This is a genomic window from Paraburkholderia sp. 2C, assembly GCF_054589215.1.
This window is the reverse complement of sequence record NZ_BAAILL010000032.1, coordinates 217,255-273,580: the sequence shown is the minus strand read 5'-3', so window position 1 is coordinate 273,580 and position 56,326 is coordinate 217,255. Positions and strand designations below refer to the sequence as shown.

54 protein-coding genes and 2 pseudogenes (1 of these 56 cut by a window edge) are annotated in these 56,326 nt (G+C 62.8%); 43 read left to right on the top strand and 13 right to left on the bottom strand.

The annotated features are described in order from the left end of the window. The 11 genes from ACYPXD_RS09430 to ACYPXD_RS09380 form a co-directional block, all read left to right on the top strand. Positions 1–993, top strand: the 3' portion of a protein-coding gene (locus ACYPXD_RS09430) for a Rieske 2Fe-2S domain-containing protein (RefSeq protein WP_459710128.1). 288 nt of this gene lie to the left of the window's left edge; only the last 993 of its 1,281 coding nucleotides appear in the window; its start codon lies beyond the left edge, outside the window; it ends in the stop codon at positions 991–993. A gap of 42 nt (positions 994–1,035) precedes the next feature. Continuing rightward, positions 1,036–1,866 carry an ABC transporter permease gene (locus tag ACYPXD_RS09425; protein WP_459710126.1) on the top strand — a complete coding sequence of 277 codons (831 nt, stop codon included), beginning with the start codon at positions 1,036–1,038 and terminating at the stop codon, positions 1,864–1,866. Continuing rightward, positions 1,863–2,699, top strand: coding sequence for an ABC transporter ATP-binding protein (locus ACYPXD_RS09420; RefSeq protein ID WP_459710124.1), 837 nt, complete (start codon positions 1,863–1,865; stop codon positions 2,697–2,699). Before ACYPXD_RS09425 ends, ACYPXD_RS09420 begins: the two co-directional genes overlap by 4 nt. Before the next feature lie 66 nt (positions 2,700–2,765). Then, positions 2,766–3,449, top strand: a complete 684-nt coding sequence (locus ACYPXD_RS09415; RefSeq protein ID WP_459710122.1) for a fumarylacetoacetate hydrolase family protein — start codon at positions 2,766–2,768, stop codon at positions 3,447–3,449. A 73-nt stretch (positions 3,450–3,522) separates the two neighbouring features. Next, entirely contained in the window at positions 3,523–4,944 is a 1,422-nt protein-coding gene (locus ACYPXD_RS09410) for an MFS transporter (RefSeq protein WP_459710120.1), read from the top strand. Positions 4,945–5,017: 73 nt separating this feature from the next. Then, entirely contained in the window at positions 5,018–5,359 is a 342-nt protein-coding gene (locus ACYPXD_RS09405; protein WP_459710117.1) for a non-heme iron oxygenase ferredoxin subunit, read from the top strand. Then, positions 5,347–6,315 (top strand): 2-hydroxyacid dehydrogenase, encoded by a 969-nt coding sequence (locus tag ACYPXD_RS09400; protein ID WP_459710115.1) that lies wholly within the window; start codon positions 5,347–5,349, stop codon positions 6,313–6,315. The genes ACYPXD_RS09405 and ACYPXD_RS09400 overlap by 13 nt, the downstream gene beginning before the upstream one ends. A gap of 51 nt (positions 6,316–6,366) precedes the next feature. Further along, positions 6,367–7,425 carry an ABC transporter substrate-binding protein gene (locus ACYPXD_RS09395; protein WP_459710113.1) on the top strand — a complete coding sequence of 353 codons (1,059 nt, stop codon included), beginning with the start codon at positions 6,367–6,369 and terminating at the stop codon, positions 7,423–7,425. A gap of 57 nt (positions 7,426–7,482) precedes the next feature. Then, positions 7,483–8,724, top strand: a complete 1,242-nt coding sequence (locus tag ACYPXD_RS09390; RefSeq protein WP_459710110.1) for an NAD(P)/FAD-dependent oxidoreductase — start codon at positions 7,483–7,485, stop codon at positions 8,722–8,724. A gap of 202 nt (positions 8,725–8,926) precedes the next feature. Beyond that, positions 8,927–10,027, top strand: a complete 1,101-nt coding sequence (locus ACYPXD_RS09385) for a porin (RefSeq protein ID WP_459710107.1) — start codon at positions 8,927–8,929, stop codon at positions 10,025–10,027. Between the two features lie 89 nt (positions 10,028–10,116). Further along, entirely contained in the window at positions 10,117–10,746 is a 630-nt protein-coding gene (locus ACYPXD_RS09380) for a nucleoside/nucleotide kinase family protein (protein ID WP_459710105.1), read from the top strand. 22 nt (positions 10,747–10,768) lie between these two features. Here the strand turns inward: ACYPXD_RS09380 and ACYPXD_RS09375 are convergent, their stop codons facing one another. Continuing rightward, complete coding sequence (locus ACYPXD_RS09375) at positions 10,769–11,542, bottom strand: SDR family NAD(P)-dependent oxidoreductase (RefSeq protein ID WP_459710103.1); 774 nt, start codon at positions 11,540–11,542, stop codon at positions 10,769–10,771. Between the two features lie 237 nt (positions 11,543–11,779). On the opposite strand from ACYPXD_RS09375, the gene gcvA reads away from it, so the two are divergent. The 7 genes and pseudogenes from gcvA to ACYPXD_RS09340 all read left to right on the top strand — a co-directional run bounded on the left by gcvA (position 11,780) and on the right by ACYPXD_RS09340 (position 16,565). Beyond that, a complete protein-coding gene (gene gcvA / locus ACYPXD_RS09370; RefSeq protein ID WP_459710101.1) occupies positions 11,780–12,694 on the top strand; it encodes a transcriptional regulator GcvA in 915 nt (304 codons plus the stop codon). A gap of 166 nt (positions 12,695–12,860) precedes the next feature. Continuing rightward, entirely contained in the window at positions 12,861–13,601 is a 741-nt protein-coding gene (locus ACYPXD_RS09365; protein WP_459710099.1) for a bestrophin-like domain, read from the top strand. A 114-nt stretch (positions 13,602–13,715) separates the two neighbouring features. Further along, the gene (locus ACYPXD_RS09360; RefSeq protein ID WP_459710097.1) at positions 13,716–13,925 is read left to right on the top strand and encodes a hypothetical protein; all 210 of its coding nucleotides are present in this window, start codon (positions 13,716–13,718) and stop codon (positions 13,923–13,925) included. A gap of 10 nt (positions 13,926–13,935) precedes the next feature. Continuing rightward, positions 13,936–14,427, top strand: a pseudogene (locus ACYPXD_RS09355) (DeoR/GlpR family DNA-binding transcription regulator); the annotation flags it as partial. Between the two features lie 94 nt (positions 14,428–14,521). Then, complete coding sequence (locus tag ACYPXD_RS09350) at positions 14,522–14,776, top strand: hypothetical protein (protein ID WP_459710095.1); 255 nt, start codon at positions 14,522–14,524, stop codon at positions 14,774–14,776. Positions 14,777–14,835: 59 nt separating this feature from the next. Beyond that, positions 14,836–15,498, top strand: a complete 663-nt coding sequence (locus ACYPXD_RS09345) for an HAD-IA family hydrolase (RefSeq protein WP_459710093.1) — start codon at positions 14,836–14,838, stop codon at positions 15,496–15,498. A gap of 239 nt (positions 15,499–15,737) precedes the next feature. Continuing rightward, positions 15,738–16,565 (top strand): ribokinase, encoded by an 828-nt coding sequence (locus tag ACYPXD_RS09340; RefSeq protein WP_459710090.1) that lies wholly within the window; start codon positions 15,738–15,740, stop codon positions 16,563–16,565. Between the two features lie 201 nt (positions 16,566–16,766). On the opposite strand, the gene ACYPXD_RS09335 is transcribed toward ACYPXD_RS09340, so the two are convergent. After that, positions 16,767–17,702 carry a LysR substrate-binding domain-containing protein gene (locus tag ACYPXD_RS09335; RefSeq protein WP_459710087.1) on the bottom strand — a complete coding sequence of 312 codons (936 nt, stop codon included), beginning with the start codon at positions 17,700–17,702 and terminating at the stop codon, positions 16,767–16,769. Between the two features lie 156 nt (positions 17,703–17,858). On the opposite strand from ACYPXD_RS09335, the gene ACYPXD_RS09330 reads away from it, so the two are divergent. From ACYPXD_RS09330 to ACYPXD_RS09310, 5 genes are all read left to right on the top strand, one after another. Continuing rightward, complete coding sequence (locus tag ACYPXD_RS09330; RefSeq protein ID WP_459710085.1) at positions 17,859–19,199, top strand: NAD(P)/FAD-dependent oxidoreductase; 1,341 nt, start codon at positions 17,859–17,861, stop codon at positions 19,197–19,199. A gap of 92 nt (positions 19,200–19,291) precedes the next feature. Then, positions 19,292–20,110 carry an ABC transporter substrate-binding protein gene (locus tag ACYPXD_RS09325; RefSeq protein WP_459710083.1) on the top strand — a complete coding sequence of 273 codons (819 nt, stop codon included), beginning with the start codon at positions 19,292–19,294 and terminating at the stop codon, positions 20,108–20,110. Between the two features lie 79 nt (positions 20,111–20,189). Continuing rightward, on the top strand, positions 20,190–20,987 hold the full coding sequence (locus tag ACYPXD_RS09320) for an amino acid ABC transporter permease (RefSeq protein ID WP_459710081.1): 798 nt from the start codon (positions 20,190–20,192) through the stop codon (positions 20,985–20,987). 33 nt (positions 20,988–21,020) lie between these two features. Continuing rightward, the gene (locus ACYPXD_RS09315; RefSeq protein ID WP_459710079.1) at positions 21,021–22,358 is read left to right on the top strand and encodes an NAD(P)/FAD-dependent oxidoreductase; all 1,338 of its coding nucleotides are present in this window, start codon (positions 21,021–21,023) and stop codon (positions 22,356–22,358) included. Between the two features lie 39 nt (positions 22,359–22,397). Beyond that, entirely contained in the window at positions 22,398–23,081 is a 684-nt protein-coding gene (locus ACYPXD_RS09310; protein WP_459710077.1) for an SDR family NAD(P)-dependent oxidoreductase, read from the top strand. A 20-nt stretch (positions 23,082–23,101) separates the two neighbouring features. Here ACYPXD_RS09310 and ACYPXD_RS09305 read toward each other — a convergent pair whose 3' ends face one another. From ACYPXD_RS09305 to ACYPXD_RS09290, 4 genes are all read right to left on the bottom strand, one after another. Further along, complete coding sequence (locus tag ACYPXD_RS09305) at positions 23,102–23,257, bottom strand: hypothetical protein (protein ID WP_459710075.1); 156 nt, start codon at positions 23,255–23,257, stop codon at positions 23,102–23,104. Positions 23,258–23,541: 284 nt separating this feature from the next. Then, entirely contained in the window at positions 23,542–24,372 is an 831-nt protein-coding gene (locus tag ACYPXD_RS09300; protein WP_459710073.1) for a class I SAM-dependent methyltransferase, read from the bottom strand. A gap of 26 nt (positions 24,373–24,398) precedes the next feature. Further along, positions 24,399–24,983 carry an MFS transporter gene (locus ACYPXD_RS09295; protein WP_459710071.1) on the bottom strand — a complete coding sequence of 195 codons (585 nt, stop codon included), beginning with the start codon at positions 24,981–24,983 and terminating at the stop codon, positions 24,399–24,401. Positions 24,984–25,063: 80 nt separating this feature from the next. After that, positions 25,064–25,357 carry a hypothetical protein gene (locus ACYPXD_RS09290; protein WP_459710069.1) on the bottom strand — a complete coding sequence of 98 codons (294 nt, stop codon included), beginning with the start codon at positions 25,355–25,357 and terminating at the stop codon, positions 25,064–25,066. Between the two features lie 133 nt (positions 25,358–25,490). Between ACYPXD_RS09290 and ACYPXD_RS09285 the strand changes: the two genes are divergently transcribed. Continuing rightward, on the top strand, positions 25,491–26,459 hold the full coding sequence (locus ACYPXD_RS09285; protein ID WP_459710067.1) for a GlxA family transcriptional regulator: 969 nt from the start codon (positions 25,491–25,493) through the stop codon (positions 26,457–26,459). Between the two features lie 7 nt (positions 26,460–26,466). On the opposite strand, the gene ACYPXD_RS09280 is transcribed toward ACYPXD_RS09285, so the two are convergent. After that, on the bottom strand, positions 26,467–27,606 hold the full coding sequence (locus ACYPXD_RS09280) for a diguanylate cyclase domain-containing protein (RefSeq protein ID WP_459710063.1): 1,140 nt from the start codon (positions 27,604–27,606) through the stop codon (positions 26,467–26,469). A 727-nt stretch (positions 27,607–28,333) separates the two neighbouring features. On the opposite strand from ACYPXD_RS09280, the gene ACYPXD_RS09275 reads away from it, so the two are divergent. The 5 genes from ACYPXD_RS09275 (at position 28,334) to ACYPXD_RS09255 (ending at position 32,800) form a co-directional block, all read left to right on the top strand. Continuing rightward, positions 28,334–29,449 (top strand): SpoIIE family protein phosphatase, encoded by a 1,116-nt coding sequence (locus ACYPXD_RS09275; RefSeq protein WP_459710061.1) that lies wholly within the window; start codon positions 28,334–28,336, stop codon positions 29,447–29,449. A 16-nt stretch (positions 29,450–29,465) separates the two neighbouring features. Beyond that, the gene (locus ACYPXD_RS09270) at positions 29,466–30,029 is read left to right on the top strand and encodes a SiaB family protein kinase (RefSeq protein ID WP_459710059.1); all 564 of its coding nucleotides are present in this window, start codon (positions 29,466–29,468) and stop codon (positions 30,027–30,029) included. Between the two features lie 18 nt (positions 30,030–30,047). Then, positions 30,048–30,443, top strand: a complete 396-nt coding sequence (locus ACYPXD_RS09265; protein WP_459710057.1) for a DUF1987 domain-containing protein — start codon at positions 30,048–30,050, stop codon at positions 30,441–30,443. A gap of 1 nt (position 30,444) precedes the next feature. Continuing rightward, positions 30,445–31,170 (top strand): GGDEF domain-containing protein, encoded by a 726-nt coding sequence (locus tag ACYPXD_RS09260; RefSeq protein ID WP_459710054.1) that lies wholly within the window; start codon positions 30,445–30,447, stop codon positions 31,168–31,170. 88 nt (positions 31,171–31,258) lie between these two features. Next, positions 31,259–32,800, top strand: a complete 1,542-nt coding sequence (locus ACYPXD_RS09255) for a class I adenylate-forming enzyme family protein (protein WP_459710052.1) — start codon at positions 31,259–31,261, stop codon at positions 32,798–32,800. A gap of 70 nt (positions 32,801–32,870) precedes the next feature. On the opposite strand, the gene ACYPXD_RS09250 is transcribed toward ACYPXD_RS09255, so the two are convergent. Continuing rightward, on the bottom strand, positions 32,871–33,206 hold the full coding sequence (locus ACYPXD_RS09250) for a DUF4148 domain-containing protein (RefSeq protein WP_459710049.1): 336 nt from the start codon (positions 33,204–33,206) through the stop codon (positions 32,871–32,873). 239 nt (positions 33,207–33,445) lie between these two features. Here ACYPXD_RS09250 and ACYPXD_RS09245 point away from each other — a divergent pair, with 239 nt between their 5' ends. Next, complete coding sequence (locus ACYPXD_RS09245; RefSeq protein WP_459710046.1) at positions 33,446–33,835, top strand: MAPEG family protein; 390 nt, start codon at positions 33,446–33,448, stop codon at positions 33,833–33,835. Between the two features lie 68 nt (positions 33,836–33,903). On the opposite strand, the gene ACYPXD_RS09240 is transcribed toward ACYPXD_RS09245, so the two are convergent. Next, complete coding sequence (locus tag ACYPXD_RS09240; protein ID WP_459710043.1) at positions 33,904–34,659, bottom strand: CerR family C-terminal domain-containing protein; 756 nt, start codon at positions 34,657–34,659, stop codon at positions 33,904–33,906. Positions 34,660–34,845: 186 nt separating this feature from the next. Here ACYPXD_RS09240 and ACYPXD_RS09235 point away from each other — a divergent pair, with 186 nt between their 5' ends. Genes ACYPXD_RS09235 through ACYPXD_RS09225 form a run of 3 tightly spaced genes read left to right on the top strand, consistent with a single transcriptional unit; the run spans position 34,846 to position 39,012 of the window. Next, positions 34,846–35,904, top strand: a complete 1,059-nt coding sequence (locus ACYPXD_RS09235; protein WP_459710041.1) for an HlyD family secretion protein — start codon at positions 34,846–34,848, stop codon at positions 35,902–35,904. After that, on the top strand, positions 35,882–37,513 hold the full coding sequence (locus tag ACYPXD_RS09230) for an MDR family MFS transporter (RefSeq protein ID WP_459710038.1): 1,632 nt from the start codon (positions 35,882–35,884) through the stop codon (positions 37,511–37,513). Before ACYPXD_RS09235 ends, ACYPXD_RS09230 begins: the two co-directional genes overlap by 23 nt. 17 nt (positions 37,514–37,530) lie before the next feature. Further along, positions 37,531–39,012, top strand: coding sequence for an efflux transporter outer membrane subunit (locus ACYPXD_RS09225; protein ID WP_459710036.1), 1,482 nt, complete (start codon positions 37,531–37,533; stop codon positions 39,010–39,012). Between the two features lie 18 nt (positions 39,013–39,030). On the opposite strand, the gene ACYPXD_RS09220 is transcribed toward ACYPXD_RS09225, so the two are convergent. Continuing rightward, positions 39,031–39,909, bottom strand: coding sequence for a LysR family transcriptional regulator (locus tag ACYPXD_RS09220; protein WP_459710033.1), 879 nt, complete (start codon positions 39,907–39,909; stop codon positions 39,031–39,033). A gap of 92 nt (positions 39,910–40,001) precedes the next feature. Between ACYPXD_RS09220 and ACYPXD_RS09215 the strand changes: the two genes are divergently transcribed. The 3 genes and pseudogenes from ACYPXD_RS09215 (at position 40,002) to ACYPXD_RS09205 (ending at position 44,146) form a co-directional block, all read left to right on the top strand. Beyond that, the gene (locus tag ACYPXD_RS09215) at positions 40,002–40,958 is read left to right on the top strand and encodes a DMT family transporter (RefSeq protein ID WP_459710030.1); all 957 of its coding nucleotides are present in this window, start codon (positions 40,002–40,004) and stop codon (positions 40,956–40,958) included. A gap of 147 nt (positions 40,959–41,105) precedes the next feature. Further along, positions 41,106–42,287, top strand: coding sequence for a sensor histidine kinase (locus ACYPXD_RS09210; protein WP_459710027.1), 1,182 nt, complete (start codon positions 41,106–41,108; stop codon positions 42,285–42,287). Positions 42,288–42,998: 711 nt separating this feature from the next. Continuing rightward, a pseudogene (locus ACYPXD_RS09205) lies at positions 42,999–44,146 on the top strand (porin). A gap of 88 nt (positions 44,147–44,234) precedes the next feature. On the opposite strand, the gene ACYPXD_RS09200 reads toward ACYPXD_RS09205, so the two are convergent. Then, a complete protein-coding gene (locus ACYPXD_RS09200) occupies positions 44,235–45,038 on the bottom strand; it encodes an AraC family transcriptional regulator (protein ID WP_459710025.1) in 804 nt (267 codons plus the stop codon). 423 nt (positions 45,039–45,461) lie between these two features. Here ACYPXD_RS09200 and ACYPXD_RS09195 point away from each other — a divergent pair, with 423 nt between their 5' ends. From ACYPXD_RS09195 to ACYPXD_RS09185, 3 genes are all read left to right on the top strand, one after another. Beyond that, the gene (locus tag ACYPXD_RS09195; RefSeq protein WP_459710022.1) at positions 45,462–46,991 is read left to right on the top strand and encodes an FAD/NAD(P)-binding protein; all 1,530 of its coding nucleotides are present in this window, start codon (positions 45,462–45,464) and stop codon (positions 46,989–46,991) included. A 148-nt stretch (positions 46,992–47,139) separates the two neighbouring features. Continuing rightward, entirely contained in the window at positions 47,140–47,871 is a 732-nt protein-coding gene (locus ACYPXD_RS09190; RefSeq protein ID WP_459710020.1) for a PIG-L deacetylase family protein, read from the top strand. Then, positions 47,868–48,563, top strand: coding sequence for a 4-carboxy-4-hydroxy-2-oxoadipate aldolase/oxaloacetate decarboxylase (locus tag ACYPXD_RS09185; protein WP_459710017.1), 696 nt, complete (start codon positions 47,868–47,870; stop codon positions 48,561–48,563). Before ACYPXD_RS09190 ends, ACYPXD_RS09185 begins: the two co-directional genes overlap by 4 nt. 246 nt (positions 48,564–48,809) lie before the next feature. Here ACYPXD_RS09185 and ACYPXD_RS09180 read toward each other — a convergent pair whose 3' ends face one another. Together ACYPXD_RS09180 and ACYPXD_RS09175 are read right to left on the bottom strand one after the other, a co-directional pair. Then, positions 48,810–50,102, bottom strand: coding sequence for a LysR family transcriptional regulator (locus ACYPXD_RS09180; protein WP_459710014.1), 1,293 nt, complete (start codon positions 50,100–50,102; stop codon positions 48,810–48,812). Between the two features lie 76 nt (positions 50,103–50,178). Beyond that, a complete protein-coding gene (locus ACYPXD_RS09175; RefSeq protein ID WP_459710011.1) occupies positions 50,179–51,855 on the bottom strand; it encodes a SulP family inorganic anion transporter in 1,677 nt (558 codons plus the stop codon). A 250-nt stretch (positions 51,856–52,105) separates the two neighbouring features. On the opposite strand from ACYPXD_RS09175, the gene ACYPXD_RS09170 reads away from it, so the two are divergent. The 4 genes from ACYPXD_RS09170 to ACYPXD_RS09155 form a co-directional block, all read left to right on the top strand. Next, positions 52,106–53,122 carry a hypothetical protein gene (locus tag ACYPXD_RS09170; protein ID WP_459710009.1) on the top strand — a complete coding sequence of 339 codons (1,017 nt, stop codon included), beginning with the start codon at positions 52,106–52,108 and terminating at the stop codon, positions 53,120–53,122. A gap of 128 nt (positions 53,123–53,250) precedes the next feature. Then, positions 53,251–54,354 carry an AI-2E family transporter gene (locus ACYPXD_RS09165; protein WP_459710006.1) on the top strand — a complete coding sequence of 368 codons (1,104 nt, stop codon included), beginning with the start codon at positions 53,251–53,253 and terminating at the stop codon, positions 54,352–54,354. A gap of 18 nt (positions 54,355–54,372) precedes the next feature. Next, on the top strand, positions 54,373–55,920 hold the full coding sequence (locus ACYPXD_RS09160) for a TolC family protein (RefSeq protein ID WP_459710004.1): 1,548 nt from the start codon (positions 54,373–54,375) through the stop codon (positions 55,918–55,920). Beyond that, positions 55,917–56,326, top strand: a 410-nt coding sequence (locus ACYPXD_RS09155) for a biotin/lipoyl-binding protein (protein WP_459710001.1), incomplete at its 3' end; no start/stop codon positions are given. The genes ACYPXD_RS09160 and ACYPXD_RS09155, both read left to right, overlap by 4 nt.

Genomic DNA, 56,326 nt, shown 5'->3' with positions numbered 1-56,326 from the left:
GATGTCACAGGACAATGCGTCGATGTCCCATCGGAAGCGGGTAACGGGTACTGCAACAAGATCAGGCTGGTGTCCTATCCCTGTGTCGAGATGGGCGGTGTGATCTGGACGTATATGGGACCGCCCGAACAGCAGCCGCCGCTGCCGTCGTTCGAATGGGTCGGGCTGCCGGACTCGCACCGCTTTCTCTCGAAGCGCATCCAGGAGTGCAATTACCTGCAGGCGATGGAAGGCGGCATCGATTCGAGCCACGTGTCGTTCCTGCATCGCGGCGAACTCGATACCGATCCGCTCCATCGCAATACGAAGGGCGCGAAATACGCGCGCTCGACCAATACGGTGTTCGACATTCTCGACGTGCCGGGCGGGCTCGCAATCGGCGCGCGGCGCGACGCCGAACCGGGCATGCACTACTGGCGGCTCACGCAATGGATCATGCCGTGGTACACGCTGATTCCGCCATACGGCGGCGGTCACGCCCTGAACGGCCATGCATGGGTGCCGATCGACGACGAGAGCTGCATCGCGTGGACGATGACGTTTCATCCGCAACGGCCGCTGTCGTCCGACGAACTCGATGCGATGAAAAACGGCCACGGCGTGCATGTCGAGCTGATCCCCGGCACCTTCCGGCCTGTCGCGAACTGTCACAACGACTATCTGATGGACCGCGAAAAGCAGAAGTCCGGCCGCTACTACAGCGGCATTAAAGGGCTCGCGATCCAGGATGCGTCGGTGCAGGAAAGCATGGGCGCGATTGCGGACCGCACGCAGGAAAACCTCGTTTCCACCGACAACGCGATTCTGCTGGCGCGTCAGCGGCTCTTCGCCGCGCTGCGTGCGGTCGATCAGGGCAAGCCCATACCGGGGCTCGACCCGTCGCATCAGCAGACGCGTTCGGCGTCGTTCCTGCTCGAGGTGGGCGGCAACTTCCGCACGAAGGCGGTCGAGTCGGCGGTCGTGCGCGACGGCGAACCGCACGTCGCGGTCTAGTCCGCGCGGTAGTTCAACTCACGAAGTCCTCTGGAGGGCGTCATGCAAGTGTTGGACGAAACGACGACGCGCATCGAGCCGCGCCGGCGTGCCCGCCGCACGGCGCGCCGCAGTTCGCGGCGCTGGGGCGAGCGCGCGCTTGGCTTTGCGTCGCCGCTCGCGTTGCTGATCGTGTGGGAGTGCGCCGCGCGAGCGGGTCTGGTCGATGTGCGGTTCTTTCCTGCGCCCAGCAGCATCGGTCGCGCGATGTGGGTGATGGCCAGTTCGGGCGAGCTTCAGCGCAACACGTGGGCGACGCTGCACCGGCTCCTGATCGGCTTCGTGGCGGGCGGCGTGCCTGCGCTCGCGCTCGGCATTCTGATGGGCGTGTACCGGCCCATCCGGCTTGCGATCGAGCCGCTCGTCGCCGCCACGTATCCGATTCCGAAAAGCGCGATTCTGCCGCTGATATTGCTGATTTTCGGCCTCGGGGAGTCGTCGAAGATCGTGATGGTGGCGATCGGCGCGTTCTATCCGATCGTCATCAATACGTCGGCCGGCGTGCGCGAGATCAGCAGCATCTATTTCGATGTCGGCAAGAACTTCAACGCGGGCCGCTGGGATACGTTTCGCACGATCGCCTTGCCCGGCGCGCTGCCTTTCATCATGACGGGGGCGAAGCTCGGCGCGGGTCTGTCGCTGATCCTTATCGCGATCGCCGAGATGATGGGCGCGAAGAAAGGGCTCGGCTACATGATCTGGAGCGCGTGGGAGACCTTCGAAGTCGAGCAGATGTATGTGGGCCTGTTCGTGATTGCGCTGATCGGCTTTCTGATCACGATTCTCTTCGACGAACTGGAACGGCGCGTGATTCCCTGGAAGACGAACAAATGAGAAACGCCATCGCGGCATTCAACGCCGCTCCCCACCTTAGCGCCGCCCAGCGGCCGGCGCCGGCGAAGATCCGCATCGACCGGCTGACCAAGCAACACGGGCCGTTGACCGTGCTCGACAACATCACGGCCGAAATTGCCGACGGCACGTTCTGCTGCGTGGTCGGCCCGAGCGGCTGCGGCAAGACGAGCCTGCTGCGCATTCTCGCGGGTCTCGACCAGCCGACGCACGGCAGCGCCAATATCGTGCGGAACTCGCCGATGCCGCTCAATTCGGTGGTGTTCCAGGGCGACTCGATCTTTCCGTGGATGACCGTCTGGGACAACGCGGCGTACGGGCTGCGCATGCGCCGCGCGCCCGCTGCGCAGATCAGGGAGGTGGTCGGGCACTTTCTCGACCGCACGGGCCTCACGCGCTTTTCGCATCTGTATCCGCATCAGCTGTCGGGCGGCATGCGGCAGCGCGTATCGATTGCGCGGGCCTTCGCCAACGATGCCGAAGTGCTGCTGATGGACGAGCCGTTCTCCGCGCTCGACGAGCAGAACAAGACCATCTTGCAGGAAGAGCTGCTGCGTATCTGGGAAGAGCATCGCAAGACGGTGGTGTTCATTACGCACAGCGTCGACGAGGCGGTCACGCTCGGCGATCTGATCATGGTGATGACGGCACAGCCGGGCCGCATCAAGACGGTGATCGAGGTGCCGCTCGAGCGTCCGCGCAACGTACTCGAACTGCGTCACGAGCCGAAGTACGGCGAGATCGTCTATCGCATCTGGGGGCATCTGCGCGAAGAGGTGACGCATCCGGCGCGCAGACAGCCCGATCCGCTTTGACGCGGGTGTGCCTCGACGATTTGATGTGACGTAGCAGCCCAATGTTTTCTTGAGGAGAGCGTTCAAATGAATTACGCCATTGCGGTACCTGAAGTCGCGACTGTCGAGGTCGTGGGCGGTGCACCGTTTCCGGTGCGGCGAATTTACTGCGTGGGACGCAACTATGCGGCGCATGCGCGGGAGATGGGCCACGATCCGAATCGCGAGCCGCCGTTCTTTTTCATGAAGCCGAGCGACGCGGTCGTGCCGAGCGGCACCACGGTTGCCTATCCGACGAAGACGCAGGAGTACCACCACGAGATCGAACTCGTCGTCGCGCTCCAGTCGGGCGGCCGCGATATTCCGGTCGAACGCGCGCTCGAGTGCGTCTACGGCTATGCGGTGGGGCTCGATATGACGCGTCGCGATCTGCAAAGCGTGGCCAAGAAAATGGGCCGGCCGTGGGATCTGTCGAAGGGCTTCGATCAATCGGCGCCGTGCGCGCCGATCGTGCCGGCCGGTCAGTGCGGCCACTTCGAACGCGGCGCGATCTGGCTCAAGGTGAACGGGCAGATGCGCCAGCAGGGCGACCTCTCGGACCTGATCTGGAGCGTCGCGGAAACGATCTCCTTTCTGTCCGAGTACGTCGAGCTCGTGGCCGGCGACCTGATCTTCACAGGAACGCCCGAGGGGGTGGGCGCGGTTTCGCGCGGCGACGAGATGACCGGGCATGTCGACGGTCTGCCGGACCTGCACGTGAGCATCGCCTAGAAGGCCGGCGTAACACGCCAGGCACAGCACAAACACTTCGATTACCTGAACGATTACCTGAATACGCCATTCAATGGACCGCGCGATGCCAAACCCGACTAAAACGTCAATGGCCGTGCCACTCGTCGTGGCATGCGCGTACTTCATGGAGAACTTCGACGGCACCGTGATCGCCACGGCGCTGCCGGCGATGGCGCATTCGTTCGGGCAGTCGGCGGCGGCGGTCAGCGTGGGCATTACCGCGTACATGCTGGCCGTCGCCGTGTGCATTCCGATGAGCGGCTGGGCAGCCGACCGTTACGGCAGCCGCTCGGTATTTCGCGCGGCGATCGTCGTGTTCGTGCTTGCGTCGGTGGGATGCGCGATGGCGAACCGGCTCGACCTGTTCGTCGCGTCGCGCGTCGTGCAGGGCATCGGCGGCGCGATGATGGTGCCGGTCGGACGGCTGATCGTGCTGCGCAGTGTCGACCGGGCGTCGTTCGTACGCGCGATGTCGATGGTGACGGTGCCCGGCGTAATCGGCCAGGTGCTCGCGCCGCCGGTCGGCGGGTTCTTTGCGAGCTATCTGTCGTGGCGCTGGATTTTCTACATGAATATTCCGGTCGGCGTGATCGGGGTGTGCTTCGTCAGCGTGCTGATCGACAACGTGCGCAGCGAAAGTTGCCGCAAGTTCGACTGGAGCGGCGCCGTGCTGGCCGCGGTCGCGCTCGGATGTTTCACGATCGGGCTCGACCGTGTCGCGGCGGGCGGCGCGTGGATGCCGTGCGTCGCGATCTTCGCGGTTGCCACGGCATTCGGCGCGTGGGCCGTGCATCACATGCGCCGCTCGAACGAGCCGCTGCTCGAACTGTCGCTGTTGCGCATCACGACATTTGCCGTGGCGATCGCCGGCGGCGCGTCGTTCCGCATGGCCGCGGCGGCGATCGGCTTTCTGTTGCCGCTGCTGTTGCAGATCGGCTTCGGCATGGCGGCGTTTCCCGCCGGCGTGCTGGTGTTTTTCTCGGCGCTCGGCGCGTTTCTGATGAAAGCGTCGTCGCCGCCGATTTTGCGGCGTTTCGGATTTCGCCGCGTGTTGCTGGCCAACGGCGTGCTGAGCGCCGTGTCGATTTTCGTGTGTCTGCTGCTCGACGTATCGACGCCATGGGCCGTGATGGCGGCCGTGCTGCTCGTGGGCGGCTTCGTCCGATCGCTGCAATTCGCCGCGCTCAATACGGTGGTGTATGCGGACGTGCCGCCGCCGCTCGCGAGCGCCGCCACGAGCTTCGCGAGCATGGTACAGCCGCTGGCGAGCGGCGCGGGTGTGGCCGTCAGCGCCATGCTGCTGCGACTGTTCGCGAATGCCGGCGCCACGCATCCGCCGGACCGGTTCGATATCGGCATCGCGCTGGGCGCGGCGGGGTTGATCGCGCTGATCGGCACGCTGCCGTTCCGCACGCTCGCGCGCGACGCCGGCGGCGAACTGAGCGGCCACGGTTGGCGAGCGAAAGCCGAATGACCGGGTGCGCACGACCTTACTTGAACGATGCGGCCGCACGCACTGTGGGGCGCATGCGCAAAGGAGCTAAACGATGGTGACTCAAGCGAGCCCGACCGTGCTGTGCAGCGCAGCCGAGGTGACCGAGGACACGCCCGTGCGGTGCGACGTGGGCGGGATGTCCTATGCGGTCTTCAGGCTCGAAGGCGAATATTTCGTGATCGACGATCGCTGTTCGCATGGCCCCGGCTCGCTTTCGCAGGGCTATGTGGAGGGCGGCGAAATCGAATGTCCGTTTCATCAGGGGCGCTTCGATATCCGCACCGGCTGCGCGGTCGGCGCGCCGTGCACGGAGCCGGTACGCGCGTGGCCCGTGCGGATCGTCGACGGCATGGTGACGGTCGATCCTTGCGAGGAGCGCATATGCGAGCGCTGATTTCGCCGCGCGCTGCCGGCAAGCCTGAGGTCGTGCTCGTAGTGCCCGTTTTCGAGGCGACGATGGAGGCCCTCGAAGCCGAGTTCACCGTGCATCGGCTGTGGGAAGCGCCCGACCGCGAACGCGCGCTCGCGCAATGGGCCGACCGCACGCAGGCGCTCGTGACGTTCGCGGATGGTCGCGTCGATGCCGCGCTGCTCGATGCGCTGCCCCATCTGAAGATCGTTGCGACGATGACGATCGGCGTCGATCACATCGATCTCGATGCCACGCGTGCGCGCGGAATACAGGTTACGCACACGCCCGATGTGCTGACCGAAGCGGTCGCCGATCTGGCGATCGCGCTCGTGCTCGCCGTTGCGCGGCGCATCGTCGCGGCCGACCGCTTCGTGCGGTCTGGCGGATGGACGCAACGCCCATTGCCGCCCGCGCGCGGCTTGAGCGGCGCGCATGTCGGCGTCGTTGGGCTGGGCCGGATCGGACTTGCGTTCGCGCGCCGCGCCGAGGCATTCGGAATGAACGTGAGCTACTACGGTCCGCGCCGTAAGCCCGCTGTCGACTACGCGTACTACGACGATCTGCGGCAGCTCGCGCGCGCTGCCGACTATCTCGTGATTACCGCGCCGGGCGGTCCCGGGACGTATCACCTCGTCGATGCGCCGGTGCTCGCGGAACTTGGGCCTAACGGCACGCTGATCAATGTCGGGCGCGGCACGATCGTCGACCAGGCGGCGCTCGTCGCCGCGCTGCTCGACGGCTCGCTGGGCGCCGCGGGTCTCGACGTGTTCAATGACGAGCCGCATGTGCCCGGCGAACTGTTCGCACTCGACAACGTCGTGCTGTTGCCGCATATCGCGAGCGCGACGGTCGAGACGCGCGCGGCGATGGGGCGACTCGTGATCGACAACCTGCGGGCGTGGTTTGCGGGAGAGGCGTTGCCGACACCGGTGCTATGAGCGGGGCTTCAGCAGTTATTGGCGGTTTTCCTAACGATAAGGAGTCTGGAAATGGGCAGGAAACTATGGCGCTATCTGGCGTTGCTGGCTGCCGCGTGGGCGCTCTGCGGCGTGGCGCGTGCGGACGATCTGCCGGTGCTCGATGTCGGCATCGCGAATACGAGTTCGGATGTCGGCTTTTTTATCGCCGACGCGAAGGGCTATTTCAAGGACGAAGGGCTCAAGGTCAATCTGATTCCGTTCGCTTCGGCGGCGGGCATGATTGCGCCGCTCGCGAGCGGACAGCTGGAAATCGGCGGCGGTACCGTATCCGCAGGGCTTTATAACGCAAGCCTGCGCAATATCGATATGAAGATCGTCGCTGACAAAGGGTCTATCGAAGAGGGCTACGATTATTCGACGTTGCTTGTCAGAAAGGATCTGGCCGACAGCGGCCGCTATAAGTCCTTCGCCGACCTCAAAGGCCTGAAAATCGCGGTGGCGGCGAAGGGTGCCGGTTCGGAGTCGGCGCTCAACGAGGCGCTCAAGAAAGGCGGCCTGACCATCCATGATGTCGATCTCGTCTATCTCGGCTTCCCGGAACACTTCGTCGCACTACAGAACCGCAAGATCGACGCAAGCGTGACGAACGAGCCGACCGTGACGCTCGCGATCAGCAAGGGCGTCGCGGTGCGCGCGAGCGAAAAGGCGATCTACCCGGGGCAGCAGACCGCGGTGGTGCTGTATTCGCAGAACTTCATCAACGACCATCGCGATCAGGCGCAGAAGTTCATGAACGCCTATGTGCGGGCACTGCGCTACTACAACGACGCGCTGCAGGACGGCAAGCTCGCCGGCCCGACCGCCGACGACGTGATCTCGATCCTCACGCAGTACACGAAGATCAAGAATGCGGCCGTCTACCGCGCGATCACGCCGAATGCCGCCGACCCCGACGGGCACGTGCATATGGCGGCGCTGCGCAACGACCTGAGCTTCTTCAAGGAGCAAGGGTTCGTGCACGGCGACATCAAGGTCGAGGATGTGGTCGACGATTCGTTCGCCAATGAAGCCGCGAAGAAGCTCGGACCCTACCGTCCGATGAGCAGGGCGAGCGTCGCGGCGCACTGAGATCGACGCTTGCGTTCGCACATCCGAATCTGATCGCCGAGGTGGAAATTGACGCACGTGCCTGACAAAGCCGCACGCATCGTGATCGTGGGCGCCGGCCATGCCGGTGGAAGGGCGGCCGAAGCGCTGCGCGAAGCGGGGCATACCGGACCGCTGTCGCTGGTGGGCGGCGAGCTTTATCCGCCCTATGAACGGCCGCCGCTGTCGAAGGACATGCTGAGCGGTGCGATGCCCGCCGAGCGCACGTATCTTCGGCCGTGGCAGTGGTATGCGAATGCGTCGATCGTGCTGCGCACCGGCAGCGCGGCCGTGGAGATCGACCGGTCGCATCGGCGCGTGCGTCTTGCCGACGGCGATACGCTGTCGTACGACCTGCTCGTGCTTGCGACGGGCGCGCGCGCGCGCCGCCTGAATGTGCCCGGCGCCGATGGCGCGAACGTCTTTACGCTGCGCGGTATCGACGATGCACTTGCGGTGAAACGCCGTCTCGCCGCGGGAAAGCGGCTCGCCGTGATCGGGGCGGGCTTCGTCGGCCTCGAGATCGCCGCGACGGCCCGGCGCTGCGGCATGGAAGTCACGGTGCTCGAGACGGCGGCGCAACCGCTCGCGCGCGTGGTCGCCAGCGAGTTCGGGTATTTCTTCGCGGATCTGCACCGACGCGAAGGCGTGGAGATCAGAACGGGCGTGACGGTCGACGCGATCGACAGCGATGCGCGCGGCGTGCGTCTCTACACAAGCGATGGCGTGACCGTGACCGCGGATGCCGCGGTGGTCGGGATCGGCGCCGTGCCGAACACCGAACTCGCCGAAGCGGCGGGCCTGACCGTCGACGACGGCATCGTGGTCGATCAGTGGGGGCGCAGCAGCGATCCGCGGGTGCGCGCGATTGGCGACGTGAGCCGGCATTTCAATCCGTTCCTTAACCGGCATATCCGCCTCGAGAGCTGGCACAACGCGCAAAGCCAGGCGGTGACGGTGGCGCGCGCGATGATGGGCGATGCCGCGCCTTACGCGGAAGTGCCGTGGTTCTGGACGGATCAGTACGACGTCAACGTGCAGATCGCCGGTGCACCCGTGCGATGGGACAGCGTGGTGGCGCGCGGCGAGCCCTTCGAGAATGGCTACATGCATATCTTTATGGAGCAGGACGTACCGGTCGGCGCGATAGCAATCAATAACGGACGCGAGATGCGGTCGCTGCGCAAGATGATCGCGCAGCGCGATCGCGTGGACCGCGATGCGCTCGGCGATCCGGCGCGCAAGCTGCAGGATCTGGCAGCCGGCGCGAACAAGCAATGAAACGAGCAACGAAACAAGCAATGAAACGAGCAACGAAACAAGCGACGATGTTCCACATGGACCAACGGGCAGCAACAGGTGAATTGGCTGCAATCTGAGCCGATCGCCTGATGTCCGGTTTCCAGCGCTCCTGACGCTGGGCTAAGAGAAAAACATGAAACCCACGACCTTTGACTCGAACAAATATTTAGGGTTACTGATAATGCTTGCCGTTGGTGCAACCGTCACCAATCCGGCGCATGCGCAGAGTTACGTGACCTTGTACGGGCTGCTGGACGGCGGCCTGACCTATGTCAACAATGCGGGCGGCCAGCATCAATATTCGGAAGCCGACGGCGTCTACACAGGCAACCGCTGGGGCGTGATCGGAAACGAAGATCTGGGCGGCGGCATGAAGGCCGTGTTCAATCTGGAGAGCGGGTTTCAGATCGGCACCGGCAAGGCGCTCGGCGGCGGCGCGGCGTTCAGTCGGCGCGCGTACGTGGGCATCGGCAAGGACGACCTCGGCACGGTGACGCTCGGTCTGCAGTACGACTTTATCAACGACTTCGTCGCGATGTACAACGTGAGCGGCGATGTGACCGGCTACGGTTCGCATCAGGGCGATTACGACCGCATGGGCACCGACCGGCTGCCGAACGCCATCAAATATGTGAGCCCGACGTTCTACGGCGTCACGTTCGGCGGCATGTATTCGTTCAGTAACGTGGCGGGCGACTTCTATGACGGCAGCGGATGGAGCGCGGGCATCCGCTACTCGAACAGGCCGCTCACGATCGGCCTCGCGTACACGCGCCTGAACGGCACGACGACCGACCCGTATGCCAAGATCGGCTTGAAGAATTTCCTCGGCACGACGGTCGCAACGGTCAATCCGACGACCGGCGCAGTGACCGATCTGTTCGCGAGCGGCAACTTCCGGCTCGATTATGCGGGCGCCCTGGTGCTCGGCGGCGTGTACGACTTCGGCAAGGCGCGACTGATGGCGAACGTCACGCAGACCACGCTGAAAAGCAACGGCGTTTCGTCGAACTTGCGAACGGGCGAGATCGGCACGATCTACAACCTGACCGTGGCGCTGCAGGGAATCGTCGCTTACCAGTACACGACGTTCGAGCACAAGCACTGGAACCAGTTTGCGGCGGGGTTGACGTATAACTTGTCCAAGACCACGTTCGTCTATGGCGGTGTCGACTATCTGCGCGCATCGAGCGGAGTCGACCCGGTGATCGGTGGGCATTTTGCGCCGTCCACCTCGAACGAACAACTGGACGCTCGCATCGCCTTGCTGCACAAGTTCTGAATGCGAAGAAGCCGAGCGTGGCCGGGGATGGGCGTCGCGGCGCCGGCGTGATACAAAGAAGGCCGGATGAATATCACGAGACCCCGGAGATGACGATCGAAACCCATCTGGCAAGAATCCGCGCAAAGACGGCCAACCGCGAGCGCCTGATCATCGGTCTGACAGGCGCGCCCGGAGCGGGCAAGTCGACGCTTGCGCAAATGCTGGTCGAACATCTGGGCAGCGAGGCGGTAGTCGTGCCGATGGACGGCTATCACCTTGCGAACACGGTGCTCGCGCAACTCGGCCGCGCGGACCGCAAGGGCGCGGAAGATACATTCGATAGTGCGGGCTATGTCGCGCTGCTGCGTCGGCTGCGTGTGCAGGCTAACGATGAAATCGTCTACGCGCCGCTGTTCCGGCGCGAGATCGAGGAGCCGATCGCCAATGCGATTCCGGTGTTGCCCGAAACGCCCGTCGTTATCACCGAGGGCAATTATCTGCTGCTCGAGCACGGCCACTGGCGGTATGTGCGCGAGCTGATCGACGAAATCTGGTTCGTCGATGTCGACGGCGATTTGCGTCGCGAGCGGCTGATCGCGCGGCACATGCAGTTCGGCCGGTCCGCCGAGGCCGCGAAGGAATGGGTCGAACGCAGCGATGAAGCCAATGCGCGGCTGATCGATTCCACGCGGGATCGGGCGGACTATGTGATCGATCTCGAAGCCGGCCAACGATGAGATAGCGCGCGCCTTCCGCCCATCAATTGCGTCCGGCCATCACGCCGCCGTCGACGTCCCAGATCGCGCCGGTGACCCAGCCGGCCTTGTCCGATAGCAGGAACGCCACGACTTCGGCGACATCCTGCGGCGTGCCGATGCGGCCGAGCGGATGGAAGCCGTTGAAGCCTTGCAGCGCGCCATGCACCTCGGCCTTCGGAATAAAGCCTTCGTAGATTGGCGTGTGCACGACGGCCGGCGACACCGCGTTGACGCGAATCTGCTTCGGCGCCAGTTCCATCGCGAGGTGCTGCGTCAGCGAATGCAGGCCCGCCTTGGCCATCGAGTACGCCGACGACGGCGTGGCCGCAATGGCTTGCCGTGCCCACATCGAACCGACGTTGACGATCGCGCCCGGGCGATTGCGCGCCACGAGATTGGCGACGACCGTCTGCGTGATGAAGAAGGTCGCCCTGTTCAACTTCAGGTACTGGTCGTAGTCGGCTTCCTGATGCTCGAGAAAGGGCTTCGGGAAGAACACGCCGGCCGCATTGACCAGCAGGTCGACGTCCGGATGCTGCTCGTCGATGATCTTGCGCAGCGCGGTCACGTCCGCGTCGCTGCTCAGGTTTGCCGTCAGCGACGCAACCTGGCCTGCCGCGGCCAGATCCTTGCGTGCCGCTTCGGCCTTCTCCGGACGATGGCCCACGATAACCGCGCTGCCGCCTCCGGCGAGCACCGTGCGCGCCGTTTCGAGACCCATGCCGCTCGTGCCGCCGACTACCAGCAGCTTCTTGCCCTTGAAGGATTCGTTCATCAGACATTTCCTTTTCCTGTCGACCGACAGGAATCAATTGAAAGAAAGATTGGCGCCATGCTGAAAGAAAAACTTGATATTCGCGCTGACACCGCATGCGCCCGTTGCCGGCGTCGAACTCGACGCAGCCGATTGCGACAGGTCTATGTTTAGCAGAGATTCTTCGCCGGTTCACTGCGGACGGCAAACGAGATAAAGTTTGATTTATTGAAAGAGAAACTTTACCGTCACCACGGCATGAAATCGCCTGTCCATCTGAACGCCTTGCGCGCCTTCGAAGCGAGCGCCCGTCACCAGAGCTTTTCCGCGGCGGCGGCCGAACTGCACGTCACGCCCGCCGCGGTCGGTCAACTCGTGCGTAATCTCGAGGACTGGCTCGGCGCGCCGCTGTTTCACCGCGGCGCCAGTGGGCGGGCGCGCCTCGTCCTCACTGAAGCCGCCGAACATGCGCTGCCGGATATCCGTGCGGGCTTCGACCGGCTCGCGCTCGGGCTCGAGCGGCTCAAGGAGGGCGCGGCCGACAGCGGGGTGCTGACCGTGACCGTCAGCCCGGCGTTCGCCGCGAAGTGGCTGCTGCCGCGCATCGACCGGTTCCAGACTGCCTGTCCCGACATGGACGTGCGCCTCGAAACGAGCCTGAAGCCCGTCGATTTCATCGCGCGGCGCATCGATATCGGCGTGCGCTACGGCATGGGAAGCTGGCCCGGCCTCGTGGCCGACAAGCTCATGGACGAAGAGGTTTACCCGGTCGCTTCGCCGGAACGGTTGCGCGGGCCGCGGCGCCTGCGCAAGCCCCATGACCTCGCACGCGAAACCCTGATTCACGATCTGTCGATGGAAGGCCACGCGGGCTTTCCTTCCTGGCACGCGTGGCTGAAAAAAGCAGACGTGACGGGCGTTGCCACCAACCGCGGCATGAAGATCAACAATTCGGCGGCCGTGCTGCAGGCCGCTATCGAAGGCCACGGCGTCGCGCTCGCACGCAGCGTGATGGCGCGCGACGATCTCGCGGCCGGGCGGCTCGTACGGCTGTTCCCTGATATCGACTTTCCCGCGGCGCTCGCATACTTTGTCGTTTATCGGCCCGAACGCGCGAACCTCCCAGGATTCGTGGCATTTCGGGAATGGTTGTTCAAAGAGGCGGCGCTTTAGCCGATTTATGCCGCGCGAATGTCGTATTTCCCGCGACAACGCTTACGCGCCGCGTGCACCTGCCGTCCCGTTGATCCACAGCAGTCCCGTTCCTGGCCTTGCATGGGCAAGCATGGAGGATGCGCCAATGATCGATATGTGGTTACACAATCTTCCAATATGGCAAATGGCGATCTTCTCTTTCGCCGCCAGCTTCCTTGTGGGAGCACTGATTCACGTCGTCACCGGCCGGCTTGCCGCCGGCCCGCATGGGCGATCGTGGATGACGGTTTCACCGGGCCTGTTGTCGCCGATCGGCGTGATCTTCGGTCTGCTCGTCGCGTTTACCGCTGCGCAGGTCTGGACCGATACCGAGCGCGCCACGGCTGCGGTCGCCGCGGAAGCCAGTGCGCTCCGATCGGTTGTGATCGTGTCCGCCGTCTTGCCGGAAGATGCACGCAACCAGATCCGGGCGCTCGTCAGGGAGCACATCGAGCACGTCGTCAACGAAGAATGGCCGATGATGGCCCGAGGCGACGTGACGCTTAAAATCAGTCCGCCTGAGCTGAACAAGGCGCTTCAGCTCGCGCTGTCGTTGACGCTTGAATCGCCGGGGCAGCAGACCGCGCAGCGCGAGGCGGCCTTGTATGTGGAACAGGCGCTCGAGGCTCGCCGTCAACGTATTCTCGTGAGCCGCTCGGAAGTGAACCAGGTCAAGTGGCTGTCGCTGATCTTTCTCGGCATCTGCCTTCAGGTCACCGTCGCGCTTGTTCATTGTCACAACCGGCTTGGATCCGCGGTGGCGGTCGGACTTTTTTCCGCGGGTCTCGCCGCGGCCATGCTGCTGATCCTCGCGCACGATCGGCCGTTCACCGGATACATCGCCGTCAGGCCTACACCGTTATTGCAGGTGATGCCCGATTTATGACCGCGCCTCGATACGCCGCCACTCGCTAGAGCGCTAAAGCGCTAAAGCGATGCAACCGGCAACGGTGGCGTCGAGCCGGGAACAGTCCGCGCATCGCAGACCGCGCAGAAGGCCGTGTACAACAGCCGCGTGCTCGAAGAGATCGCGCAGATGGCTTATCTGACGCGCACGATCAATCCGGTCGCGCCGCCGATCAAGGAAACGCTGATCCGCAAACACTATCTGCGCAAGCATGGCGCCGGCGCCTACTACGGTCAGGCGGGGCAGCCTGGGCAGGCGGAAACGCCCGTTAATGGCCGACGGATTAAAATAGCCTGTGGATAACCCGCGCGGCATGCGTTTTCGTGGCCGCATTTCGGACCCGGATTCGATGCCCGCGCCTGAGAAAACCACAACGGATAGCGCACTGGCCCACCACCGCCGCGAGCTGATTCTCGACGCGCTGGCCAAAGGCGGACAGCGTCGGGTGACCGACCTCGCACCGCCATTCGCGTTGTCGCCAATGACGGTGCGGCGCGACCTGCAGGTGCTCGAAGAGCAGGGCCGGCTGCGCCGCGTGCACGGCGGCGCGGTGCTCGTCGATTCCGAAATCGACTATCCGCTGCGCGCCCGCGAAGGGCAAAGGCAAACGCAGAAGCAGCGCATCGGGCGGCAGGCTGCGGCGCTGATCCGCAACGGCGTGGTGGTCTACCTCGACTCCGGCACGACGGCCATGGAACTCGCGCGCCGCCTACGCGAAGGGCTGCCCGATGTGAACCAGCTATCGATCGTCACGCATGGCATCAATCTGGCGATGGAACTGGCCGGGCATCCCGCGTACGATGTGCATCTGATCGGCGGCGAGCTGTATCGCAACGGGCTCGCCACCGTGGGGCCGGTGGCTTTGGCAGGTCGGGCAACTGCATTTCGATCTGTTTTTCATGGGCGCGCGCGGCATCGACCTCGAGGCCGGATGGACCCCCGCGAACCAGTTCGAAACGCAGCTCAAGCATGCGGCCATCGAACGCAGCCGCGACGTATGCGCGATCGCGGACAGCACGAAGTGGGGGCAAGGCGGTTTCGTCTCGATCGTGCCGTTCGCGCGTGTCTCGATCTGGGTCTGCGATAACGAGTTGCCGCAGGCCGCGCGCCTCGCCGCCGACAACGCCGGCATTGAATGGCTGATCGCGAGCTGATGCCGCCCATGCTGCATGGCTCGCTAAAAGCCCGTTGATATTTTCGAAGACACGACTCAATGCATCGACAATTGGACTTTTTGCGCTGTAAATGTGTGCTGTTCGATATGGACGGCACGTTGCTCGATTCCCGTGCGCCGATGCACCGCGCGTACACGGAGTGGGCGAACCGCTATGGGCTCGATCCTTCGCTCGTGATCCGCGCGGCGCAAGGGCGGCGCACGATCGACACGCTGTGGGCGCTCGCGCCGGCCGGTACCGACGTCGAAGCGGATACGGTCGCGCTGATGCAGCGCGAGTACGAGGACACCGAAGGCATCGTCGAGATTCCGGGCGCGGGCGAACTGCTGCGCGCGTTGCCGCCCCACCGCTGGGCCGTCGTGACGTCGGCCGATCGCGCGCTTGCGCAAAGGCGCCTCGCGGCGGCCGGCCTGCCGGCGCCGCATTTGCTGATCAGCGCCGAAGACGTCGTGCGCGGCAAGCCCGCGCCGGACGGGTTCGAACTCGCGGCGCGGCGCATGGAATTCGACGCGCGCCATAGCGTGGTGTTCGAAGACGCGCCGGCCGGCATCGAGGCCGGCATCGCGGCGGGCGCGAAAGTGGTGGCCGTCGGCTTTGCGTCGGCGGCGCAGGGGCTCGGCGAGGCTGTTCGCGTGCATGACCTGCGCGGCATTCGCGCGCCGATGGATGGCGACGACATCCTTCTACAGGTTACCGCCTGAATCCCGCCTGAATAATCCGCCTGAAGGTGGCGGCGGGTAAGCCCTGGCTGCCCGCCGGGCCTCCCGCAGAATCATTTCGTTCAGGAAAGCGTTATCCTTCGCATCAGTGCGATGGGGCCCGCGGCGGCGAACCGGCCGAGGGCGTGCCGGCTTGACCGCGAAGCCGATCAGCGACCTTTAGAACGAATCAGATGAGAGACGATCCGTTGCCGCGCATTGTTGTCGTCGGGAGCGTGAACATGGATCTCGCGACGTACGTGCCGCGCTTCCCGCGACCGGGCGAAACCCTGAAGGGGAGCCGGTTTCTCGTGGCGCCCGGCGGCAAGGGCGGAAACCAGGCGATTGCGGCGGCGCGGCTCGGCGCACAGGTCGCCCTGATTGCCTGCGTCGGGAATGACGAATTCGGTGCCCGGCTGATGGCGAGCCTCGAGGCCGAAGGGATCGATTGCTCGGGCGTCGCCGTCAGCGAACACGCCGCCAGCGGTATCGCGATGGTCGTGATCGACGAAGCCGGCAACAATTCGATCGTCACGGTGCAGGGCAGCAATGGCGATCTGACGCCGGAACTCGTGGCCCGCAATCTTCAGATGCTCACTGTCGCGCGCATGATCGTGTGCGACCTGACCGTTCCGCTCGCGACGGTCGAGAGCGTGCTCTCGACTGCGGAACGGTTCGATATTCCCGTCCTTTTCAATGCGTCGCCTGTGCAGAGCGCGTTGCCTACGCGGCTGCTGCGGCAGGTCGATTACCTCGTTGTAAACGAAGTGGAAGCCGCGGCGCTTGCCGGGCGTTCGCTCGATTCGATCGACGACGCGATCAAAATCGCACGCGCGCTGCACGACGCCGGCGCGCCTCACGTTCTCGTCACGCTCGGCGCGCGCGGCGTAGTCGCGTATTTCTCCGACGAAGCCGGCGCGCAGGTCGAATTCTTTCCGGCTGCCGCCGTGACCGCGCTCGACACGACCGGTGCCGGCGATACGTTCGCCGGCGCTTTTCCGCCATCGTCGCCGGCGCGTCGGGGCCGCGCGCGGTCGCGTTCGCGCAGGCAGCCGCGGCGACCTGTGTGACGCGCGCCGGCGCGGCGCCGTCAATGCCCTATCTGCACGAGATCGGCATCGAAATCTAGAGCGGGCGATGAAATCCGTTAGGGCCCGTGCCGGCTGATCCTTGGCATCGCAAACTGAGCGCTTGACGCGAAGCATGCGACAAACACGAAGAACGCGAAGCGAGTGCCGCGCTTCGCGACGCTGAAAGTCGCCTGACGGCGCTTAGCGGCAACGCCGCGACCGCGAATCGACTCGTCCGTCACGCAGCGCACCGATCTCGCGCTCCATCGTTTTACGGACCAGTTCCAGAAAAGTCTCCACCACGGGGTTCGCCTGCTGCAGTTGCGGACACAACGTGAACCCGCGGAACAGGATGGCCGGCGTAAACGGCCTGAATGCAATACGGCGCGGGTTCGCATCGAGCGCCGCGAGCGGGTTCACGATACCGATGCCGAGGCCGCGCGATACCAATGCACAGATCGTCGCGCCATAAGGCGTTTCCACCACGGGCACCTGGTCCGCGCCGGCGGGCCGCAAGACGCGGTCGAGCGGCGCACGCGTGTCGTCCGCGTATGAAGGCAGGATCAGGCGTTCGCCGCGCAGATCGCTTGCATCGATGCTTGCGTGCGCCGCGAGCGGATGCTTGACCGGCAGCGCGCAGAGCCCCGGCAGCCGGTAGAGGTCGGCGCTCGTCACGCCGAACGCATCGGGCGTCACCGTCGCAAACCCGACGTCGCAGTATGCGGACGACACCCACCGTTGAATGGTCCCTTCACTGCGCATTTCGAGCGATACGATCACGCGCGGATACGCGGCAAGAAATCGCTCGATCACCACCGGCAGGAACGAAAGGGCGAGCACCGGCGCCGCAACGATACGCAGACGCCCGGTGCCAAGCTGGCGAATCTCGCGCGCCGAATGCTCGAGCTTCTCGAGCCCCACGAAGCTGCGGTCGACTTCACGATAGAAAGCGCTACCCGCATCGGTCGCGCGAATGCGGCCGCCGATGCGCGCGAACAGCGCAAGGCCGGTGGCCGCTTCCAGTTCCGCGATCAGGCGGCTGATGCTCGGCTGCGAGGTGCCCAGCTCTTTTGCCGCGGCTGTCATCGAGCCTCGCAGCATGACGAGGCGAAATGCTTCGACCTGCCTGAGATTCATCCATCCTCCGCTACTGACGGCGCATTGAACCGCTAGCTTGCCATATCAGAAATGAATAGAAGCCCTTTTTGGCGCTATTTGACCGGATGACCTGCGTAAATCTAGACTGGCCCCAACCCCGCTGCTCACGCCCGGCACCCCGCTCGAAGCAAGCCCATGCGCCCTGACGCCTTGCTGTTCCATGAAGCCTTTCGCTGCGCCCCTTACTGGTGGGACGCCGCGCCGCCTGAAAGCGCGCTGCTGCCGCTGCCGGCCAGCGTCGACGTCGCGATCATCGGCAGCGGCTACTGCGGTCTGTCGGCTGCCGCACAAGCCGCGCTGCACGGCGCGCGCGTGGCCGTGCTCGATGCGGCCGAAATCGGTGCGGGCGGCAGCACGCGTAGCGGCGGCATGGTCTCGAGCGGACAGAAGCTGGCGTTGACGAACGCGATTCGCGGCGTATCCGCCGAGCGGCTTGTACGACTGATGCATGAATCGATGGCGAGCTTCGACTATCTGCAGAAGCTCGTTATCGGCGAGAAGCTCGACGCCGATCTGCACATCACCGGCCGCTTTTTCGGCGCTTTCACTCCGGGCCATTTCAACGAGTTGCGACGCCAGGGCCAATTGCTAGGCGAGAAGACCGGTGTGACCGTTCATGTGATCGAACGTGACGCGCAGCGCGCGATTGTCGGTTCCGACTACTACTATGGCGGCATTCTCGTCGACGAATACGGCGGTCTGCATACGGCGAAATATCACCGCGCGTTGCGCGAGCTCGCACGGTGCCGCGGCGCAACATTGCATTCGCATGCCGAAGTAGAGCGCATTGAAAGAACCGCGGCGCTGACACCCGATGGCGCACGATTTCGCGTGCATACGCGTCGCGGCACACTCGATGCGAAGCACGTGCTGGTTGCGACTAACGGCTACACGGGGCGCCTGCTGCCTTTCTTCGCGCGCCGCGTGCTGCCGGTTGCGAGCTATCAGATCGCGACCGAGCCGCTGCCGGCCGGTCTCATGGATGCGCTCAACCCGGGGCGACGGATGATCAGCGATTCGAAGCGCAATCTTTTCTATACGCGTCCGTCGCCGGATGGCACGCGAATGATTTTCGGCGCGCGGCCCGCCATACGCGAACTCGACGAACGCGGCGCGGCGCGCCATCTGTACGCGAAGCTCGTGCAATTGTGGCCGGCGCTGCGCGACGTCCGGATCACGCATGCGTGGAAGGGTTATGTCGCCATGACGAGCGACAAGCTCGCGCATACGGGCTCGCACGACGGCATTCACTATGCGCTCGGCTGCAACGGCAATGGCGTCGCACTGATGAGCTATCTCGGTCATCGCATCGCGAAGCACATGCTCGGCATCGAGCGCGACGCCGGTGCGTTCGGCGAAGGGTCATTTCCGTTGAGCGGCGCGGGCATGGCAAGGCAGCTTGCCGTGCCGCTCGGCAGCGCGCTTTACCAGCTCGACGACATGTGGCGCGGCCGCGTACGCGCCGCGTTGTCCTGAGCGTCGATCGAAACAACCATGAGCATGGCTTGCGCAACCGTCAGCCGGGCCTGGTTTCGTTCACCACCGTTTCTTTCGGGAGGAGCCTCATCATGCGTTTCAGTCACTTTGCACGCTGTCTTGCGATGGCGCTGTCGTTGTGCGTTGCCGCGGTATCGGCTGCCCATGCCGAGGATGTGGGAACGCTGACGCCGGGCAAGATCGTCGCCGGCGTCGATGCGAACAACAAGCCGTATTCGTATATCGACAATGGCAAGATGACCGGCTTCGACGTCGAGCTGATTCGCGCGATCGCGGCAAAGCTCGGCCTTACTGCCGACTTTCGTGCACAGGACTTCTCGGGATTGCTGCCGAGCGTCGCAAACCAGCAGATCGACCTTGCCGCGGGATCGATCTCGATCACGAAGGACCGGCTCAAGATGGTCGATTTTTCCGAAGGGTATCTGACCGGACTGCTGAGCGTCGCCACCTTGCCGGGCAGCACTATTTCAGGCGACGCTGGGTCCGTTAAGGAAAAACGCATCGGGGTCATTCAAGGCACGATCGAAGACACCTACTCATCGAGCTACCTGCCGGGCGCGCAGATCGTGCGCTTTCCGAACCTGAATGCAGGTTTCCTCGCGCTGCGCAATAAATACATCGACGGTTACTTTGTCGACAAGACGCTCGTCGAAGGCTTGCAAAGCAAATACCCGCAGATGAACATCGCGGACAAGCTCGACATCTCCGCGGTGAACTTGCCGGCCGGCTTTCCGGTCCATAAAGGCAATACGAAACTCGAGGCCGCGCTCAACAAGACGCTGGGCGAACTCGTCGCCGACGGCACATGGATGAAGCTCTATCTGCAATTCCATCCTGGCTACCCGAAACCCACAAGCCTGCCGCCGTATGAGATGAAAGCGGGCACCTGATCGGGCAACCGGGCGGCACACGAGAGGCCGTAAGACGGGACGGACTTCAGTCGACCACGCTTTTCCGGAGCGCGCGCATATGGACGCCTTTTTGCAGAACTTCCTCGACTGGCCGCTGCTGATCGATTCGCTGCCGAGCCTGCTCGGCACGGGTCTCGTGAATACGCTGATTCTCTCGGTGTTCTCGACCGTGCTCGGCATTATCGCGGGCCTCGTGCTTGCGCTGATGACCGTGTCGAATATACGGTGGCTCATGCTGCCCGCGCGGATTTATATCGACGTGTTTCGCGGCCTGCCGGCGGCGCTCGTGATTCTCGTGGTCGGACAAGGGCTTGCGCCGGTCGGACTGGCGTTGTTCGGACCTAATCCGTATCCGCTCGCGATCGTTGCGCTCGCGTTGATTTCATCGGCCTATATTGCCGAAATTTTCCGCTCCGGCATTCAGAGCGTCGGCCATGGCCAGTTGTATGCGAGCCTGGCACTCGGCATGACGTACTGGAGCAGCATGCGCTACGTGATCGTGCCGCAAGGCATCCGGCGCATCCTGCCGGCGCTGGCGAATCAGTTCATCGCGATTGTCAAGGATTCGAGCCTCGTTTATTTTCTCGGGCTCCTTACGTCGCAACGCGATCTGTTTACGATCGGCCAGAATACCGCGGTGAACACCGCGAATCTGTCGCCACTCGTAGCCGCGGGGGTGGTTTATCTGCTGATCACGGTGCCACTCACGCATGCGATCAATCATATCGACCGCTGGACCAACCGCTTTGCGAATCCGAACATGCGCACCGGCCACCGCGCGGCGCGACCGTCGCGGCGCGCGCAGGCGCTGCAATCGCAGGCTGCCGCGGCCGCCGTCGCCGAGCGGCACCACTGACACCATCCATATAACGCACAACGACACATCATCATGGGACCGCAAGTCGACATCGTCGCCGACGATATCCAGATACCGGAAGAGACCGATGTCGTCGTGATAGGCGGCGGCATTATCGGTGTATCGACCGCGCTTCATCTGAGTGACAAGGGCCTGCGGGTCGCACTCTGCGAGAAGGGCCATATAGCGGGCGAACAGTCGAGCCGCAACTGGGGCTGGGTGCGCGTCACGCGGCGCGATCCGCGCGAGTTGTTGCTGAGCATCGAGAGCCTGAAGATCTGGCGCACGCTCGATCGCGCGCTTGGCATCGACACCGGCTTCAACGAGTGCGGCATTCTCTATGTGTCCGACGATCAAAAAACGCTCGAACGTCATAGCGACTGGCTGGCGCGCGCGCGAGAGATCGCGGGCGATGGGCTCGATACGCGCGAAGTCGACACGAGCGCGATTTCGCAACTGCTGCCGGGTGCGTCGCGTAGTTATCGCGGCGGCATCTTTACGCCGAGCGACGCGCGTGCCGAGCCGCAAAAAGCCGCGCCCGCGATAGCGAATGCGCTGCGCCGCCGCGGCGTAAAGATTCTCACGCCGTGCGCGGTGCGTGGCGTCGAGACGAGCGGCGCGCGCGTGAGTGCGGTGGTCACCGAGCACGGGACAATACGCTGCCAGGCGGTCGTCGTCGCGGGTGGCGCGTGGACGCGGTATTTCTGCGGCAATCTTGGCGTCGATTTGCCGCAACTGCTGACGCGCGCGTCGGTGCTGCGTACCGAGCCGCTCGAAGGCGGCCCGACATGCAGTGCAAACAACGAGGAATTCGCGTTCAGAAAGCGCGCGGACGGCGGCTATACGGTCGCATACGGCATGCGCACGCATACGGACCTGACTCCCGATTCGTTTCGACTGTTCTTCAAGTACCTCGAGGCGCTGAAAAGCCAGATGGGCGCGCTGCAGATTCACTTCGGCAAACGCTTCTTCGACGAACTGAAACGGCCGCGCCACTGGCCGCTCGATCGCCCGACCCTGTTCGAAGCCGTGCGCACGCTCGACCCCGAGCCCGTCGTTCCGTATGTCGATAACGGCCTGCGCGAGTTCGTCAGCGTCTTTCCGAAGCTCGCCGATGCGCGTATCGCCCAACGCTGGGCCGGCTACATCGACGTGACGCCCGATGCTATCCCGATCATTTCGCCGGTCGAGCGCGTGCCCGGTCTGTTTATCGGCACGGGCTTTTCGGGCCACGGCTTCGGAATAGGACCGGGCGCGGGCCGGCTGATGGCGGATCTCGTCAACGGCGATGCGCCGATTGTCGATCCGCATGCTTTTCGCCTGAGCCGCTTTAGCGACGGCACGAAGATCACGATCGACGCTGGCTTCTGACGCGCAGCGCGGGAAGCCCCTCACGAAAGGAAGCAACCGATGACCAAAGTGGCGATGATTTCCGGCGCAAACCGCGGCATCGGCCGCGCGATCGCGCTCGAGTTGCACCGGCGCGGATATCGGCTTTCGCTGGGAATGCGTGAGCCGGCTTTATTCGACAACGACCTGGACGCGTTCGTATGCGCCTATGAAGCACGAGATAAGGATGCGGGCCGGCAATGGGTGAACGCGACGATCGGGCAGTTCGGCCGTCTTGACGTATTGGTCAGCAACGCGGGCATCTGCAAGATGATCTCGTTCGACAACGGCACCGATGATTTGCTCGAGGAAACGCTCGACATCAATGTCAAGGCGCCGTTCCGGCTCGTGCAGGCCGCGCTTACGCATCTGAAACGCGCAGGCGCCGGGCGTTTTGTCCAGATCGCGTCGCTATCCGGGAAACGCGTAAAAAACCTCAACGTCGGTTACCCGATGTCGAAGCACGCGGCGATCTCGCTGACGCACGCGGTGAGGCGCGCGGGCTGGGACCATGGCGTACGCGCGACGGCCGTGTGCCCTGGATTCGTCAATACGGATATGGCAGCGAGTCTTGCGGACCTCGAGCCATCGGCGATGACGCAGCCTCACGATATCGCGACGATTATCGCCAACACGATCGAACTGCCGAACTCCGCGAGCATGGCGGAGTTGCTCATCAACTGCCGGCACGAGGACATGCTTTAAGCGGCGGCCCCATCCGTCGTTCAAGCGGTCACCACGTTCACCGCAGGCGTATTCGCATCGACCGTCACCACTTGCATACCCGCGATCGCAACGTTTGCCGCCGGCACCTGCGCACCGGCATCGGGTTCATCTTCGTGAACGTGCGCGACACTGCGTTGCCGCTCTGGATCAGTCACGGTCCGGTTCGAACCGTCGAACGTCGATCAATGAAATCGCTGCTTCGTTTTTCTGGTCGCCGTCGGGCTCGGACTCGGGCGCGGGCTCGGCGATCGATTACGGTGCGCGCGGCGAAATCGTCTTTGCGAAGAGCGAGGAGCGAAGAGCGACGAGCGTACGGACGCGGTGCGCGCGACGGCGCGGTGTTGCCGGCAGGTGGGTCGGCAGCACACCCGCCGTGGTTGGCGAGCTAGCTGAGGCGTCGCATAACGGTCGCGTGGCCGGGCGAGGTGCCAAGGCCGGTTCAAGGCTTGGCAACGATCGCCTGTATCAACGCCGCTCTTCCTTCGCTCAGATTGCGGGCCAGATTCTTCGTCATCTCGGCGAACCCGGGCCCCATCACGATATGAAGCCCAAGCGCGGGCTTGGCGGCCATCGCTGCGCGCGCTTTCTGCACTTCCGCAAACCATTCGATGGCGGCGTCGGTGCTGTCGGCCCATGAGACGACCTTGAACTGCTGCTCGAGCAGCAGGCTGCGCATGCGGTCTGCGGTTACAAGGAAACTCGTCTCGGGTGTGGCCGACCACGGAAGCGGATAGTGCAAAGGCTCGCCCGACGCCGCGACCACATCGAATATCGCAAAGCGGCCGCCCGGCCGCAGTACGCGAAACGCCTCGCGATACAGCGTCGCGCGGTCCGCGATGTTCATCGCCACATGCTGCGTCCACGCGACATCGAACGATTCGGCTTCGAAAGGAAGCGAGAGCGCATTTCCACACGTGTAATTGACGCGATCGGCAAGCCCCGTTAGCCCCGCGAGGAATCTTGCCGCATCGACATAGGCCTGGCCCAGGTCGAGTCCGCAGACGCTGCAGCCATACTGGGCGGCCAGGTAGCGGGACGGTCCGCCCAGACCCGAACCGATATCGATCACACGCGTCGCCTGGTCGATGTGCAATGCCTGCGCGAGTTCCACCGTGGCTTGCAGACCGCGGGAATGAAACTGGTCCAGCGGCGCAAGGTCTTCCGGACGGAGTGTTTTCTCGTCGAGACCGTCCGCTTTGAGCGCAGTGCGCAGGCGTTCGATCAAACTGGCCTGCCCATAGTGCTGTTCAACCTTTGCTGTATCGATCATGCCTTTCTCCAGCTGTTGAGCCTACGTTAGGCTGTTGCCCGTTCGGACAATTGTGTCTTGACGGCGGTCGGGCTTTCGCCCGGCGCGCTTTGCCGTTTCGCGGCGTGTATCTTGCGCGCGGCGAGCTCGGAAACGATCAGCGAAGCAGCGACGAATACCGCTCCAGCGTACCCCAATGCGTGACCGCCGAACATCCGGATTCCCGCGGCGCCGAGCATGCCGCCCGTCGTCGCGCCGAGCACCTCGGGCGCGACGATCATCGGCGCGGAGCCCGTTGCAGTCGGCGAGTAGATAGCTGCGCCGAGGCCTGCCAAGGCACGTGTGGCGAGCGCGAAACCGAAGCTCGGTGCGAACGCGGTGCCGAGGTTCGCCATGACGAATGTGGCAAGGCCAATGAGCAGCAGATGCTTGCGCGGAATCTGGGCGGCAAGCGTGGCGATCACCGGTGCAAGCACCGCATACGTAACGGAATAGACCGTCGTCATCTGTCCGGCGGCTCCGATGCTGACATCGAAGCTGCGTGCGATCTCGGGCAATACGCCAGCCATGACGAAGTTGTCGGTGCCGAGCGCGAACATACCGAATGCCAAAACCAAAAGCCGTTGATCCACATGTACTCCTTTTGCCGCGGTGTCGATTTCGTCGAGCCCGCGGCATATGACGCGTCTGTCTCTAACCGTGCCGGACCTGGTTACTTGCCCTGGATCAGCATGCCGAGCGGCGCGAGCGGACCCATCGGAATCAGTTCGAACTCCGCAAAGCCTTCGGCCGCGAGCGGCAGTGAATGCACGGTGGCTTTCGCATCGTCGACGGACTCCACGTCCATCAGAAAAACCACGCCGGGTGCATCCTGGCGATACCAGTACTGCTCGACCTTGCCGTCCAGATAGAGCTGGAGCGTGGCGGGCACTTCGCGCGGCATGATCTGTTGACGCTGTTCCGGCGTAACGGGTTTGACGATCGATCCAACGGCTAGAACCTTCATGGGAATCTCCTCGGTGACGTATCGACTGCCTTGTCGACAATGGGTTGATTGCGATGTACGACAAGGACGAGTGTAGTCATCGCGCTCCCTGGCTGGTACAGTCATAAACGACAACTTTAGGGGCATTTACGCCATGCGAATTTCAGTGCTCGCACTTGATGGCTTGTTCGATACCGGCCTGTCCTGCACACTCGATGCGTTCGGGGTGGCGAACAAGGTCGCCGCCAAAACGATGGGGGGGACACCGCGCTTCGATGTATCGGTCGTCGGCGTGCGCAAGAAAGTGCGTTCGAATCACGGCTTCGCGATACCCGTGCAACCGGCGACGGAGTCGCGGCGAAAGCCCGACTGGGTGATCGTTCCTGCGCTCGTCACGCCGTCGCCTGAGGAGGTGCTGGCTTCGCTCGAGAGGCCCGACGTGATCGACGCCAAGGCGCAGTTGAACGAATGGCGCGCGAAGGGCGTTCGGGTGGCCGCTTCATGTATCGCGACGTTTCTGATTGCGGACGCGGGCATTCTGGATGGTCGCGAAGCGACGACCAACTGGCCGCTTGCTCCGTTTTTCAGGCAACGTTATCCGGCAGTGAGCCTCGACGAATCCCGTATGCTGGTGCCGACCGATATCGGTGTGACGGCGGGCGCGGCGATGGGGCATCTCGATCTCGCACTGTGGCTCATACGTACGGCGAGTCCCGAACTTGCCACGCTGGTTTCGCGTTATCTGCTCGCGGATATCCGTTCGAATCAGGCCGCGTATATCATCCCCAACCATCTCGCGCAGGCGGACCCGCTGATCAAACGATTCGAGCAGTGGTCGCGCGAAAATCTGAAGACGGGGTTTTCGTTGCAAGCAGCCGCGAGTGCGCTCGCGACGAGTTCGCGCTCGTTGCAGCGGCGTTGCCAGGAGGTGTTAGGCAAGTCGCCGCTTGCGTACTTTCAGGATTTGCGTGTGGAGCACGCGCAGTCGCTGATTCGCAGTAGTGGGCTCGATGTCGAAACGATCGCGGCTGAAGTGGGGTATGGCGATGGCGCGACGTTGCGTGCGCTGTTGCGTCAACGGCTTGGAAGGGGAGTGCGGGATCTGCGGTCGGATTTGCTTTAAGGGGGCATCAAGTGGCGAGTTCGCGCTTCTTCTTGTTGCGTTTCGCCTCATACATCGCGACGTCCGCCGATTCGAGGACGGTGTCTATCGCGCTACCGTCACCCGTCACCGAAGCAATCCCAATGCTCGCGCCGATTCTGACCGTGACGTCGTCGGTCAGATGAAATGGCCTTTCGATCTCCGCGATTACGCAGTTCGCAAACGCGTGCGGCTCCATGGCGTAGGGTGGTTGATCGACGATCACGAATTCGTCGCCTCCCATGCGGGCCACGAGGGCGTTGGGCCCCGCGAGTTGCCGAAGTCTCGACGCGACCTGGATGAGCAGCTTGTCGCCGCACTCGTGTCCATAAGCGTCGTTGACCGCTTTAAAGCCATCGAGGTCGAGGTAGAAAACAGGTGCGCCTGCCCCTTTATGAGCCGTCTCGGCGAGCTCGCAGGTCGCCGCGTGGAACAGGCCCGCGCGGTTGAGCAGTCCGGTCAGGCCATCGTGGCGTGCGCGGCGGTCGTTCTCGCGCTCGGCCTCCATCGTGGATATCAGCATCACGTTCAGTTTTTTCGCGGCGACGCTCATCGCGAACAGATAAAACGGGATCTGGACCAGCGTCAGCAGCAGCACGGGTTCGCCGGACAGCACGGCACCGATACAGCATGGCCCGAGCGACAGGAAAATCATGATCGCGACGAGGCGCGGTGCGGCGAAGTTTCGAAAACAGATGCCGCCCACCATGGCGGCGGCGGAAAGAAAGGACAGCGTGGCCGCCACCCAGTCGCCGCTGGTGGCGCTGATCAGCGCGCCATAGCCGACGGTCGCGCCCCATAGCGGCGCCAGAAGAATGTACAGGTCCGTCGGCGTGGGCTTGCCCTGTTGCGCGCGCCGATGCGAAAGCATCAGCAGGACAAGACGCGCGAGACAAACCGCGATCTCCGAGAATAGCCAGAACAGGAACAGCGGGCTCGGATGACGATACGCGAGCGCCGCGGCGACCGCGATGGTGTTGAACACTCCACCGAGGAAAATCGGCAAGGTGCCGAATAGCGTGGAAACGAGCGCCGCGCGAATCGCTAACGGCGTGTCTCTCCCAGGGTAGACGAGCCAATTGGCCAGCTTTCCCTGCGGCATGCTGAATGATTCAAAGGACTTCGTCACCTGAGCACCTGCGAATTGTCGCGCGACAATTATTTGTCTCCCGTGTGATGGCTACGACAATAACGCGTGATTGGTTAACGGTGCCTGTCGGGAAAAGTTGAGACGCTGTAGTTAAGCCCCGTGATGTGAAAACCCTTAGAGTATAACGACGCGCGATCGGTGCACGTCGCGACGCGTGATATTCCGACGAGCTTTCATATCAAGGGATGCGACGCGGAAGTCGGCACTTCCCGCGCCGCAAAGCACGTGATAACGTTTGCCGCGATGCTCATGCAACTAATTTTCTGCCTCAGCCGCGGTCGGCCAAGCCCGGTCGACCGGGATCCGGTTCGTATCAAGAGCCGCAGCGGTCGGGCATTTTCGTTAAGCTTTAGCCTAGCTTAAATCGCTGACTCGCGATTAATCGGCATGTGAAACGTTTGCGTATTACTGCATTACAAATTAGCGCCGTGCGCGCATCGCATTTTAAGCAATTTCTCTATATATGGCTTGGATGTGGCGATAAAACGGCGTTACCATGAGCGGCTATGCCAGACATAATTTCTGTCACGCACAGTACACGTTGAACTATTAGCGTGCTGGCATCCATTCACGATTGGCTAGCCTCATCATGCATCCAGCGTTTTCGCGGTTTCGCCGTTCCGGCGCGCAACGGGATCCACGGTCTGCCGGGGAACTGTGTCAGGAGGTGCCGGCGGTCCGTTCGGACGATCCTAATTCGCTAGTCATGCAAATCTTCTCTTCGCGTCGCGATATGGCAAGTCTCGCCGTCACGGAAGACGATCGTCCAATCGGGCTTATCAATCGCGATATTTTCCTGTCGCAGATGAGCAAGCCTTTTCATCGCGAGCTTTACGATAAGAAAAGCTGTGTCGCGTTTATGGACAAGGAGCCGCTCGTTGTCGACGCGGACATGAGCATCGAAGCGCTGACATTCAAAACTGTCGAGGTTGGCGAAAAGGCGCTAATCGATGGTTTCATCGTGACGCGAGACGGCCAGTTCGCCGGATTGGGCAGCGGCTTGCAACTGCTTGGCGCGGTAGCGGAAATGCAGGCGGAGAAAAACCGCCAGATTATGCAGAGCATCGAATATGCGAGCGTGATCCAGCGCGCGATGCTGCGCGCATCACGCGACACGTTGTCGGCAATGCTGCCGGATGCTTCGCTAGTGTGGGAGCCGCGCGATGTGGTGGGCGGCGATTTTTATCATTTCGCCTCGTTCTCCGACGGCTGGTTCGGTGCCGTGGCCGATTGCACTGGGCATGGCGTGCCCGGCGCTTTCATGACGCTGCTGGCCTCCGCATCGCTGTCGCAGGCGCTCGAACAGATCGGGCCGCGCGATCCTGCCGCTTTGCTGGCGGCAGTGAATCGCAACGTCAAGGCGTTGATGGGGCAAGCGAACGGTACAGCGGAAGCGTCTCAATCCAACGACGGACTCGATGCCGCGTTCTTCTGGTTCGACGCGTCGCAACGTCAATTGCAGTTTGCCGGCGCGCGTATCGCGCTCAACGTGCTTTTGCCCGATGCCGGGCAATTCGAAACGATTGCCGGCGATCGCATGGGCGTCGGCTATGTCGACAGCCTCGTCGACTATGAATGGCATTTGCGAACCGTCTCGCTGCCGCCCGGCAGTCTGCTGTTCGTTTGCACCGATGGCCTTATCGATCAGATTGGCGGATCGAAACATATCTCGTTCGGGCGGCGCCGTGCCTTGAGTCTGATCGCGCAGCACCGCGCGGAATCGGCGTCGGCAAGCTGTGAAAACCTGCGGCGCTCGCTTGGCGAATGGCAAGGCGCGCAAGCGCGCCGCGATGACGTCACTTTATTTTGTGCCCGTGTTTAGCGAATAAAAAACAAGCATGTCTTCCATACCCGAACAGGACAGCGCCTTCTACGACCTTGCGCAGCGGCGCAACGTGCTCTTTTATCACAAGGGCTACTTTTCCCATAACATCGTCGCCTCGATGGGCGAGGTGATGAGGCTGCAACTGGAAGTCGCGGGCGTGAACGGCCCGACGCGGCGCAAGCTCTTTTCGGCGTTCGTCGAGCTGTCGCAGAACATCGTGCACTATTCGTCGAATGCGCTGCAACCGGACAGTCAGAACGGCGGCGCCATTCGTGAAGGCGCGGTATGCATCAGAAAGGATGGCGAGCGACATCTGATGCTCTGCGTCAACCCGATTGCAACCGCCGACGTCGAGCATCTGCGCACCAAGCTCGAACCGCTGCGCAACATGTCTCTGGAAGAAATCAAGCAGGCGTACAAGGTCTCGCTGCGAGCCGAGACTCCCGAGGAAAGCAAAGGCGCAGGGTTGGGTTTTCTGACGATGGCGCGCGACGCCTGCGCGCCGCTCGAATTCTCGTTTCACCCGCGCGCCGACGATCCTGACACCACGCTGTTTTGCCTCAAGGCCATCATCTAAAGGAGGCGTACGAGCGCCATGGATAACCTGTACATTGCCGCAACGGCGACCTCTCCGGAAGTCGATTTCCGCTTCGACCAGCACGCGCTGTTATTGAGGGGTGAGTCGTATCCCGAGAATGCGGCGGCGTTTTATGCGCCTGTCATCGAGCAATTGCGAACGTATCTCGCCGGGTGTGTCGACGCGACAATCACCATCGATGTCGTGCTGACCTACTTCAACAGCTCGAGCACCAAGATGCTGTTCAGCATGTTCGATGCGCTCGATGTCGCGGCACAGTTGGGCAACCGCGTTCTGATGAACTGGTATCGCGACGAAGAAGACGAAACCATTGCCGAGTTTGGCGAAGAACTGAAGTCCGATTTTCACGCCATCGAATTCACCGATCGCCCGGTCTCTCACCAAGGACAATAAAGTGTCCAGGATCTCCTCTGCGGATGCCTCTCTGGGCGACGTGCCGGATCTCTTCCAGAACGAGAATTGCGCGCTGGAAAAGGCGCGCAGCATACATGCGAATGCCGATGTGGGCGAGCTCGGTTACCGGCAGTCGCTAGGGGAGCTGATCGCGCACTTCGAGCGCCTGATGCGCGAGACAAGGCGCCTGATCGGGCGCAGCGACCGCGCCGAACGCGAGATGCAGGCGCTTGCGCAGCAGCTCGCGTATCGCGCGACTCGCGATCCGTTGACGGGCGTGTTCAACCGCAGTGCGGTGATCGAGCGGACGACGAAAGTCCTGCAGACCAGCAGTGCGGTGATGGTCGTGCTCGATATCGACGAGTTCAAACGCATCAACGACGATTTTGGTCATCCCACCGGCGATCGGGTCATTATGGGCGTGGTGGAGTGTCTGCGCCGGATAGTCGGCGAAAAGGGTCTGGTCGGCCGGGTGGGCGGAGAGGAATTCACCGTGCTGCTGCCCAGATGCGATCCGGCCGATGCGCGCGTGCTGGCCGAAAGCATGCGGCAAGCGATCGGCAGCTATGCCTTTGCGCCGCCTGTGAACCGTCGCGTGACGGCAAGCTTCGGGGTCAGCGCGAACCAGCAAGGAACCGATTTCGATACGGCGTATAGCCTTGCCGACGCCGCTTTATATCGCGCCAAACGAAACGGGCGCGACCGCGTGGAACGGGCCGACCAGTAAGCTTGCCGTTCGAGCGGTCAAGCCGCTCATTCTTCCCTCATTATTCACGGGCACACTGCATCCATCGCTTGTCAACGAGGGGGCAGTCATGGAAGCGGGGGAAAACGCGGCGTTTCGGCCCTACGTCGATCTTCTGCTCGACCAGTTGGAGAAACGTGCGAGTGGCACGGTGCTGCGCTATCTCGACGAAGACGTAACGGGTCACGCATTTCGCGCTTCAATCTATCGTCACGCTCGCGCGCTTGCGACGCTCGGCATCGGGCGCGGTTCGCTCGTTGCGCTCTTCGCGCCCAATTGCCCTGACGCACTCGCCATTCGTTACGCGGCGAATCTGCTCGGTGCCGCGTCGATGTATCTGCCCGCCATTGCGTCGGCGGAGCATCGCGCAGCGTTTGTCGCGCGCTTGCAACCCACCCTACTGATCGCTTTCGCGCAGACGGCGCATCTTGTGCCCGTGGACGTCGAGGTACGTGTCGTCCATGTCGATACGGGGCCCGCGGGTTCGCGTTTCGACCAGCTGGTACGCGTTCAGTCCGCGCTGCCGATGCGCAGTTGTGCGATGCCCGACGATCTCGCGGTCGTGGTCTCGTCAGGCGGCTCGACCGGCGTGCCTAAAGCGAGCCGGCGCAGCTTCGCCGCGTATTCGATGCTGGTGAGCGCGCCGAGTCGCGGGGATCGTCGTCAGCTGGTCAATGGTGCGCTGGCGTATCTGTCGCAGGTGCTCGTCGACGGCACGTTGATGGGTGGCGGCACGGTTGTGTTGAAGCCTCGCCACGATGCGGCCCACACGCTCGAGACGATCGAAGCGGAGCGCATCACCGATGTGCTGCTGGTCGAGCCGCAACTGTTCGACATGATGGATCACCCCGACGCGCGCCGACGCGATCTTTCTTCGCTGCGCTCGATCGCGCATATCGGCGGATCGGCGCCGGCGATCTTGCGGCGCCGCGCGATCGCCCGGTTTGGGCCGGTGCTCACGCATATGTATGGTGCGAGCGAAGCGGGGCTGGTAAGCGTGCTTTCGCCTTCGGACTATCTGTCGGATCCGGGCCAGCTGCAGAGCGCGGGGCGCCTCCGGCCCGACGTCGCGGTGCGCATTCGCCGCGCGGACGGTACGGTCGCAAACGATGGACAGGTGGGCGGCATCGAAGTGAAATCCGCGGCGGTGGCGCAAGGCTATTACCACCAGCCGGTCGAGGAAGCGCGCAAGTTTAACGACGGCTGGTGCGTGACAGGCGACGTGGGTTTCGTCGACGGGAAGGGCTGTTTGCATGTGCTCGGACGTGCGGCCGATGTGGCGACGATCGATGGCGCCGACATCGGGCCGGCGCAAATCGAGTCGCAGTTGTGTGCACTGCCCGAAGTGCGCTATGCGGTAGCGGTGGCGACAGAAGACCGCACGCGCGGATATGTGTGGAACGCCGTGGCGGTGCCGTGGCCAGGCAAGCGGATCGATACGGGCCATTGTTCGCGCAAGCTTGAAGCGACGTGCGGTGTGAACGTTGCGCGAGCGGTGAATGTGGTGGCCGCACAGGATGTGCCGCTCACCGAGCAGGGGAAGGTGGATCGCGCGGCGATCGGGCGCATGGTTTGGCTTATGGGCGCGGTGCCCGGTGCGACGTGCGCCTGATTCCATCGAGCGCGCGGATCGATCCGGAACGCTTGACGCATTCGGATCGCCGCTCGAACGCGTTGCAACCTCAATCCGGCTGCTGCACCTGCTGGCAATCCGTCGCATACCACTGGTCGACCCGTTGCTGTGCCGCTTGCAGATCGGCCGGATAGTAAGGATCGAAGCCCCAGGACGGGTTGTAACCCGCTGCTTCGAGGGCAGCCAGTTGGCTCAGGTTGCGCTGACGTGTGAGGGGTTCCTTGTTTCGCAGCGCGGTAAGGTCGCGGCATTGCGCGGGGCTCAGATGCGTGCGCGCGCTTTGCTGCGTGCCGCCGCCAGCGGCACAGCCGGCGAGCGCGCACGCGAGCACCGACGCCAACACGGACGCAACAAGCAGCGGCCGGAGTTTCAGCGAGTGGTTCATCGCACGTCTCCCTTCAATGAGGTAACGCTGATCACGCATGGTTTGTTCCCAACGTTCCAGCGCCACGCTCCCTGACCGTTCGCATACAGCCATCGCCGCAAGTGCGAATCGATGACACCACCGGCGAAATTCCCCGCACCCGCTTGACCCATATTTAGATGGCATATATCTTCTAAAGCCACTTGCCCCTGCCTGCATGCCGACCGGCTTGCGTCGCGATTACATGACGAATTCCCACCATGCCGCTGCCCACCTCACTCGGCTTTGCCGGTGCCCTCTCGCTGGTCAATCTCTGGCTCGCCTATCGCTGTGTGCGCATTCGTCTGAACGGTCCCGGCGGGGTGGGGGACCTCGGCATTCCGTCGTTGCTGGCGCGCATGCGCGCCCATGCCAACTTCGTTGAATATACGCCGTTTGTACTGATCCTGATGGCGCTGCTGGAATATGCGGGCGGCTCGCGGCCATGGCTTCAAGGGCTCGGCGCAGTCTATATCGTCGGGCGTATCGTGCACGCCTTCGGTATCGAACGGCCGAAATTTACAATGCAGCTTATCGGCGCCTTGATCACATGGGCGGTGCTGCTCGCGCTGGCAGTCTGGGCGCTCCGGCTATCCATGCATTACTTTTGAACGGCCTCACGCCGAGCCGCGGTGCGATGTGACGCGGTGACGCACTTTCCTGAAGAAGCGGCGTGATGCTATTTGCGCGGCTTTGCTTTTGCGGCGCGGCCGGTGTCGGCTTTACGCGCTTCGTCCCGTTCGATGCTCCATTGCTTGAGGAGCGTGCGCGTCTGATCGCGTATGGTCGACTTCAGCAGTTGTGCCTTTTCCGCATCGATGCTTTTCCAGCGCAGCGACGCAAGCGTCGAGCGATGCGCCACGTGGAAAATCACCATTTGCCCGTTCAGACTGAAGCTACGGATGGCCGTGATCGGATCGTCGGCGGCGAGCCCGGAAATTCGCGCAATAAGCGCGGCGCACGCCTGGTTTAGCGGGTCGCGGATCTTGCAAACGAGAATTTCCGACGCGCTTTCGGGTTCGTATCCGGCCTGCTCGCGCGCAAAGAACATGCGCCGGCCGGGCTTGCTCGTTTTGGCGAAGGCGGCGTCGGCGATGGCTTCCTGAATGCGCAGGAACGCATCGATCAAGACTTCCGTATCGGCGTTCTCGCGCAGCACCTTCTGCGCATGTTCGACGGCCGGTCCGAAGGTTTTCCACGCTTCGTCGGCCAGCGCTTCGACGCACGCGCGATATACACCTTCCTTGTTTTCGAAGTAGTACTGCAGCGCCGGTGCGTTGACGCCGGCGCGTGCCGCGATATCGCGTGTCGAGGCGCCGTCGAAGCCGTATTCGCCAAACAGTTCGACTGCTGCATCGATGATCCGATGGCGTGTTTCGTCGCCGCGCGCGTAGCCGCCATCGGGCGATCGGCGCAGCTTCTTTGCGGGGTTCATGCATTTTCTCCGTTGCTGCGGAGAAATATAACACTTGACACAATTTTAACGACTGGAATAATTATGCCAGTTGGAAAAAATTGGACCAAAAGAATGTCGACAACCGCAGGCTCTCCTTCCCATCCCGTCCCGGCTGCACCAGCGGAAGACTCGCCCGCAACGGGCGCGAGGCGCCCCAGCCGCCGTATGGTGCTGATCGTGCTGGGCGTGGCCGCGCTGATCGTCGGCGCACTCTGGCTCGTGCGCTGGTGGACCGTGGGCCGTTTCATCGAAAGTACGGACGACGCGTATTTGCAGGCCGACAGCGTGACGGTCGCGCCGAAAGTGGCCGGTTACGTCACGCAGGTGTTCGTCGGGGATAACCAGCTCGTCAAGCCCGGCGATCCGCTCGTGCAGCTCGACGCGCGCCAGTACCGGGTCGCGCTCGATCAGGCGCTTGCCACGATCGATGCGCGCAAGGCCGACATCGCACGCGCGCAGGCCGACATCAAGCAGCAGCAAGCCAATATCGCGCAGGCGCTCGCGCAGCAGCAGGTCTCGCGCGTGAGCGCGCAACATGCGAGCGACGAAGTGCGCCGCTACGCGCCGCTCATCGCCACGGGCGCCGAAACCAGCGAACGGCTATCGGAACTGACGAGCAGCCGCGATCAGGCCAATGCCACGCTGGCCGCGAACGCGGCGGCTGTCGATGCGGCCCGCTCGCAGATCGCTTCGCTTGCCGCGCAGCTCGCGCAGGCCAAAGCGCAACTCGAAGCGGCGCAGGCAAGCGCGGCGCAATCGCAACTCGACCTCGACAACACGATGGTGAAGAGCGCCCTCGGCGGCAAGGTCGGCGATCGCACGGTGCGCGTGGGGCAGTACATGCAGCCGGGCACGCGGATGCTGACGGTCGTGCCTGTGCAAAGCACTTATCTCGTGGCCAACTTCAAGGAGACGCAGGTGGGCCGCATGCGCATCGGCCAGCCCGTGGACATGCATGTCGACGCACTGCCGGGCCACGATCTGCATGGTGTGGTCGACAGCTTTTCGCCGGGCACGGGATCGCAGTTCGCGTTGCTGCCGCCGGAGAACGCGACCGGCAACTTCACGAAGATCGTGCAGCGCGTGCCCGTGCGGATTCGCATCGAGACGGGCCCGGAAACGCGTAGCGTGCTGTTGCCGGGGCTCTCGGTGACGGTCGACGTCGACACGCGTTCGGCGCGCGATCGCGATGCCCGCATCGATGCCGAGAACCATCGTGGCTAATTCATCCGCCGCGGCGCGCGCCGCCGCATCGCATGGCTCAGCCGCTGCACACGCTGAACCGCGGGCCAGCGCAAGCGACTGGATCGCCGTCGCCGCGGGCGCGCTCGGCGCGTTGATGGCGACGCTCGATATCTCCATCACGAACTCCGCATTGCCGCAAATTCAAGGCGAAATCGGCGCGACCGGCACCGAGGGCACGTGGATCTCGACCGGCTACCTGATGTCGGAAATCGTGATGATTCCGCTCGCCGCGTGGCTCACGCGTGTATTCGGCTTGCGCAATTTCCTGTTCACGAATTCCGCGCTTTTCATCGCGTTTTCGATGATGTGCGGCTGGTCGCACACGTTGCCGATGATGATCGCCGGCCGTATCGGCCAGGGCTTCACCGGCGGCGCGCTGATTCCGACCGCGCAGACCATTATCCGCACGCGGCTGCCGCTGTCGCAGATGCCGGTCGGCATGACCCTGTTCGGTCTGATCGTGCTGCTCGGGCCGCTGCTGGGGCCGGTCGTGGGCGGATGGCTCGCGGAGAACATCAGCTGGAGCTGGTGTTTCTTTATGAATTTGCCGATCTGCCTTGCGCTGATGACCTTGCTCGTGGTCGGCCTGCCGTCGGATAAGCCGCATTGGGAGGCGTTTTTAAAGGCGGACTGGCTCGGCATCGTGGGCCTCGCGATCGGGCTCAGTTCGCTGACAGTGGTGCTCGAGGAAGGGCAGCGCGAGCGCTGGTTCGAGTCGTCGCTGATCGTCTCGCTCACCTGCGTATCGGTGTTCGGCATGGCCCTGATCGGCGCCTCGCAATTGACCGCGAAGAAACCGATCCTGCGCTTGAGTCTGATGCGCAATCCGAACTACGCAAGCGTGATCGTGATCGTGTCGGCAGTGGGCGCGGCGCTTTATGGCGTGTCGTATCTGCTGCCGCAGTTTCTCGGCATCGTGGCGGGCTATAACGCGGAGCAGTCGGGCGCAATCATGCTGCTGTCCGGCTTGCCCGCTTTCATGATCATGCCGGTCTTGCCGCGGATGCTCGCGCGATTCGACTTCCGCCTGCTGGTGATAACCGGGCTGCTCATGTACGCGGCCAGTTGCATGCTCGATATCGACTTGACCGCACAGAGCGTCGGGCACGACTTCGTCTGGTCGCAGCTGATACGCGGCACCGCGCAGATGCTCGCCATGATGCCGCTCAATCAGGCGTCGATGGCGGCTGTCTCGCGCGAGGATTCGGGCGATGCGGCGGGCTTGTACAACATGGCGCGCAACCTCGGCGGGTCGATCGGCCTGGCGATTATCGGCACCGTGATCGATCGGCGCACGACGTTTCATACCGCGATGATTCGCGAATCGGTCAGCGCAAATTCGCTGATCGGTCAGGAAAACCTCGCGACCCACGCGGCCAGCTGGTTCGCGCATACGGGTGACATGGCGTATTCGCGGATGCGCGCGCTCGGCCAACTCGCGACGCAGATCCAGCAGCAGGCCACGGTCATGACCTATTCGGAAACCTTCTATCTGCTCGGCATCGCGCTGCTGGCGTGCATTCCGCTTGCGCTGCTGCTGAAAACGCCGCGCCGGAATGCGCCGCCGCCTCCGTCGGCCGGGCACTAATGTCTTTTGATCTCAACATGACGTTCAACCGTCCTTCGTGTCTTGCGCTTGCGGCCGCCGCGCTTCTGTCTGTGCTTGTATTGCCGGGCTGCACGGTCGGCCCCGACTACCGCGGCGCGCCGGCTGTCGCGCAAGATTCGACCAGCAGCAAAACCTTCGTGCGTGCGTCGAACTCCGGCACGATCATGATGCCCGCGCCGCCGAACCAGTGGTGGCTCGCGTTCAACGATCCGCAATTGAATGAGCTGATCGAGGCCGCGTTTGCGCATAGTCCCGACGTGCATATTGCGCAGGCGCGGTTGCGCGAATCGCGCGCGCAGCTCGATCAGCAACATGCGAACGAGTTGCCCAAGCTGTCGGCGAATGCCGCCGCGTTGCGTGCGCGCGAGCCGGATCTGAGTGCTTTTACCAATGGCAATAACGGCGGGAATGGCAATAACAGCAACACGTCGTCGTCGGGACGGGGCCCGCTGCAGCTTTATACAGCCGGGTTCGACGCATCGTGGGAAATCGATCTGTTCGGCGGCACGCGGCGCGCGATCGAAGCGGCATCGACGAATGCGCAGGCCGTCGACGCCGATCTTGCGGATACCCAGGTATCGCTGGCGGCCGAGGTCGCGCGCACCTATATCGAACTGCGCGACGAGCAGACGCGTCTCGAACTCGCGCAGCGTCAGGCGCAGACCGAGCAGAAAATCTTGACGCTTACGCAGCAGCGCCGGGCACGCGGCACCGCCGCGGACGTCGATGTCGAACGCCTGACCACGCAGGTCGAGAACACGCGTGCGACGCTGAGTCCGCTCGACGCGCAAGTGACCGATTCGCTCGATCGCCTCGCGGTGCTGACCGGCCGTGCGCCCGGCGCGCTCGACGAACAGCTCGCCGCTGCGCGGCCCTTGCCGGCGCTGCCTGAGACGGTTGCAATCGGCGATCCGTCGGCAATGTTGCAGCAGCGGCCCGACATTCGCGCAGCGGAGCGGCGGCTCGCGTCGAGCAATGCGGAAATCGGCGAACACGTGGCCGATTTCTTTCCGAAGGTGACATTGCTTGGCGATATTGGCTTTAGCGCCAGCGATCCGGGCCATTTGATACGCAAGAGCAATTTCAGCTGGGTGGCGGTGCCGTATCTGCAATGGAACGTGTTCGATTTCGGTCGCACGCTCGGCAGCGTGCATGCGGCCGAGGCATCGCGCGACGAGGCCGAAGCTCAATATACGAAGACCGTGCTCGAGGCGCTGCAGGACGCGAACTCATCGCTTTCGCGCTATGGGCATCAACGCGAGCATGTGGTCACGTTGCAGAAGGTGGAGGCGTCAGCCACGCACTCGGCTGTGCTGATGCGGCAACGCTATACGGCGGGCGTGTCGACCTTGATCGATCTGCTCGACACGCAACGCCAGGAGTTTTCGGCGCAGCAGAATGTCGTGGCGGGACAGGCCGAATTGCTAAAGGACTTTGTGGCGTTGCAGAAGAGTCTTGGACTCGGCTGGCAGATTTAATGTTGCAGTCTTTGCCGATCATCTCGCGTCTGGGTCCGCGTCTTTGCCTAGCGCAAGCACGATCTGTTCATGCATCGCATCGACAGCCTGCGAGCGTACGGACTTCTTGCCTCGAACCAGCGCGACGTCGAGTTCCGGCAGATCGGGCAAGCCGTGCCGCGCATCGAGAATCTTGAGCGCGGGCGGCACGCTGCAGCGCGTCAGCACGGCGATCGCCATGCCGCTGGCGGCCGCGGCATGCTGGCCGGCCACGTTCGGGCTGTGATACACGATGCGATAGTCGCGCTTTTCGGCCGCCAACGCCGAAAGCGCAATGGCGCGCGGAAGACTGCCCGCTTCGTGCACGGCAATCGGCAGCGGATCGCGGCGCCACGCTTCGTGTTGTTCGTCCCCCACCCACACCAGACCTTCGCGGAACAGCAGCGTGCCACGCTCGGGGTGGTCGCGCGTGACGACCGCCAGTTCGAGCTCGCTGCGATCGACCTTCGGTATCAGCACGGTGGACTGCTCGCAGACGAGCGTGACTTCGATGTTCGGATAGCGCGTCGAAAACTGGCGCAGTACAGGCGTTAAGTAGGCCATCGCGTAGTCGTCGGGCACACCGAGGCGAATGCGGCCCGTGATGTGCGCGCCCTGAATGGCGGCCAATGCTTCCGCTTGCAATTCAAGCATGCGCCGTGCGTAAACGAGCAAGTCGGCACCGACCGGCGTGAGCGATACGTGCTTCGAATCGCGCGAGAGCAGCGGTTTGCCCACCACTTCCTCGAGCTTCTTGATCTGCATGCTCACAGCAGATTGAGAACGGTAGACGAGCCTTGCGGCGGCGGTGAGCGAGCCGGTATCGACGGCCGCTACGAAGGCGCGCAGCCAGTCCGTTTGCAGATCTTTGGGTTGCATGGCGGGTTGCGTGGACTCCATTCGATTTTCGAAAGATTAAACCAATATAAATTCGCTTTTGCGATGTCGTCAATACGCACAGAATGCGCTGCATGAAATCTTCGACATCGACTCCCGGCGTGATCGCGGGCGAGCAACGCGCTGAAGCGCCATGCGTTGACGGGCAACGCGCTGTCCGCCACGAACAGAGCGGTACCATCCTGATGGTGCTTGGCGGCGTCATGCTCGGCACCATCGGCATCTTTATCGAGGAGGCGGGGCAGGATCCCTTCACGACTGTCCTGTTCCGATGCTTTTTCGGCGGCGTTGCGCTATCGCTTTGGGGGCTTGCGCAAGGACGCATCGCGGAACTTCGCCTGACCGGGCGTGCGCTGCGCTACGCCGTAGCGGCGGGGCTGTTGATGGTGGTGAATTGGGGACTCTTTTTCGCCGCCATTCCCCGGACGTCGATTGCCATATCGACCGTGATTTTCCATGTGCAACCGTTCTGGGTCATTGCGCTGGGCGCGTGGTTGCTACGGGAGAAAATTTCGCTGCAACGCGCGGTCGCGACGGTCATCGCGCTTGTCGGTCTCGTGCTCGCAACGGGTGTGCTGAATGGCCACGGTCAGGCCGACGGCAGCAGCGTATCGGCGAATTATTGGAGCGGCGTGGCGATGTGCCTCGCCGGCTCCTTCGCTTATGCGGGCGTCACGATGATCGCCAGAATGGCGACGCAAGTCAGTTCCTTTGCGCTTGCGTGGTGGCAATGCCTGATCGGCATGCTGGCGACGTGCTGGTGGCCCTTGTTGCGTGGTCTGCCGGCTTGGGGCGCTGCGTGGGGATGGCTTGCGGGTATTGGGGTTATCCATACGGGCCTCGCGTATGTCGTGCTTTACGCCGGCATGAGCCGGTTGAAGACCGGCAATATCGCGGTGCTGCAATTTGTTTATCCGTTGAGCGCGATTCTGGTCGACAGAGTCGTGTATGGGCACGCGCTTGGTTCAACGCAGATCGTTGGGGTTTGCGTGATGGCGGCGATGTGGTGGTGTGTCAGGCGGATGCGCTGACGGGGTGTGCGTGCGAGGAAGGCGTGCGGGAAAAAGCACGACGTACCGGGTTGCGGGGGTGTCCCGGGATTTGGAGAAGCGATCAAGGTAAGATGAAGCGGTCGAGGTGCGACGCGCGTGCCCCTCTAATCCGAAGGAGCGACTACCGTGCTGGACGAGACAACGGGACCTCGCATTCATCAGATCAAGCAAAGCGCCGGGCTCGCGTCCAGCCTCAGTGACGGGCTAAGAAAGAAATGGAGCGTATTGCGGGTTTCGCCCGCACAGGCGGGCGTACTCGCCAGCGCGCTCACGCTACTTATCTTTGCGTTGGACTGCTACTTACCGGTTCCGCTCAACGTTGCGAAGCTGTACCTGTTCGTTGTAATCGTGCTCGCCTGGACGCGATCCGTTCGATGGTTATGGGGCGGTGCGGCGGTCGTGGCGGTGCTGGCCGTTATTGTTCTGACCTTTAGAGACGGGTTTGCGGGTCCGCAGAATATCGTCGCGATCGATTGGGCGAACCGCTATTTCACGGCTGGCATGCTGCTTGTAGTCGCGGGTCTGGTCCATAGCGGACTGGCGATACTCGGCGCGCGCCGGCGTGCCGAGGAAGCGCTTCGGCGCGCGGAGGCGGATTTCGCGCACGCCGCGCGCATCTCGATGCTGGGCGAACTGACTGCATCGATTGCTCATGAGTTGAAGCAGCCGCTAGCGGCCATCTGCATTAATGGCCAGGCCGGGCTGCGCTGGCTCGACAGGCCGGAGCCCGATATCGCGGAGGTGCGGGCGACCACCTCGCACGTTGTTGCCGAGGCGCGCCGTGCAGCGAACATCATCGATCATATTCGCGCGATGGCCATTCGGCGCGCGCCCGAGCAGACGCCGGTGTCGCTCGATGAGCTCGTCGAGGAGTCGCTTGCGTTTCTGCGACCTGAACTCGAAGCGCGCGGCGTGAGCGTATTTCATGAGTTCACGCCTGAAGCGCCGAATGTGCTCGCCGACCGTGTGCAACTGCAGCAGGTCATCGTCAATCTTGCCGTCAATGCGATGCAGGCCATGGAACAGGCGGACAGCCCGCAGCGCAGGATGACCATTTCGACCTCCATGCCGAATGCCGCCACCGTGCGCTGCGCTATTGAAGATAGCGGCCCCGGCTTGACGTCCGATCATGTCGCGCATCTTTTCGAGCGCTTCTTCACCACCAAGGAAAACGGCATGGGCATGGGCCTCGCGATCTGCCGATCGATCATCGAGGCGCATAACGGATGGATTGCCGCAGACACGGGTTCCGCACACGGCGGTGCACGCTTCTATTTCACGCTTCCTGCTGCGGATGCGCGCGCGTGACATTCACGTCAGCGCCAGCCAGACCGTTTTGGGCTCCCGTGTAATAGGTGGCAGTGGGCGCGCAACTGGGAAAGGAGCGGCTTGCATGGCTCAAGCCGGTGTATGTGCCGCGGGAGCGGCTATCGTGCTTGGGGCGTTTTCGGTGACGGTGGCGTGGTCGGCAGTGCACTAGCGAAACAAAGCATATTTCCTGATGAAGAGGAAAGAGGCGACGCAGTAGGTTATGCATGTTGTGGATGCGAGAGAGACATTGGCCACCTACCTTGAAAGCAAGGCCGCCAGTTCCCCCGGATGCCGCTTCATATAGTGGCTATACAGCAAGGTACTGCCGGCGACGCTGAGGTGATGGTCGTCGTCGTACCGATACGCGGGCAAACCGTCGAAATCGAGCTTGCAGGGGGTTCCGTCGCAAGGCGCATCAAAAAGCGCAGTGCCGTATCAGCCGGAATTGCGGTACGGACAGACGCTATACGTAATTCAGCTCCATTCTGTGATGCCTTGCGCTCAATGCATCGAAAGCCGTTGAAACAAATCCGCGCTCAATATAATTCGGGACACTAAGTACATTCAGTTTTGGGCAATGCTTTTTCGACAAAAAAGGGCGTCCATATCGCGCCGATATAAATCCGAAAGATAAATTACACCCCTCCGTCGTGACGGGCCGGTTCATTCGAGTCGGCTTTCGACTGTCAATCAAATGAGAGGAGAGAAATGAAGCGGGGTTTATATTTTATTGCCTGTTCGGGCATGTTCGCCGCGCAGATCGCGCATGCACAAAGCTCTGTGACGTTGTATGGCCTGCTGGATGCAGGCCTTCAATATACGAATAACGTCGGCAGTGGCGGGTCGCTGTTCCGGCAGACCTCCGGCAACATTAATGGCAGCCGCTTTGGAATGCGCGGCAACGAAGATCTCGGCGGCGGCCTTGGTGCGATTTTCGTACTTGAAGGCGGTTTCAACATCAACAACGGGAAGTCGGCTCAGGACGGGCGATTGTTCGGTCGTCAGGCATTTGTCGGTCTGAGCAGCAAGGAATACGGTACGGTTTCGCTCGGCCGTCAATACGATGCGCTGACCGACACACGCTGATTCCACTTTCGGCCACATCGATCAATTTCGGCGACACCGCGTTCGCTCACCCGTTCGACAACGACGACATGATTCATTCATATCGTTTGAGCAACACAGTGAAGTATACGAGTCTCGACTACTGGGGTTTGAAGTTCGAGGCGCAGTACGCGTTCTCCAACAGCACGGACTTTGCGGTGAATCGCGCATATAGTGCGGGCCTCGCGTACAGCAAGGGTCCGTTGAATGCCGGTATTGCGTACTTCCAACTGAACGGCACGAAAAACACCACGATCAACAGTCCCGGCGCGCTCGATATCAACGAAACGCAGGCGAACAATACGGCCGGCTTCGTGCTGGGCGCCGATGTGCAGCGAATCGCCGGCGCAGGCGTGAACTACGAAATCGGCAAGGCGAAGCTCGGTTTTGTTTATACCCACACGCAGTTCCAGGGCTCGACGTCGTTCGGTTCACAGAACGGAACGGTGCGCTTCGACAACTACGAGCTCAACGGAAAATACTTCGTGTTGCCGCAGCTGACGGTGGGCGCCGAATACGTTTTCACCAATGGCCATGTGACGAATACATCGACGTTCGGGTCGTCGCCGAAATGGAATCAGATCGGGTTGCAAACGGTGTACAGCTTTTCCAAGCGGACGGATGTCTATCTGGAAGGCGTTTATCAGCACGTCAGCGGCGGCAATTTCCACGCTTTCGTCTACAACTCGGGCGGAGCTTCGTCGACCGGCAATCAGATTGTCGGCATGATGGGGATGCGCGCGCGGTTCTGACGAGGCGCAGTTGCGGGTTGGGCGCCGCGTGGCACACATGGCACAGGTGGTACAAGCGGCATACGCCGCATAAGGCGCACAAGCGGCATCACTCAGGCACGCGAAACGCCTCACGATATTGCCCCGGCGTCATGCCCATAATCGCCTTGAACGTGCGGGTCAGGTGCGCCTGATCCGCGAACCCCGTGGTGACGGCGATGTCGGCAAGTGCGTGCTGCGTTCGCAACAGTCGGCACGCCGCGCGGATGCGCGTCTGCGTTTGATACGCGTGCGGCGTGAGCCCGACCGACTGCTGAAACGCGCGCAACAGCCGGAACGGTGGAATGCCCGACGTAGCCGCCAGTTCGTCCAGCGTCACTTTGTCACCGAGATTTTCGACCAGATAGTCGCGTGCGAGTCCGACTGCGCGCGGCTCACGTTCGCGAGCGGGAAGAGTGACGGCGACTTCCGAGTGTCGCAACAGCAGTCGTGCGATCAGCGTGACCAGCCACGATTGACGTTCCAGTGACGAGGCCTCGGCTTCGGAACGCCTGTGCAATTCAAGCAGTTCGCGAGCCGCGTCGGGGTCGTCGAACGTCGGCCCGAGGAACGCGATACTGGACGCAGGCGAGTATTTGCGCAAATCGTCGGCGGTGCTTTGCACCATCCGCGGGCTAAGGTGAATGGTTCTGCAACGCCAGCCTTCGCCGTTCACCGGCGTACCGTAGTGCGCTTCCTCGGCGTTGATCAGCGTGAACGAGCCGGCCGTGGCAATGCCCTGACGCGAGCGTGTGCGCAGGTCGATCGCGCCCTCCAGCACGAGCCCCAGGCTGATTTCCTCATGAGAGTGCCACGGGTACATGTGTTGAACGTAAGTACCCTTGAGCATCTCCGCGTCATGCAGGTCCGTCATTCGCCAAACCTTGACGCTGCTGTCGTGCGACATCTCCGCCTCGAAATCAGATTCGCGATGCGTTCCCCGACGCAAAACGAGGAACGGTAAAACAAAACCATACCGAATATCGGCCGTCTTTGCCGGCTGCGCTGACGTCGCGATGTTTCTCCGCGGCCAACCTTGCCCGCCATTCAGGGACACATTACGGCGCCGGATCGGAACCCGGCGCGAATTTCCACATACCACGTCTCTTTTTCAGCCTACCAGGTGGCGCGGTCCGCGGTCTTGAAGAATCTTGCAAGCGGGCAACGCGCGCAAAGCGGCGCGCCGCGGACGCAGGATTCTTCAAGACCCGGCTCGCGAGCGCCGGATATTGTGCGTCACAGATAAAAGCAAGACACGAAGCAGCAGGCTAAAGATCGGTAAGAACAGGACATCAGCATGAAGCAGGACGAAAAGAGTGTGGCACTGGTTGGCGGCGGCGCCGCCTGCGTGGCGACGTTTATCGCGCTCGTCAAACAACGCGCGGCGCACACGATCTATGTGATAGCCCCCGGCGGTATCGGTCCCGGCATGGTCTTCGGAAGCCGCGACGCTGATCTGTTATGCAATACCTCGGCCGAAATCATGTCGGTGACCGCGGATGCTCCGCAAGATTTTCTGCTCTATCTGCGGCAAAACGGGCAATCGGTCGACCCGGAAGCGTTCGTGCCGCGCTCGTGGGTCGGCGCTTACCTCGCGGACCGCTTTCGCCGTTTTTCAGACATCGCGTGCCGGTGCGGTATCAAAGTGATTCACCTGCCGTATCGCTTTCGCTCCGTGCGTGCCATCGACGGCGGTGGTCATGAACTGACGCTCGAGAGCGGCGAAACCTCGTATTCGCTGTTTGCGACCGACGTTGTTTTCTGCACGGGCTTTGGCGCACCGCGTATTCCGGATGTGTTGAAGGCGTATATCGGTCATCCGCGTCTGATCGACAGTCCTTATCCCGAAGCCGACATGCTGGGCCGAATTCCCAGGCATGCGCGCGTGCTTGTGGTCGGCAGCAAACTGTCGGCGGTCGACGCAGCGATTTTGCTGTGCCGGCAAAACTGCAAGGTTTCGATGGTCTCGCCGTCCGGCGCGCTGCCGGCCGTGCGCGGCCGGTCCATCCGCAATGCGCGGTTTCGCCTCGACCGCGCGTGGCTCGAGTCGCTTTTGAGGCGCTGGACGCCGGGCGGCGATGCGTCGTATCCGAAGGGGCTGAGGCACGCCTATCTGAAGTTTTTCGCGTACCACATGTCGACCCTGGCGGGCCCTTCATGGCGAGACCAGTTCAGTACGGCACCCGTATACGGCGAGCGGCTGCGCGAGCAGATCCGTCTCGCGGAACTCGGTCAGTGCCAATGGCAGGATCTGCTCGTGGACCTCGTGGAAACGATCAATGCGATCTACGCCAAAACCCGGTCTCCATTTCCCGGTGCGATGCACCCCGCGATCGGCGAGCGGGTCGAGCCGTACCTGACCTCGCTCGCGTTGCCGAATGCGAAGAAACTTCACGACCTGATTGAAGACGGGCTGCTGTCCGTCAGCAAGGGCCGGCTGCTCGATGTCATTGCGCCGCCGGATAGAGCGGCGCCGTGGAGTGTGAATTGGGGCGAGGGCTTCCGGAACTTCGATGCGATCGTCATCACAGCCGGATTTCATGCGCCGCGCCTCGTCAGAAACGAAATGGGCGAGATGGAACTCGAAGTGCACGGCGCGCGTGACAGAGAGACGGTGACCCTGTCGCAGCGATTGAGCGCCGAGCCGGCGCGTCCAGCTGAGCAGGGCCACCTCTGGTTTGTCGGTCCGCCCGCACATTCGCGCGTGCCGATTTCGAGCGCGCTGTTCGTCAATGCAACGGTGGCCGAGCGCGTGGCAGGAAATCTCGTGTCGGGCCATCGCGCAACGATGCTCGACGAATACGGCACTCAGGATGCAGCCGTGTAGCGATGCACCGTTTCCCTTCAAAACAGTTTCAATAAACAAAATAGATAGCCATCGAGGGTCCTTCGCGTACCCGCTGCCGGTATGCGGCTCATAGAATCATCGGCGTTGGGATTCATTTTTTCGAATAAATCAACGTACAGGGCTGCAAATGGCGGAGAACAGATCGATGCTGGTCGTCAGCGCGCATAGCGCTGACTTTGTGTGGCGGGCAGGCGGTGCAATCGCACTGCATAAGAAAAACGGGTATCGCATCAAGGTGGTGTGCCTGTCGTTCGGCGAGCGCGGCGAGTCCGCCAAGCTGTGGCGAAAAGAAGGCATGACGCTCGACAAGGTCAAGGCGTCGCGTCGCGAGGAAGCGCAACGCGCAGCAGACGTGCTCGGCGCGGAAGTCGAATTCTTCGACCTCGGCGACTACCCGTTGCGCGTATCGGACGAAGCGCTGCTGCGCCTCGTCGACGTCTATCGCGACGTTCAGCCCGCATTCGTGCTGAGCCATTCGCTGAAAGATCCGTACAACTTCGACCATCCGCTCGCGATGCACGTCGCGCAGGAAGCGCGCATCATCGCGCAGGCGGAAGGTCACAACCCGGGCCAGAAGATTGTCGGCGCGCCGCCCGTCTACGCATTCGAGCCGCACCAGACCGAGCAGTGCGAGTGGTCGCCGAATACGTTCCTCGATATCACCGAAGTGTGGGACGTGAAGCGCAAGGCAATTGAATGCATGGCAGGTCAGGAGCATCTGTGGGAGTACTACACCCGCGTCGCGCTGCAGCGCGGCGTACAGGCCAAGCGCAATATCGGCATTACAGCGAAGCGCAACATCGAATACGCGGAAGGCTATCAGCGTGTCACGCCGAGCGTGGTCGGAGATCTGTCATGAAGCGCGGCGTCGTCGTTACCCGTATCTCGCGGGCCGATCCGGCCGCCGTCGAGGTGCTGAAGAACGCAGGCAGCGCGACCGTGCATGAGGCGCAGAACCGTCTCGGGCTGCTCGCCACTTACATGCGACCGATCTACGCGGGCGCATCGATTGCCGGCTCCGCGGTGACCGTGCTGATTCCGCCGGCCGACAACTGGATGATCCACGTGGCCGTCGAGCAATGCCGGCAAGGCGACGTGCTGGTCGTCGCGCCCACTTCCCCATGCGAAGACGGCTACTTCGGCGAACTGCTCGCCACCTCGCTTGCGGCACGCGGCGTGCGAGGTCTCATCATCGACGCGGGCTGCCGCGACGTGCGCGCCCTGAAAGAGATGGACTTCCCGGTCTGGTCGAAGGCGATCTCGTCGCAAGGCACAGTGAAGGAAACGCTCGGCTCGGTGAACGTTCCAGTCGTATGCGCGCAGCAACTCGTGCGTCCCGGCGACGTGATCGTGGCCGACGACGACGGCATCGTCGTGGTCCCGCTCGAAACGGTCGCGGCGGTTGCCGAAGCGGCGAAAGCGCGTCTTGCCAAGGAAGAAAAAACGCGCAGCGTGCTGGCCTCGGGCCAGCTCGGCCTCGACTACTACGGCATGCGCGACAAGCTTGCGGCCAAGGGGTTGGTCTACGTCGAATCGGCCGACGATCTTTAACGTGGTTACGTTGCCTCGCTTTGTCGTTTGAGATACGGGCGAGTGCTCAAGCTAAAAGCGCTCGCCCGACATTAACAAGGAGACGCCTCGTTGCGCGATGCAAAGCTGGACCCGCTGACGAGCGAGGCGTGCGCGAAACTGCAGGACGGCGTCGTCGATGCGACGCAAACGCGCGGCATGCGTTACGAGGACGTCGTGCCGTTTGCCTGGCGCGACTTCCTGGACCTGCTCGCGCGTGGATGCCGGTCAGGCAACGGCATGCCCCGAATACGCAAGCGGATTGAATTGCGCGACGACCTCGCGAATCGCGTCGATCAGCTTGCGCGCGGCCGGCGACGGTTCGGCGAAGGCGCGCATGGTGAAGCCGATGTCGCGCACGGTATCCGGCATCGGCACGTCGAGTACCGTGAGCTGGCCCAGTTCGCACTCGTACTGCATCTGATGCGCGGAAAGCGCGGCCACCATATCCGACTGCAGCAACAGGCCGCGGATCATCGCGAGGTCGGCGGTTTCCACCGCAGGCACGGGTGGCGCGAGCCGGCTGCGCTCGAACAGCGCGTCGAGAATCGCGCGGCTCGGCGAATGGCTGCGCGGCAGCACCCATTGCATATCGGACAGCTGCCTGAGCTTCAGATTGCGTACCCCGGCGAGCGGATGATCAGGCCGCGCCAGCACCGCCATTGGTTCGGACATCAGCGTCTCGGTCACGAGGCCGCTTGCCGGATCGGGCTCGCGCACCGCGCCGAGAATAAAGTCGATATCGCCCGCGCGCAGGCCCACAGCGAGTGTTTCATAGGCGCTTTCGTCGGTAATGACGCGCACGCCCGGATAGGCCTTGCCCAGATGCGCGACCGCGGCGGGCAGGATCAAGGTGCGCCCGAGCGGCAGCGCGCCGACGAGCACATGGCCGCGAATCGTGCCTTGCAGCGCGGCGACGTCGTCGGGTACATGGCGCAATTCGTTTAACGCGCGGCGGACGTGAAGCACGAAGATCTCGCCGTCGGGCGTCGGTTGCAGGCCGCGCGCGCTGCGATGAAAGAGTTCGAAGCCGGCGCCCGTTTCGAGTACGCGGATCGCGCTGCTGACGGCAGGCTGGCTGATGCCGAGCGCGCGGGCGGCGCTCGGCATATGCCGGTGGCGCGCGAGTTCGACGAGCAGTTGCAGCCGCCGCGTATTGAGCAGCGACGACGGCACGCCGCGTGACGCGTTGAGCCGTCGGTCCTGCTGTCGCGTCGTGCACCACGTGGCCAGTGTTTGCAGCTCACCGAATACCCGCTGCGCACGTTCGAGCACCGTGCGGCCGGTAGGCGTGGGCAGCATACCCGACGGATGCCGCTCGAAGAGCGGCACGCCGAGCGCGTTTTCGAGTTCGTGGATCGAGCGTGTGACCGCCGATTGCGCGCGATACAGCGTCTCGGCCGCACGCATCGCGCTGCCGTACTGTGCGACGCGGACGAACACGAGCAGATGCGCAAGATTGAGCAGCTCGCGCGGTGCGTGCGCATCGGGAACGGGCGGGCGGGGTCGTTTGACGGTCATGGCGCGCGGTGGACAGGTGGCGGTCAATGATACGCGACGCGATTTGCGCGTTGCAGCGAAACGGGCGCTCAGACTGCTATCCGCGTCGCTCCTCGTCATTCTTCGGGCTCTCCCGTTTGCCCAGGTGGTAGTCGACCGCGCTGTTTATCGTCGGATGAAAGCGTTCGGCGCCGACCAGCGCCATCAGTTCGAAGCGCTTGAGCTTGTCGCGAACGGGGTCCTTCATCTCGGCGAAATGCAGCGTGATGCCTCGATCGTTCAGCACGCGAATCAGTTCGAGCAACATATCGGCCGAGGTCACGTCCACACTCGTAACGGGTTCCGCGGCCACGACGACCCTGCGTACGGGCGTGGGCGAGTCTTCGACTGCCTGTAGCAGCCGCTCCTGAAAAAGCTCGGAGTTGGCGAAAAACAGCGGGGCATCCCAGCGAAACAGCAGCAGCCCCGGAATGCGCGCCGCATTCGGGTAGCGCTGGATGTCATGGAATCCGCGTACCTCGTCAACCCGGCCAAGCACGGCAAAATGAGGCCGCCAGCCGTCCCACAGAAATTCGATGACGGCAATGGCCACCGCGATGCAGATGCCCGTAATCGCGCCAAACACGGCAACGCCGATAAAGCACACGACGGAGAGCCAGAACTCCCACTGCTGGATGCGATAGATCCGTTTGAGGTCCGCAAATTCGAACAGGCCGATGGCGGCCGCGATGACGACGGCGGCGAGCGCGCTGTTCGGCACGTAGCGCATCAAATTCGGCGCCGCAATGAGAAGCAGCGCGACAGCCAAAGCGCCGACCACGCCCGACAGCTGGGTTCTCGCGCCCGCAGCCTCCGCCACGGGTGTGCGCGAAGAGCTGCTGCTGATCGGGAACCCTTGAAAAAGCCCTGCCGCGAGGTTCGCGGCGCCGAGGCCCACCATTTCCTGGTTCGGATTGACGCGGCTGTGAAACCGGGCCGCGAAGGTTCGCGACAGCACGCTTGTATCGGCAAACGATATGAGCGCGACGGCACAGCCGCCGAGGATTACTTTGGCCAGGTCGACACCGTCCGTCCAGGGTACGACAAATGACGGCAGACCTTGCGGAATCTTGCCAAGCACCTTGACGCCTGAAGCGTCGAGGCCGAATGCGCTCACGCATAGTGTGGCGAGCACGACGGCGATCAGAATGCCGGGCACCTTTTCGAAGCGCTTGAGAAAGAGAATCAACGCAAGCGTGCCCGCGCCCACCGCGAAGCTATATCCGTTTGCCTTGCCATCGATAATGCTTCTAGTCAGGCTTAGCAGATCTCTTAGCGGACCGGCTTCATCGATCTTGATGCCAAACAGCTTCGGCAACTGACTGATCAGAACGGCGATCGCGATGCCATTCATATAGCCGTATCGGATCGGCTTCGACAGCAGTTCCGTGATAAAGCCAAGACGCAACACGCCCATTGCAATGCAAAAAACGCCGGAGACGATGGCCATCATGCTCGCGACGGCGATGGCGCGGGACGGATCGCCGGCCGCCACCGTCACGACGACCGCGAGAATCGGCGCGGCGAGGGCGGAGTCCGGGCCGAGCACGAGAATGCGGCTGGGTCCGAAGACGGCATAGGCAAGCAACGGAACGATCGTCGCGTAAAGACCGTAGACACCCGGTACGCCCGAGGCCTCCGCGTAGGCAATGCCGACCGGCACCAGCATCGTGGTCAGGACGAGTCCGGCGGCGATGTCTTTTGGCAGCCAGCTTGCCTGATATTCCCTGAGCATCGTGACGCCGGGCAGCCACCGCAACCATCCGTGAGCGTCTTTGGCAGAGGGTTTTCCTTGAGTAAGGGACGTGTCGGGTTGCATGAGTCGATCGCGTGAGATCGAGTGGGCCTCACGTGCGGATGATGGAAGGGTGGGCCGCGTCGCGCCTGGATAACGCCTAGAATAGTTCAGGGATGAAAAAGAGACCAGCACGCGAGGCCGCGTTCGTAGGGCTTCGGAGGCGCCGCTAGCAGCGAGGGATAGACAGATGGGAATGCTCGACTGGCTACTCAACCGGAACCGGGCGCAGACTGGCTTGCAAAAATCGGCGCAGATCGACGCAGGCATCAAACGCATTCTGACCATGCATCCGCGCCTGCAAATGGCGTCGCGCTACGAGCAGCATTTGAAGCCTGCGGTACTGACCGCGCTTCATACCATCGACGGCTTGCTGGCTTCGTTGCCGTCGGCGCATCAGGCCAATGCGCAGGCGTGGTCAGCCGATTTTCAGCTACGTGCCTTTTTTGCCACGCCTGACACGCTGCTGGAAACGTTCGGCCGGGCCGAAGAGCTGCGGTCCTTTTTCGATGGCAATCCAGAACGTATCGAAGCCTACGCAGCGCTTGGCATGACGATGGCCGAGCGGCATTTCCTCGGCGTTGCGCTCGAAGGCAATGACGTTCGTCACGATGTTCCGCAGACTTCACTGCTGTTTGGCGATCATCGGGTGCGCATGTGCAGTCGCACCGAGTCCGAACTGCGCGAAGAGATCGGGCATCGATTATTGGACCAACTGGTACTCGAAGGAATAGCGAAGCTGACGAGCGATCACAACACGTTGCTCGATGAAGCGCGCGCCCTTCTGCAAGCGCGTAAGACGCTGCTCGAGCGGCAAGGCGCCGGCATGCGTTCGGTAGTCGGCGATGAAGCCGTCGACGCGGCCGGGGAGCTCGAACAACTGCAGAAACAACTGGAAGAAAACGCACGCAAGCTTGGTGAAATCAGAATGCCGGGCAAAACATACGATCTTCAGCTCAAGGGAATATGCGATGTTCTGGCTCATCCCGCGGCTCATCTGTACGTCAGCACAAAACGCGTTCGCATCGACCTGATGAACGTGATCCACGACCAGGACGGCGAGGGCTGCCACGAAATCGAGTTCCATTTCGCGCGCATTCCGGGCGACCCGCCCCGGACGCGTGCTTTCGCGCTTGTGTGCTTTCCTCGCGCGGAACTGGCGCCGGGCGGATTACGCATCGATGCCGTGATGCGTGGCCTCGGCTAGCGGCTCAGTTAGCCAAGTAGGACCTTGGTCCAATTGTTTCTGCCGCGGGATCGGTTCTACCATGCCCGATAGCGGCTCCAGGTATCGCCAGGTACTCGTACCCGAGGCAACCCGCGAGGAGACAATCGATGCTGCCCACGCCGACTACCCGAAGGGTGTTGTCCAGAGAGTTGCTCGACGTGCTGATTCGCGCCGGGCTCATTGCCGTTCTGGCGATATTCTGCGTGCGGATTTTCCTCCCGTTTCTCAGTCTGATGGTCTGGGCGCTGATTCTCGCGATCACGCTTTATCCGCTTCAGGTCAGACTTCGCCGCACGCTCGGCAGGGATGGGGTCGTTGCAACGCTGATCGTGATCGTCGCATTTGCCGTCATTCTCTTGCCGACTTATCTGCTTGGTGTGGCGGTGGCCGAATCCATCGAGCGTGCGATGGATATCGTCCGGAACGGCGAATTCCGCATTCCACGGCCGGCCGAATCGGTGGCGAGCTGGCCGCTCATCGGGCAGCGCGTACACGACTTCTGGCAACAGGCCTCCACCGATCTCACCGGTCTCGTGCAAAAGTTCGCGCCCCAGCTCAAGGAAGTGAGTCTCGCCTTGCTCGGTATGGCGACCGGCCTTGGCGCGGGACTGCTCATATTTTTCGTTGCGCTGATCGTTGCCGGCATATTCATGGCTTATGGAGAGAAGGGCCACTACAGCGCGGTGCAGATTGCATCGCGTATCTTCGGCCCCGAGAACGGCCCGCAGATCGCCGACCTGTGCACGGCCACTATTCGCGCGGTCGCTCAGGGCGTGGTCGGCATCGCGTTTATCCAGATGCTGCTGATCGGTGTCGCGTTCGTCGTGATGGGCATTCCGGGCGCGGGGCTGCTTGCGCTCGCCGTGCTGCTGATCGGCATCATGCAGTTGCCGGCCACGCTGATCACGATTCCCGTGATTGTCTTCGTCATCCTGACCGAGGGCGTCAGCGCCGCAACGATCGTTTTCTCGGTCTATGTGTTCGTCGCGGGGCTGGCCGACAACGTGCTCAAGCCCTTGATGCTGGGGCGCGGCGTGGCGGTGCCGATGCCGGTCGTGCTGATCGGCGCGCTCGGCGGGATGGTCTCGGGCGGCGTCATCGGTCTTTTCATTGGTCCCGTCATGCTGGCCGTGGGATACCAGCTGTTCTGGCGATGGGTGAGGGATCAGCCGCAGCTGGAGCGGGCCAAGGAAGAGCAGCACACCACGTAGCACCAACGGGGCCTCGCCGTGTCGCCGAACCTGCGTCAATCGTGGCTTGTGCTGATCGGCGCCGGGTGCCTTTGCGGGTGCACCAGCGTCGGACCGGATTTTCATCCGCAACATGAGAGCTGGAGCGAGCACTGGAGCAGCGCTTCGATCGAACAGGTCACGCAGGAGCGTGGCGAACCCGACGTCCGGCAATGGTGGCGCATTTTCGCGGACGAGAATCTCGAGTATCTGATTGCGCAAGCCGATGCGCACAACGGTGACCTCAAGATTGCCGGCCTGCACGTGATCGAGGCCCGCGCGCAACTGGGCATCGCCGTCGCGGGGCGGTATCCGCAACTGCAGCAGGTCAATGCCGATGTGCTGTACTCGGCGCGCAAACGGTCGGATGGCTTCAACCCGCGTTCAGGCGCTTACTGGCAATACGGCGTGGGCTTCAGCATCGGCTGGGAACTCGATTTCTGGGGGCGTTTCAGCCGCGCGATCGAGTCGGCCGACGCCTCGTTCTTTGCGGCGCAAGCCAATCGGGACGACGTGCTGGTGCTGCTGCACGCGCAGGTTGCCGACACGTATTTCGCACTGCGCACCGCGCAGGCGCGTCTACGTATCGCGCGAGAAAATGCCCGCTTGCAAAAGCGCAGCTATGAGATCACGCAACGGCTTTTCAAAAGCGGAGAAAGCGATGAACTGGATCTCCAGCAGGCGAAGACACAATACCTTGGCACGCTGAGCAGCGTTCCCGCCTTCGAAAGCCAGATCGTGCTTGCGCGCCATGCGTTATCCGTGCTGATCGGCCGGCCGCCCGATCCATTGCCGGAACTCGACAGGCAGCCCGGCAAGGAGGGCGTGCTTCCGCTGGTCAGCCGGGCCGTATTGCAGGATGTGCCCGCGGACCTCCTGCTGCGTCGTCCCGATGTGCGCGCCGCCGAGTCGCAGATGGCCGCGCAATCCGCGCTGATCGGCGTCGCGCAAGCGGATCTGTACCCGTCTGTGTCGCTGCTCGGCTCGCTTGTCTGGAGCGCCAGTTCGCTCACCGGCGCGCCGAATACGCTTGCCGTGGCGGGCGGTCCGAGCGTCACGTGGAACGTGTTCGATCATGGCCGCATCACGAACAACGTGCGCGTGCAGGACGCGCGTTTGCAGCAACTGATCGTCGCCTACCAGAACACCGTGCGCGAAGCGGCCCGCGAGGCCGACGACGCGGCGACGGCATTGATCGCGGCGCTGCAGCGCGACAGCATTCTTTACGACGCCGAGCGGGCGGCACGCCGTTCGCTCACGCTCGCCAATACGATCTATCGCGAAGGCTATTCGGATTTTCAGCGGGTGCTCGATGCGCAACGCGCACTGTCGTCGCAACAGGACACGTACGTCGTCAATCGCGGCAATGCGGTGAGCAGCGTGATCGCGCTCTACAAGGCGCTGGGCGGCGGCTGGTACACGGCCCAGCCGCTCGTCGACGCGGCGACGCGCACGCAGATGCAGCAGCGCACCGACTGGGGTGATCTGCTGAACGAATCGGGCGCGTCATCGGTCACCGGCAGCCGGCCGGAAGGTCCGGCACAATGAGCAGCCCGCCCGAGCCCTCCGCCGACACGCCGCAACAGCCGCCGGCGCCGGCGCCGGCCGCCGATCCATCGTCGGGCGCTGTCAAATGGGTGATCGGTGCGATCGTCGTGAGTCTTGCCTGGTATCTGCTTGCGGATCGCTTTACGCCTTATACGCAACAGGCCCGCGTGCAGGCCTACGTCGTGCCTGTGGCCGCCGAAGTGTCGGGCCGGGTGACGCGCGTGCTCGTGCATAACAACGAGGACGTCAAGGCGGGCGATGTGCTGTTTGAAGTCGACAGCGAGCAGTACCGGATCGCCGTGGATCGGGCGCGCGCGGATCTCGAATCGACGCGCCGGCAGATCGGTGCCAGCACGGCCGGCATCGATTCGGCGCGCGCATCGTTGCGGGCGGCGCTCGCGAACGA

Excerpts from the sequence above, each read along its gene's own strand:
- ACYPXD_RS09425 (WP_459710126.1), top strand. The coding sequence starts at position 1,036 with ATGCAAGTGTTGGACGAAACGACGACGCGCATCGAGCCGCGCCGGCGT.
- ACYPXD_RS09420 (WP_459710124.1), top strand. The coding sequence starts at position 1,863 with ATGAGAAACGCCATCGCGGCATTCAACGCCGCTCCCCACCTTAGCGCC.
- ACYPXD_RS09415 (WP_459710122.1), top strand. The coding sequence starts at position 2,766 with ATGAATTACGCCATTGCGGTACCTGAAGTCGCGACTGTCGAGGTCGTG.
- ACYPXD_RS09410 (WP_459710120.1), top strand. The coding sequence starts at position 3,523 with ATGGACCGCGCGATGCCAAACCCGACTAAAACGTCAATGGCCGTGCCA.
- ACYPXD_RS09405 (WP_459710117.1), top strand. The coding sequence starts at position 5,018 with ATGGTGACTCAAGCGAGCCCGACCGTGCTGTGCAGCGCAGCCGAGGTG.
- ACYPXD_RS09400 (WP_459710115.1), top strand. The coding sequence starts at position 5,347 with ATGCGAGCGCTGATTTCGCCGCGCGCTGCCGGCAAGCCTGAGGTCGTG.
- ACYPXD_RS09395 (WP_459710113.1), top strand. The coding sequence starts at position 6,367 with ATGGGCAGGAAACTATGGCGCTATCTGGCGTTGCTGGCTGCCGCGTGG.
- ACYPXD_RS09385 (WP_459710107.1), top strand. The coding sequence starts at position 8,927 with ATGCTTGCCGTTGGTGCAACCGTCACCAATCCGGCGCATGCGCAGAGT.
- ACYPXD_RS09380 (WP_459710105.1), top strand. The coding sequence starts at position 10,117 with ATGACGATCGAAACCCATCTGGCAAGAATCCGCGCAAAGACGGCCAAC.
- ACYPXD_RS09375 (WP_459710103.1), bottom strand. The coding sequence starts at position 11,542 with ATGAACGAATCCTTCAAGGGCAAGAAGCTGCTGGTAGTCGGCGGCACG.
- gcvA (WP_459710101.1), top strand. The coding sequence starts at position 11,780 with ATGAAATCGCCTGTCCATCTGAACGCCTTGCGCGCCTTCGAAGCGAGC.
- ACYPXD_RS09365 (WP_459710099.1), top strand. The coding sequence starts at position 12,861 with ATGGCGATCTTCTCTTTCGCCGCCAGCTTCCTTGTGGGAGCACTGATT.
- ACYPXD_RS09350 (WP_459710095.1), top strand. The coding sequence starts at position 14,522 with ATGGGCGCGCGCGGCATCGACCTCGAGGCCGGATGGACCCCCGCGAAC.
- ACYPXD_RS09345 (WP_459710093.1), top strand. The coding sequence starts at position 14,836 with ATGCATCGACAATTGGACTTTTTGCGCTGTAAATGTGTGCTGTTCGAT.
- ACYPXD_RS09340 (WP_459710090.1), top strand. The coding sequence starts at position 15,738 with ATGGATCTCGCGACGTACGTGCCGCGCTTCCCGCGACCGGGCGAAACC.
- ACYPXD_RS09335 (WP_459710087.1), bottom strand. The coding sequence starts at position 17,702 with ATGAATCTCAGGCAGGTCGAAGCATTTCGCCTCGTCATGCTGCGAGGC.
- ACYPXD_RS09330 (WP_459710085.1), top strand. The coding sequence starts at position 17,859 with ATGCGCCCTGACGCCTTGCTGTTCCATGAAGCCTTTCGCTGCGCCCCT.
- ACYPXD_RS09325 (WP_459710083.1), top strand. The coding sequence starts at position 19,292 with ATGCGTTTCAGTCACTTTGCACGCTGTCTTGCGATGGCGCTGTCGTTG.
- ACYPXD_RS09320 (WP_459710081.1), top strand. The coding sequence starts at position 20,190 with ATGGACGCCTTTTTGCAGAACTTCCTCGACTGGCCGCTGCTGATCGAT.
- ACYPXD_RS09315 (WP_459710079.1), top strand. The coding sequence starts at position 21,021 with ATGGGACCGCAAGTCGACATCGTCGCCGACGATATCCAGATACCGGAA.
- ACYPXD_RS09310 (WP_459710077.1), top strand. The coding sequence starts at position 22,398 with ATGACCAAAGTGGCGATGATTTCCGGCGCAAACCGCGGCATCGGCCGC.
- ACYPXD_RS09300 (WP_459710073.1), bottom strand. The coding sequence starts at position 24,372 with ATGATCGATACAGCAAAGGTTGAACAGCACTATGGGCAGGCCAGTTTG.
- ACYPXD_RS09290 (WP_459710069.1), bottom strand. The coding sequence starts at position 25,357 with ATGAAGGTTCTAGCCGTTGGATCGATCGTCAAACCCGTTACGCCGGAA.
- ACYPXD_RS09285 (WP_459710067.1), top strand. The coding sequence starts at position 25,491 with ATGCGAATTTCAGTGCTCGCACTTGATGGCTTGTTCGATACCGGCCTG.
- ACYPXD_RS09275 (WP_459710061.1), top strand. The coding sequence starts at position 28,334 with ATGCAAATCTTCTCTTCGCGTCGCGATATGGCAAGTCTCGCCGTCACG.
- ACYPXD_RS09270 (WP_459710059.1), top strand. The coding sequence starts at position 29,466 with ATGTCTTCCATACCCGAACAGGACAGCGCCTTCTACGACCTTGCGCAG.
- ACYPXD_RS09265 (WP_459710057.1), top strand. The coding sequence starts at position 30,048 with ATGGATAACCTGTACATTGCCGCAACGGCGACCTCTCCGGAAGTCGAT.
- ACYPXD_RS09255 (WP_459710052.1), top strand. The coding sequence starts at position 31,259 with ATGGAAGCGGGGGAAAACGCGGCGTTTCGGCCCTACGTCGATCTTCTG.
- ACYPXD_RS09250 (WP_459710049.1), bottom strand. The coding sequence starts at position 33,206 with ATGAACCACTCGCTGAAACTCCGGCCGCTGCTTGTTGCGTCCGTGTTG.
- ACYPXD_RS09245 (WP_459710046.1), top strand. The coding sequence starts at position 33,446 with ATGCCGCTGCCCACCTCACTCGGCTTTGCCGGTGCCCTCTCGCTGGTC.
- ACYPXD_RS09240 (WP_459710043.1), bottom strand. The coding sequence starts at position 34,659 with ATGAACCCCGCAAAGAAGCTGCGCCGATCGCCCGATGGCGGCTACGCG.
- ACYPXD_RS09235 (WP_459710041.1), top strand. The coding sequence starts at position 34,846 with ATGGTGCTGATCGTGCTGGGCGTGGCCGCGCTGATCGTCGGCGCACTC.
- ACYPXD_RS09230 (WP_459710038.1), top strand. The coding sequence starts at position 35,882 with ATGCCGAGAACCATCGTGGCTAATTCATCCGCCGCGGCGCGCGCCGCC.
- ACYPXD_RS09225 (WP_459710036.1), top strand. The coding sequence starts at position 37,531 with ATGACGTTCAACCGTCCTTCGTGTCTTGCGCTTGCGGCCGCCGCGCTT.
- ACYPXD_RS09220 (WP_459710033.1), bottom strand. The coding sequence starts at position 39,909 with ATGCAACCCAAAGATCTGCAAACGGACTGGCTGCGCGCCTTCGTAGCG.
- ACYPXD_RS09215 (WP_459710030.1), top strand. The coding sequence starts at position 40,002 with ATGAAATCTTCGACATCGACTCCCGGCGTGATCGCGGGCGAGCAACGC.
- ACYPXD_RS09200 (WP_459710025.1), bottom strand. The coding sequence starts at position 45,038 with ATGACGGACCTGCATGACGCGGAGATGCTCAAGGGTACTTACGTTCAA.
- ACYPXD_RS09195 (WP_459710022.1), top strand. The coding sequence starts at position 45,462 with ATGAAGCAGGACGAAAAGAGTGTGGCACTGGTTGGCGGCGGCGCCGCC.
- ACYPXD_RS09190 (WP_459710020.1), top strand. The coding sequence starts at position 47,140 with ATGGCGGAGAACAGATCGATGCTGGTCGTCAGCGCGCATAGCGCTGAC.
- ACYPXD_RS09185 (WP_459710017.1), top strand. The coding sequence starts at position 47,868 with ATGAAGCGCGGCGTCGTCGTTACCCGTATCTCGCGGGCCGATCCGGCC.
- ACYPXD_RS09180 (WP_459710014.1), bottom strand. The coding sequence starts at position 50,102 with ATGACCGTCAAACGACCCCGCCCGCCCGTTCCCGATGCGCACGCACCG.
- ACYPXD_RS09175 (WP_459710011.1), bottom strand. The coding sequence starts at position 51,855 with ATGCTCAGGGAATATCAGGCAAGCTGGCTGCCAAAAGACATCGCCGCC.
- ACYPXD_RS09170 (WP_459710009.1), top strand. The coding sequence starts at position 52,106 with ATGGGAATGCTCGACTGGCTACTCAACCGGAACCGGGCGCAGACTGGC.
- ACYPXD_RS09165 (WP_459710006.1), top strand. The coding sequence starts at position 53,251 with ATGCTGCCCACGCCGACTACCCGAAGGGTGTTGTCCAGAGAGTTGCTC.